At 69.3% G+C, this 55,108-nt stretch carries 58 protein-coding genes, 1 tRNA gene, 1 other RNA gene and 1 pseudogene (2 of these 61 running past the window's edge); 33 read left to right on the plus strand and 28 right to left on the minus strand.

Going from position 1 to position 55,108, the window contains the following annotated elements; all coding sequences use genetic code 11:
• Positions 1–576, minus strand: partial view of an ATP-dependent DNA ligase gene (locus tag K883_RS10640; protein WP_036454433.1) — the 5' portion only. 495 nt of this gene lie to the left of the window's left edge; only the first 576 of its 1,071 coding nucleotides appear in the window; it begins with the start codon at positions 574–576; the stop codon falls past the left edge of the window.
• A gap of 26 nt (positions 577–602) precedes the next feature.
• On the opposite strand from K883_RS10640, the gene ligD reads away from it, so the two are divergent.
• The gene (gene ligD, locus K883_RS10645; protein ID WP_008263204.1) at positions 603–1,634 is read left to right on the plus strand and encodes a non-homologous end-joining DNA ligase; all 1,032 of its coding nucleotides are present in this window, start codon (positions 603–605) and stop codon (positions 1,632–1,634) included.
• Positions 1,635–2,123: 489 nt separating this feature from the next.
• Here the strand turns inward: ligD and K883_RS28210 are convergent, their stop codons facing one another.
• Positions 2,124–2,246 carry a hypothetical protein gene (locus K883_RS28210; RefSeq protein WP_014941157.1) on the minus strand — a complete coding sequence of 41 codons (123 nt, stop codon included), beginning with the start codon at positions 2,244–2,246 and terminating at the stop codon, positions 2,124–2,126.
• A gap of 260 nt (positions 2,247–2,506) precedes the next feature.
• Here K883_RS28210 and K883_RS10650 point away from each other — a divergent pair, with 260 nt between their 5' ends.
• Complete coding sequence (locus K883_RS10650) at positions 2,507–4,540, plus strand: glycoside hydrolase family 172 protein (protein WP_369798880.1); 2,034 nt, start codon at positions 2,507–2,509, stop codon at positions 4,538–4,540.
• Here the strand turns inward: K883_RS10650 and K883_RS28215 are convergent.
• Both K883_RS28215 and K883_RS28220 read right to left on the minus strand, forming a co-directional pair.
• Positions 4,537–4,920 carry a cysteine hydrolase family protein gene (locus K883_RS28215; RefSeq protein WP_020821405.1) on the minus strand — a complete coding sequence of 128 codons (384 nt, stop codon included), beginning with the start codon at positions 4,918–4,920 and terminating at the stop codon, positions 4,537–4,539. The two genes, K883_RS10650 and K883_RS28215, sit on opposite strands and share 4 nt — an antisense overlap.
• Positions 4,921–4,956: 36 nt before the next feature.
• Positions 4,957–5,172, minus strand: coding sequence for a cysteine hydrolase family protein (locus K883_RS28220; protein ID WP_020821406.1), 216 nt, complete (start codon positions 5,170–5,172; stop codon positions 4,957–4,959).
• Positions 5,173–5,295: 123 nt separating this feature from the next.
• Between K883_RS28220 and K883_RS10660 the strand changes: the two genes are divergently transcribed.
• Entirely contained in the window at positions 5,296–6,498 is a 1,203-nt protein-coding gene (locus K883_RS10660) for a cytochrome P450 (RefSeq protein WP_036455411.1), read from the plus strand.
• A gap of 6 nt (positions 6,499–6,504) precedes the next feature.
• On the opposite strand, the gene K883_RS10665 is transcribed toward K883_RS10660, so the two are convergent.
• The gene (locus K883_RS10665) at positions 6,505–7,089 is read right to left on the minus strand and encodes a TetR/AcrR family transcriptional regulator (RefSeq protein WP_036454437.1); all 585 of its coding nucleotides are present in this window, start codon (positions 7,087–7,089) and stop codon (positions 6,505–6,507) included.
• Positions 7,090–7,203: 114 nt separating this feature from the next.
• Between K883_RS10665 and K883_RS10670 the strand changes: the two genes are divergently transcribed.
• On the plus strand, positions 7,204–7,590 hold the full coding sequence (locus tag K883_RS10670; RefSeq protein WP_008263216.1) for a PPOX class F420-dependent oxidoreductase: 387 nt from the start codon (positions 7,204–7,206) through the stop codon (positions 7,588–7,590).
• A 40-nt stretch (positions 7,591–7,630) separates the two neighbouring features.
• On the opposite strand, the gene K883_RS10675 is transcribed toward K883_RS10670, so the two are convergent.
• From K883_RS10675 to K883_RS10685, 3 genes are read right to left on the minus strand one after another with little or no spacing between them, the layout of a single operon-like run.
• Positions 7,631–8,617 carry an SDR family NAD(P)-dependent oxidoreductase gene (locus K883_RS10675; RefSeq protein ID WP_020821409.1) on the minus strand — a complete coding sequence of 329 codons (987 nt, stop codon included), beginning with the start codon at positions 8,615–8,617 and terminating at the stop codon, positions 7,631–7,633.
• A 6-nt stretch (positions 8,618–8,623) separates the two neighbouring features.
• Positions 8,624–9,340, minus strand: coding sequence for a cutinase family protein (locus tag K883_RS10680; RefSeq protein WP_008263220.1), 717 nt, complete (start codon positions 9,338–9,340; stop codon positions 8,624–8,626).
• Positions 9,340–9,513: a CsbD family protein gene (locus K883_RS10685; protein ID WP_008263222.1), complete on the minus strand. Its 174-nt coding sequence runs from the start codon at positions 9,511–9,513 to the stop codon at positions 9,340–9,342. The genes K883_RS10680 and K883_RS10685 overlap by 1 nt, the downstream gene beginning before the upstream one ends.
• 61 nt (positions 9,514–9,574) lie before the next feature.
• Between K883_RS10685 and K883_RS27890 the strand changes: the two genes are divergently transcribed.
• Together K883_RS27890 and K883_RS10690 are read left to right on the plus strand one after the other, a co-directional pair.
• On the plus strand, positions 9,575–9,733 hold the full coding sequence (locus K883_RS27890; RefSeq protein ID WP_162494281.1) for a hypothetical protein: 159 nt from the start codon (positions 9,575–9,577) through the stop codon (positions 9,731–9,733).
• 39 nt (positions 9,734–9,772) lie between these two features.
• Positions 9,773–11,049 (plus strand): annotated as a pseudogene (locus tag K883_RS10690) (serine hydrolase domain-containing protein).
• Here the strand turns inward: K883_RS10690 and K883_RS10695 are convergent.
• From K883_RS10695 to K883_RS10705, 3 genes are all read right to left on the minus strand, one after another.
• Positions 11,044–12,105, minus strand: a complete 1,062-nt coding sequence (locus K883_RS10695) for an NAD(P)H-dependent amine dehydrogenase family protein (RefSeq protein WP_036454439.1) — start codon at positions 12,103–12,105, stop codon at positions 11,044–11,046. The pseudogene K883_RS10690 and the gene K883_RS10695 overlap by 6 nt on opposite strands.
• 95 nt (positions 12,106–12,200) lie before the next feature.
• On the minus strand, positions 12,201–13,040 hold the full coding sequence (locus K883_RS10700; RefSeq protein ID WP_036454441.1) for a hypothetical protein: 840 nt from the start codon (positions 13,038–13,040) through the stop codon (positions 12,201–12,203).
• Between the two features lie 90 nt (positions 13,041–13,130).
• Positions 13,131–13,219 (minus strand) — tRNA-Ser (locus K883_RS10705).
• A 65-nt stretch (positions 13,220–13,284) separates the two neighbouring features.
• Here K883_RS10705 and ffs point away from each other — a divergent pair.
• The 3 genes from ffs to K883_RS10715 all read left to right on the plus strand — a co-directional run bounded on the left by ffs (position 13,285) and on the right by K883_RS10715 (position 16,709).
• Positions 13,285–13,379, plus strand: an RNA gene (ffs, locus tag K883_RS26710) — signal recognition particle sRNA small type.
• A 141-nt stretch (positions 13,380–13,520) separates the two neighbouring features.
• Positions 13,521–14,804: an aspartate aminotransferase type Ic gene (locus K883_RS10710; RefSeq protein WP_029383892.1), complete on the plus strand. Its 1,284-nt coding sequence runs from the start codon at positions 13,521–13,523 to the stop codon at positions 14,802–14,804.
• Positions 14,805–14,861: 57 nt separating this feature from the next.
• Positions 14,862–16,709 carry a DNA polymerase III subunits gamma/tau gene (locus tag K883_RS10715; protein WP_008263232.1) on the plus strand — a complete coding sequence of 616 codons (1,848 nt, stop codon included), beginning with the start codon at positions 14,862–14,864 and terminating at the stop codon, positions 16,707–16,709.
• Between the two features lie 11 nt (positions 16,710–16,720).
• Here K883_RS10715 and K883_RS10720 read toward each other — a convergent pair whose 3' ends face one another.
• Both K883_RS10720 and K883_RS10725 read right to left on the minus strand, forming a co-directional pair.
• Positions 16,721–18,031 carry a class I SAM-dependent methyltransferase gene (locus K883_RS10720; RefSeq protein ID WP_020188345.1) on the minus strand — a complete coding sequence of 437 codons (1,311 nt, stop codon included), beginning with the start codon at positions 18,029–18,031 and terminating at the stop codon, positions 16,721–16,723.
• The gene (locus K883_RS10725; RefSeq protein ID WP_179945057.1) at positions 18,028–19,419 is read right to left on the minus strand and encodes an FAD-binding oxidoreductase; all 1,392 of its coding nucleotides are present in this window, start codon (positions 19,417–19,419) and stop codon (positions 18,028–18,030) included. The genes K883_RS10720 and K883_RS10725 overlap by 4 nt, the downstream gene beginning before the upstream one ends.
• An 81-nt stretch (positions 19,420–19,500) precedes the next feature.
• Between K883_RS10725 and K883_RS10730 the strand changes: the two genes are divergently transcribed.
• On the plus strand, positions 19,501–19,938 hold the full coding sequence (locus K883_RS10730; protein WP_026071057.1) for an SRPBCC family protein: 438 nt from the start codon (positions 19,501–19,503) through the stop codon (positions 19,936–19,938).
• Positions 19,939–19,952: 14 nt separating this feature from the next.
• On the opposite strand, the gene K883_RS10735 is transcribed toward K883_RS10730, so the two are convergent.
• Complete coding sequence (locus tag K883_RS10735; protein WP_009952026.1) at positions 19,953–20,714, minus strand: Rv3717 family N-acetylmuramoyl-L-alanine amidase; 762 nt, start codon at positions 20,712–20,714, stop codon at positions 19,953–19,955.
• A 98-nt stretch (positions 20,715–20,812) separates the two neighbouring features.
• Here K883_RS10735 and K883_RS10740 point away from each other — a divergent pair, with 98 nt between their 5' ends.
• The gene (locus K883_RS10740; RefSeq protein WP_026071056.1) at positions 20,813–21,157 is read left to right on the plus strand and encodes a YbaB/EbfC family nucleoid-associated protein; all 345 of its coding nucleotides are present in this window, start codon (positions 20,813–20,815) and stop codon (positions 21,155–21,157) included.
• Positions 21,158–21,170: 13 nt separating this feature from the next.
• Positions 21,171–21,782 (plus strand): recombination mediator RecR, encoded by a 612-nt coding sequence (gene recR / locus K883_RS10745; protein WP_008263246.1) that lies wholly within the window; start codon positions 21,171–21,173, stop codon positions 21,780–21,782.
• Positions 21,783–21,788: 6 nt separating this feature from the next.
• On the opposite strand, the gene K883_RS10750 is transcribed toward recR, so the two are convergent.
• From K883_RS10750 to K883_RS10760, 3 genes are read right to left on the minus strand one after another with little or no spacing between them, the layout of a single operon-like run.
• On the minus strand, positions 21,789–22,211 hold the full coding sequence (locus K883_RS10750; protein WP_020821414.1) for a hypothetical protein: 423 nt from the start codon (positions 22,209–22,211) through the stop codon (positions 21,789–21,791).
• Between the two features lie 12 nt (positions 22,212–22,223).
• Positions 22,224–22,931: a type 1 glutamine amidotransferase gene (locus K883_RS10755; RefSeq protein ID WP_036455414.1), complete on the minus strand. Its 708-nt coding sequence runs from the start codon at positions 22,929–22,931 to the stop codon at positions 22,224–22,226.
• On the minus strand, positions 22,924–24,153 hold the full coding sequence (locus K883_RS10760; protein ID WP_020821416.1) for a Mur ligase family protein: 1,230 nt from the start codon (positions 24,151–24,153) through the stop codon (positions 22,924–22,926). Before K883_RS10760 ends, K883_RS10755 begins: the two co-directional genes overlap by 8 nt.
• 110 nt (positions 24,154–24,263) lie before the next feature.
• On the opposite strand from K883_RS10760, the gene K883_RS10765 reads away from it, so the two are divergent.
• Entirely contained in the window at positions 24,264–25,256 is a 993-nt protein-coding gene (locus K883_RS10765) for a DEDDh family exonuclease (protein WP_036454445.1), read from the plus strand.
• Between the two features lie 16 nt (positions 25,257–25,272).
• On the opposite strand, the gene leuA is transcribed toward K883_RS10765, so the two are convergent.
• Positions 25,273–27,129 (minus strand): 2-isopropylmalate synthase, encoded by a 1,857-nt coding sequence (gene leuA / locus K883_RS10770; RefSeq protein ID WP_036454447.1) that lies wholly within the window; start codon positions 27,127–27,129, stop codon positions 25,273–25,275.
• Between the two features lie 292 nt (positions 27,130–27,421).
• Here leuA and K883_RS10775 point away from each other — a divergent pair, with 292 nt between their 5' ends.
• The 11 genes from K883_RS10775 (at position 27,422) to egtE (ending at position 38,434) form a co-directional block, all read left to right on the plus strand.
• A complete protein-coding gene (locus K883_RS10775; RefSeq protein WP_008263260.1) occupies positions 27,422–28,687 on the plus strand; it encodes an aspartate kinase in 1,266 nt (421 codons plus the stop codon).
• On the plus strand, positions 28,688–29,746 hold the full coding sequence (locus K883_RS10780) for an aspartate-semialdehyde dehydrogenase (RefSeq protein ID WP_036454449.1): 1,059 nt from the start codon (positions 28,688–28,690) through the stop codon (positions 29,744–29,746). It abuts the gene before it with no gap.
• Positions 29,747–29,754: 8 nt separating this feature from the next.
• Complete coding sequence (locus K883_RS10785; RefSeq protein WP_036429778.1) at positions 29,755–30,885, plus strand: DUF4185 domain-containing protein; 1,131 nt, start codon at positions 29,755–29,757, stop codon at positions 30,883–30,885.
• Positions 30,886–31,005: 120 nt separating this feature from the next.
• Entirely contained in the window at positions 31,006–31,431 is a 426-nt protein-coding gene (locus K883_RS10790; RefSeq protein WP_179945092.1) for a hypothetical protein, read from the plus strand.
• 119 nt (positions 31,432–31,550) lie between these two features.
• A complete protein-coding gene (locus K883_RS10795) occupies positions 31,551–32,066 on the plus strand; it encodes a hypothetical protein (RefSeq protein ID WP_036454452.1) in 516 nt (171 codons plus the stop codon).
• Between the two features lie 82 nt (positions 32,067–32,148).
• A complete protein-coding gene (locus K883_RS10800; protein WP_020821422.1) occupies positions 32,149–32,811 on the plus strand; it encodes a sensor domain-containing protein in 663 nt (220 codons plus the stop codon).
• 179 nt (positions 32,812–32,990) lie between these two features.
• On the plus strand, positions 32,991–34,292 hold the full coding sequence (gene egtA / locus K883_RS10805; RefSeq protein ID WP_020821423.1) for an ergothioneine biosynthesis glutamate--cysteine ligase EgtA: 1,302 nt from the start codon (positions 32,991–32,993) through the stop codon (positions 34,290–34,292).
• Positions 34,289–35,602 carry an ergothioneine biosynthesis protein EgtB gene (gene egtB / locus K883_RS10810; protein WP_020821424.1) on the plus strand — a complete coding sequence of 438 codons (1,314 nt, stop codon included), beginning with the start codon at positions 34,289–34,291 and terminating at the stop codon, positions 35,600–35,602. The genes egtA and egtB overlap by 4 nt, the downstream gene beginning before the upstream one ends.
• A complete protein-coding gene (gene egtC / locus K883_RS10815) occupies positions 35,602–36,312 on the plus strand; it encodes an ergothioneine biosynthesis protein EgtC (protein ID WP_020821425.1) in 711 nt (236 codons plus the stop codon). Before egtB ends, egtC begins: the two co-directional genes overlap by 1 nt.
• Positions 36,312–37,277 (plus strand): L-histidine N(alpha)-methyltransferase, encoded by a 966-nt coding sequence (gene egtD / locus K883_RS10820; protein WP_020821426.1) that lies wholly within the window; start codon positions 36,312–36,314, stop codon positions 37,275–37,277. Before egtC ends, egtD begins: the two co-directional genes overlap by 1 nt.
• A gap of 47 nt (positions 37,278–37,324) precedes the next feature.
• Positions 37,325–38,434, plus strand: a complete 1,110-nt coding sequence (egtE, locus tag K883_RS10825) for an ergothioneine biosynthesis PLP-dependent enzyme EgtE (protein WP_020821427.1) — start codon at positions 37,325–37,327, stop codon at positions 38,432–38,434.
• On the opposite strand, the gene K883_RS10830 is transcribed toward egtE, so the two are convergent.
• Together K883_RS10830 and K883_RS10835 are read right to left on the minus strand one after the other, a co-directional pair.
• A complete protein-coding gene (locus K883_RS10830) occupies positions 38,431–39,111 on the minus strand; it encodes a class I SAM-dependent methyltransferase (RefSeq protein ID WP_036454456.1) in 681 nt (226 codons plus the stop codon). The two genes, egtE and K883_RS10830, sit on opposite strands and share 4 nt — an antisense overlap.
• A gap of 10 nt (positions 39,112–39,121) precedes the next feature.
• Entirely contained in the window at positions 39,122–40,594 is a 1,473-nt protein-coding gene (locus tag K883_RS10835) for a glutamate--cysteine ligase family protein (protein WP_020821429.1), read from the minus strand.
• Positions 40,595–40,729: 135 nt separating this feature from the next.
• Here K883_RS10835 and glpK point away from each other — a divergent pair, with 135 nt between their 5' ends.
• Positions 40,730–42,256: a glycerol kinase GlpK gene (glpK, locus tag K883_RS10840; RefSeq protein ID WP_020821430.1), complete on the plus strand. Its 1,527-nt coding sequence runs from the start codon at positions 40,730–40,732 to the stop codon at positions 42,254–42,256.
• Between the two features lie 32 nt (positions 42,257–42,288).
• Here glpK and K883_RS10845 read toward each other — a convergent pair whose 3' ends face one another.
• Entirely contained in the window at positions 42,289–43,002 is a 714-nt protein-coding gene (locus K883_RS10845; RefSeq protein WP_020821431.1) for a PadR family transcriptional regulator, read from the minus strand.
• A 198-nt stretch (positions 43,003–43,200) separates the two neighbouring features.
• Here K883_RS10845 and K883_RS10850 point away from each other — a divergent pair, with 198 nt between their 5' ends.
• A complete protein-coding gene (locus K883_RS10850) occupies positions 43,201–43,590 on the plus strand; it encodes a hypothetical protein (protein WP_036454458.1) in 390 nt (129 codons plus the stop codon).
• 10 nt (positions 43,591–43,600) lie between these two features.
• On the opposite strand, the gene K883_RS10855 is transcribed toward K883_RS10850, so the two are convergent.
• Positions 43,601–44,473, minus strand: a complete 873-nt coding sequence (locus tag K883_RS10855) for an RDD family protein (RefSeq protein ID WP_036454460.1) — start codon at positions 44,471–44,473, stop codon at positions 43,601–43,603.
• Positions 44,474–44,564: 91 nt separating this feature from the next.
• Here K883_RS10855 and K883_RS10860 point away from each other — a divergent pair, with 91 nt between their 5' ends.
• The gene (locus K883_RS10860) at positions 44,565–45,566 is read left to right on the plus strand and encodes a stage II sporulation protein M (protein WP_020821433.1); all 1,002 of its coding nucleotides are present in this window, start codon (positions 44,565–44,567) and stop codon (positions 45,564–45,566) included.
• A 72-nt stretch (positions 45,567–45,638) separates the two neighbouring features.
• Here K883_RS10860 and K883_RS10865 read toward each other — a convergent pair whose 3' ends face one another.
• The 5 genes from K883_RS10865 to K883_RS10885 are packed head-to-tail and all read right to left on the minus strand — an operon-like array spanning position 45,639 to position 50,960.
• Complete coding sequence (locus K883_RS10865) at positions 45,639–46,961, minus strand: DUF58 domain-containing protein (protein ID WP_036454462.1); 1,323 nt, start codon at positions 46,959–46,961, stop codon at positions 45,639–45,641.
• Positions 46,961–47,956 (minus strand): AAA family ATPase, encoded by a 996-nt coding sequence (locus K883_RS10870; RefSeq protein ID WP_036454465.1) that lies wholly within the window; start codon positions 47,954–47,956, stop codon positions 46,961–46,963. Before K883_RS10870 ends, K883_RS10865 begins: the two co-directional genes overlap by 1 nt.
• Positions 47,953–49,092, minus strand: a complete 1,140-nt coding sequence (locus K883_RS10875) for a DUF4350 domain-containing protein (protein WP_036454467.1) — start codon at positions 49,090–49,092, stop codon at positions 47,953–47,955. Before K883_RS10875 ends, K883_RS10870 begins: the two co-directional genes overlap by 4 nt.
• Positions 49,092–49,745, minus strand: a complete 654-nt coding sequence (locus K883_RS10880; RefSeq protein ID WP_036454470.1) for a DUF4129 domain-containing protein — start codon at positions 49,743–49,745, stop codon at positions 49,092–49,094. Before K883_RS10880 ends, K883_RS10875 begins: the two co-directional genes overlap by 1 nt.
• Positions 49,746–49,769: 24 nt before the next feature.
• Entirely contained in the window at positions 49,770–50,960 is a 1,191-nt protein-coding gene (locus tag K883_RS10885) for a hypothetical protein (protein WP_036454472.1), read from the minus strand.
• Between the two features lie 153 nt (positions 50,961–51,113).
• Here K883_RS10885 and K883_RS10890 point away from each other — a divergent pair, with 153 nt between their 5' ends.
• The 6 genes from K883_RS10890 (at position 51,114) to K883_RS26715 (ending at position 54,643) form a co-directional block, all read left to right on the plus strand.
• Positions 51,114–51,578 (plus strand): GatB/YqeY domain-containing protein, encoded by a 465-nt coding sequence (locus tag K883_RS10890; protein WP_008263292.1) that lies wholly within the window; start codon positions 51,114–51,116, stop codon positions 51,576–51,578.
• Positions 51,579–51,634: 56 nt separating this feature from the next.
• Positions 51,635–52,621 carry an LLM class F420-dependent oxidoreductase gene (locus K883_RS10895; RefSeq protein WP_008263293.1) on the plus strand — a complete coding sequence of 329 codons (987 nt, stop codon included), beginning with the start codon at positions 51,635–51,637 and terminating at the stop codon, positions 52,619–52,621.
• Between the two features lie 14 nt (positions 52,622–52,635).
• Positions 52,636–53,010 carry a hypothetical protein gene (locus K883_RS10900; RefSeq protein ID WP_008263294.1) on the plus strand — a complete coding sequence of 125 codons (375 nt, stop codon included), beginning with the start codon at positions 52,636–52,638 and terminating at the stop codon, positions 53,008–53,010.
• A gap of 38 nt (positions 53,011–53,048) precedes the next feature.
• The gene (locus K883_RS10905) at positions 53,049–53,603 is read left to right on the plus strand and encodes a type 1 glutamine amidotransferase domain-containing protein (RefSeq protein WP_008263296.1); all 555 of its coding nucleotides are present in this window, start codon (positions 53,049–53,051) and stop codon (positions 53,601–53,603) included.
• A 105-nt stretch (positions 53,604–53,708) separates the two neighbouring features.
• Entirely contained in the window at positions 53,709–54,398 is a 690-nt protein-coding gene (locus tag K883_RS10910) for a HemK2/MTQ2 family protein methyltransferase (RefSeq protein WP_008263297.1), read from the plus strand.
• Positions 54,395–54,643 carry a CDGSH iron-sulfur domain-containing protein gene (locus K883_RS26715; RefSeq protein ID WP_080587974.1) on the plus strand — a complete coding sequence of 83 codons (249 nt, stop codon included), beginning with the start codon at positions 54,395–54,397 and terminating at the stop codon, positions 54,641–54,643. The genes K883_RS10910 and K883_RS26715 overlap by 4 nt, the downstream gene beginning before the upstream one ends.
• Here K883_RS26715 and K883_RS10915 read toward each other — a convergent pair.
• A protein-coding gene (locus tag K883_RS10915; RefSeq protein WP_008263299.1) for an iron-containing redox enzyme family protein crosses the window boundary here: on the minus strand, positions 54,591–55,108 show its 3' portion. It continues 484 nt past the right edge of the window; the window shows 518 of its 1,002 coding nt (coding positions 485–1,002); its start codon lies beyond the right edge, outside the window; it ends in the stop codon at positions 54,591–54,593. The two genes, K883_RS26715 and K883_RS10915, sit on opposite strands and share 53 nt — an antisense overlap.

Below are 55,108 nucleotides of genomic sequence, written 5' to 3' on the forward strand. Positions count from 1 at the left end.
CACCCGCTTGTCCGGCTGGTAGGTGACGTCCAGGGGCTTGGCGATCACGCCGTCGAGGCCGGCGCCCTCGAACTCGTCGAACCATCGCTGCGCGGTGCCCAGATCGGTCGTCGCGGGCGTGACATGGATCGAGCGACCCGATCCGCCCACCGCATCGACGAGGGCCGCCCGCCGCTCACTGAACGGCCGCCGGGTGTAGTCGTCGCCGCCGAGCGCCAGCAGGTCGAACGCGATGAAGGACGCGGGCGTCGCCTCGGCGAGCATTCGCACCCGCGAGTCGGCCGGGTGAATGCGTTGCTGCAGCGCCTCGAAGTCCAGGCCGTGGTCGGTGGCGATGACGATCTCCCCGTCGATCACGCAGCGCTCCGGCAGCTCGGCCCTGACCGCGGCGACCAACTCCGGAAAGTAGCGGGTCATCGGCCGCTCGTTGCGGCTGCCGAGCTCGACGTCGTCGCCGTCACGGAAACAGATCGACCTGAATCCGTCCCACTTGGGCTCGTACGACGCGTGGGGCGGGATAGCGCGAACCGACTTGGCCAGCATCGGCGACACCGGCGGCATGACAGGGAGGTCCATAGCCTGATTGTGCTGGAATCGGTGGTATGGCTGCTGCAGAAGAGGTCGACGTCGACGGTGTCGCGGTCCGCCTGACCAATCCCGACAAGGTGTATTTCCCCAAGCTGGGATCGCGGGGCACCAAGCGGCACCTGGTCGAGTACTACCGCGCCGTCGCCGGCGGCCCGATGCTCGACACGCTGCGCGACCGGCCCAGCCACCTGCAGCGGTTCCCGGACGGCATCGACGGCGAGGAGATCTATCAGAAGCGGATCCCGCAGCACCATCCGGACTACTTGGAGACGTGCCAGGTGACGTTCCCGTCGGGGCGGACCGCCGACGCGCTGAAGGTCACCCATCCCGCCGCGATCGTGTGGGCGGCGCAGATGGGCACGATCACCCTGCACCCGTGGCAGGTGCGCTGCCCCGACACCGACCACCCCGACGAGCTGCGCATCGATCTGGATCCCCAGCCCGGCGTCGCCTTCGAACAGGCGCGTACCGTCGCGGTCGACGTGTTGCGGCCGCTGCTCGACGAGCTCGGTCTGGTCGGCTACCCGAAGACATCCGGGGGTCGCGGGATCCACGTCTTCCTGCGGATCGCCACCGACTGGGATTTCGTCGAGGTGCGCCGCGCGGGCATCGCGCTGGCCCGTGAAGTGGAGCGCCGTGCGCCCGACGCCGTCACCACCGCATGGTGGAAGGAAGAACGGGGCGAGCGCATCTTCGTCGACTTCAACCAGAACGCCCGGGACCGGACCATGGCGTCGGCCTATTCGGTGCGACGCACGCCGATCGCGACGGTGTCGATGCCGCTGACTTGGGACGAATTGGCCGGTGCCGAGCCGGACGACTACACCATGGCGACCGTGCCCGAGCTGGTCGCGCGCCGGGAAGACCCTTGGGCCGCAATGGATGATGTTGCCCAGTCGATCGCGTCGCTGCTGCAAATGGCCGAGGCCGACGAAGAACGTGGATTGGGTGACATGCCGTATCCGCCGAACTATCCGAAGATGCCCGGGGAACCCAAACGCGTTCAGCCCAGCCGGGATACGGATCGCAGGAACGGGAAGAAGTAGCCCAAAACCCATTACGCGATCAGCCTGAGGGCGATGGGCTGCGCGCTCGCGATGGGCGGGTGGAAGCGATCCTCTTGTGCCCCAGGGGCTTAGATGCGGCTCCGAACCGCACGAATTCCCCTACCCGAACTGCCAGGGCTTCGGGGCCGACCGCTTCGAGCGTTGTTTCGCTGAGGTGATCAGTTTACCGCGAACCCGGGCGACGGGCAGCAAGTAATTTCGCGAAGGGCGTACGCACGGCCCGAAGGGTGCGCACGCCCTCGCGTCGCTGAGATGCCGGCCGCGTCGAGGGCTGACAAACAGCGCTCAATGCGCAGCGTTAAAGCATTGGTGTACAGTCGCTTTCGCGATCAGCCGCCGCGACGGCGTAGTCACGGCGTCGTCCGATGCGCGAGGGGATGGTATCGGCTTTCGGCCGTGCTGGGAACTGGCACCCAATGCCATCAAAGGCGCGAAAGGGTGCCTGTCATCGCGATCCTGTCGGCAGGCCTACGGCACGCAGGTCAGGCCGGGTCCACAGTCGATGGTCAGCGGCACCGTGCAACCCGAGGCCGTCAGCGCGGTGAAGGTGAGGAGAAGACCGAGGACAACCTTGTACTTCAATCCAGACATAACCACTCCCTCCTAGGAGAAATGTACGCCCGAGAAGCGTTATAGTACGTGAGTACAATGCGGAATGCCATGGGATCCAGCGAAATAGGACCGATTTACGTCAACTGATTGAAGTCCATCGCGGCGGACTCATTCTAGACCGGGAATGGCGCGTTTCCCCGTGTCAATTCCGGCCGCATGGTGCGAACGAGCAACACCTCGAATGTATTTCGCGCGGCGGGCGCGGGGCCAGAGCACGAAGAAAAGTAAGCTCCGTTGTTATGCCGGTGGCTTCTGGGGCGTGGACTGCGGCCTGCGCGCTGATGCTATGGGCGGCCGCCTGCGCCATCGCGCCCGCAGCGGCCGAGCCGCCGGCCGCCGGTCTCGGCGAGAAGATGGTCGGCTGGGACACCTACCGCCGGTTGGATCGGCTGCCCTACCTGGACGCCGAATCGCAGACCCTGCAGGTGTCGAGTTTCGATCGCAGCGGCGGCGATTTCGACATTTCGACCGGTAACCGCAACGGCACCGGCGGGTGTTTGGCGCCGGGCGGCGCGGGCTGCGTCATCGCGGAGGATCACGGTGCCGGGGAAGTTGATTCGATCTGGTTTACCCGTGACGGGGGCAATGTGCGTGCCATCGGGCACATCCGCATCGAGCTGGATGGGCAGACCGTCGTGGACACACCGCTGCAATCGCTGGTCGACGGCGAACTGGGCGCCCCGTTCGCGTGGCCGCTGGTGGCCAACGCCGCCCAGTCGCCGGGCGGGGTCTATATCAAGGTGCCGATGCCCTATCGGCGGTCGATGCGGATCAGCGTCGCGTCCCATCTGGAGTACTACCACGTCGACTATCGACAGTTCCCGAATGCCGATGGGATAACTACCTTTTCGCCTGCCGATCCCGCGCTCGATGTGCTGGACACCCTGCGCGCCGCAGGCACCGCCGACCCCAAACCGGCGACAAGCACTGCAACGCAGAGCAATCGGGTCATCGATCTGCCCGCGGGGACCGAACAAACCGTCGCCGAGGCGAGTGGCCCGGGCAGCATCTCGGCGCTGCGGCTGCGGTTGCCCGCCGCGACGGATCAACTCCTGGCCGGATTGCGCCTGCGGATCGAATTCGACGGCCGGGCCATGGTCGACGCGCCCGTGGGGGAGTTCTTCGGCGCGGGACTCGGCGCCAACCCCGTGCGATCGCTGATGTTCGCCGCCGATCCACAGCCCGACGGGTCGCTGGTCTTGCGGGATTGGTGGCCAATGCCTTTCGCGAACTCGACCAGCGTCACCCTCGTCAACACCACCGCCGCCACGGTGCCGGGGATCGCCGGCGACGTCACGACGGCGCCCGACGCGCAATGGGCGGCGGCGCTGGCCAGCGGCCGCGCCGGCTACTTCACCGCCCGCGCCCATGCCGGTCCGACCATCCAGGGCCAGGACTGGGTGTTCGCCGACGAGCAGGGCCACGGCAAATTCGTCGGGGTCAGCCACACCATACGGGGCCGGCGGACCAAAACGGCGTTCAGCGACGGCGCCCCTTACTTTCTCGAAGGCGCCGAGCGGGTCTACACCGACGGCGCCGCATCCCCGCAGTGGTACGGCACCGGCACCGAGGACCTCTACGAGGGTGGCTGGTACTTCAAAGACGGCACGCACTTCAGCGACCCGCTCAACGGCCAGCCCGACCAGCGCACGGCGACCGGCGGGTGCGCGGATTACTGCGTCGCCGTCTACCGGATCATGCTCGCCGACGCCATCGGTTATCACTCCGCGCTCCGCTTCGGCATCGAGCACGGCAAGCGCAACATGGTCCAACCCGACTACAGCTCAACGGCATTCCTCTACACACAGCCGGACGCGGTCCTCACCGGCAGCGACGACGTCCGCCCCGCCGATCCCGTCGATCGCGTCCTGCACGGCTACACCGATGCCGACGCCACCGATCAGCTGCTGGTCAGCGAATACGAGGGCACCGAGGACACCCTGCCCCTCGTCGGCTCGGTCCGCAGCACCCAGGGTGCGATCACCTTCCATGTTCAGGTTGATCCGGGCAACCACGGTGTCCTGCTGCGCCGCACGTCGGACCAGGCGACCGGCTTCCAATCGGCGGACGTCGCGGTGGACGGCGTGCCCGCGGGCACGTGGCTTCAGCCGCGCAGCAACACCTTTCACCGCTGGCTGGACGACACCTACCTGGTGCCGCAGTCGGTCACGGTGGGCAAAGCGCAGTTGACCATCACGCTGGCGCCCACGGCGGATTCGCCGCCCTGGACCGCCAGCCGCTACCACGTCGACGCCCTCACGGGCCCGGCCTAGAGCGCGGCGATCGCGGCGACGGCCTCGTCGGCGGTCACGATGGCCGAGGCGTAGTTGGGCAGATTGACCTCGAGGGCGGCGCGCATCTCGGTGTCCGAATAGTCGGCCGTGGCGTCGCGGACCACGGTGACGTCGTAGCCGAGTTCGGCGGCGAACCGCACCGTCGCCTCCACGCAGGTATGCGCGATCAAGCCCATGACGATGACCTGCTCGATGCCGTGGCGCTTGAGTTGCAGATCTAAATCGGTGTTGGCGAAACCGCTGGAACACCAGCGCTCATGAGCGACGACGTCACCGGGTTGCGGTTCGAACCCTGGATGGATCTCGCCGCCCCAGGTGCCGTATTCGAACGTCTTGCGCGACCAGGCCGCCCGCTGCACCGGCGCGATGTGCTTCCACGTTTCGTAGTCGCCCGGTCAGTAACGGCGATGCAGGGCATAAAAGAAGCCGAGGTTCGCGCCGCGCGCCGCGTCGAGCACCTGCTGCATGTGGGTGACGCAGCCATTGCCTTCGATGACGCCTTTCAGCCGGTCCCACACCTTCCCGCCCGGGGAAATGAAGTCGTTGTAGGGATCGATCACCAGGAGCCCGGTCGCCGCCTTGTCGTATGCCACGGGATCATCATCGCGCACGGCTTGGCGACCTTGACGGATTCGCGGAGATGCTGCTAGACATGGCCTGCGCCACGATTTTGGGCGATCGCCCAAAATCGACGGGTGCAGGGATGCCGGCGGCTGCCCGAAGTGAGGAAATCGATGACCGTCACCAATGACACCGACGTCTACTACGACCCCTACGACGTGGGCATCAACGCCGACCCGTATCCGACCTATGCGCGGCTGCGCGACGAAGCCCCGATCTACTACAACGAAAAGTACGACTTCTGGGCGCTGTCACGGCATTCCGACGTCGAGCGCGGATTGGCCAACTGGGAAACCTTCTCCAACAAGCGAAGCGACATCCTCGAGCTGGTCCAGTCGAAGTTCGAGATGCCCGGCGGCGTGATGATGTTCCAGGACCCCCCCGAACACACGAGGCTGCGCGGCCTGATGTCCCGCGTCTTCACGCCGCGCCGGATGGCCGCCCTCGAGGACCAGATCCGGCAGTACTGCGTTCGGTGCCTGGACCCACTCGTCGGGTCCGGGGGATTCGACATCATCGCCGAGCTGGCATCGATGATGCCGATGCGGGTGATCGGGATGCTGTTGGGAATCCCGGAATCCGAGCAGGTCTCGGTGCGAGACGCCAACGACGCCAACCTGCGCACCAAGCCCGGCGCCCCCCTGAAGGTCGCCAACGCCGACTCCATCGCCGACGGCCGGATCTACGCCGACTACGTCGAATGGCGTTCGAAGAATCCGTCCGACGACCTGATGACGACGCTGCTCAACGTCGAGTTCGACGACGACCAGGGCGTGCACCGCAAGCTGACCCGTAAAGAGGTGCTGCATTACACCCAGGTGGTCGCCGGGGCGGGTAACGAGACGACCGGCCGGCTGATCGGCTGGCTGGCCAAGGTGCTCGCCGAGCACCCGGATCAGCGCCACGAGGTGTACCGGGACCGGTCCCTGTTGACCCGCACCGTCGACGAGACGCTGCGCTTCGAACCCACCGGCCCCCACGTCGCCCGTTGGAGCGCAACCGATTTCGAGTGCTACGGCACGACGGTGCCGGCCGGCAGCGCCATGCTGCTGCTGTTCGGCGCCGCCAACCGCGACCCCCGCCGCTACACCGATCCGGACACCTACAACATCCGGCGCGACAACATCTCGCACATCACGTTCGGCAAGGGCGTGCACTACTGCCTGGGCGCCAACCTGGCCCGCCTGGAAGGCCGCGTCGCGCTCGACGAGATCCTCAACCGTTGGCCGGAATGGGACATCGACTACGACACCGCACAATTGGCGTCGACGTCCACGGTGCGCGGCTGGGAGCGGCTGCGCGTCGTGCTGCCCTAACGGGCGCTAAGAGGGCAACTCGAAACGGTCGATGAGCCGGTTGACCAGTGCGACGGCTTCGTCATGGCCCGCCGTGGTGCCGAGCGCCTGTTCCAGGATCAGCATGCGGCCGATCGCCGCGATGATGACCGCGATCCCCGCGGGCGGAAATTCGCTCCGGTCCAATCCGTGTTCGCGGACGATGAAATTCAATGCGGTGGTTTGCGTTTCGCGCCATCGCTCCGACCACGCCGCGATCTCTGCCCCGATCTCCTTGCGATGGTTGGCCAGCCCCATGAACTCCAACAGCAGCCGGGTGTCCTTCGGCTCGATGAGGGTTTGCCAGAAGGCGTGCAGTGGGCGGTCGGAGGCCAGCGCCTGCTTTTGGCGCTCCAGATAGGCGCCGGCCCCGCGCCGGAAGACGTCGAGGTACAGCTCGTCCATGGTGGGGAAGTAATAGTGGACCAGCGCTGGTTTGACGCCGGCCTCGTTCGCCACCCGCCGCGAGGTGGCCGCGGCGTAGCCGTCCTCGACCATGATCTGGATCGTCGCGTCGATCAGCATGTCGCGAGTGGTGGAGTCGCGCGCCTTCGGCCGTCGGGGGGCGGTCATGGTGTACGTCTTTCCCGCAGGGATGCGTAGCCTTTTGGGCAATCGCCCAAAAGCTTAGCCCAGGGTCGCGCCGACCATGATTAGGAACTGGCGCGACGGGGCAATGGAGGTGTCATGGCCCCCAGTTTCAGCGACGTCATCCGATCCAAGTATTTGCTGTTGACCACGTTCACCAAGGATGGCCGGCCCAAGCCGACGCCGGTCTGGGGGGCGCCCGACGGCGACGGCAAGCTGTTGGTGATCACCGACGACGGTTCGTGGAAAACCAAGCGGATCAACAACACGCCCAGGGTGACGATCGCCAAGAGCGCGGCGTTGGGCAAGCCCAAGAGCGACGAGGTCGAGGCCGTCGCCCGGGTACTGCCGAAGTCCGAGACGCGGCGCGTGTACAACGCCGTCCTCAAGCGGTACTGGTACCACGCGTGGTGGTTCTACGCGCACACGATCGTCCGCGGCGGCATCGACAAGGTGCACGTCGGCCTGGAGATCACACCCGCCTGAAAGCCCTGAACGCCCTGAACGGCTCTGAACGGCTTTGCGGCTATTCGCTTTCCGCGCGCATCGCCGCGAACGTGTCCGCCACCGTCTGCTGCGGATCGCGATAGGTGATGCCCAGTTCTCGTTCGCTCGGGGAATCGTCGGACGCCGGCATCTGGGTGTAGTACTGCATTCCCGCCGAGGTGAACGGGGTCTCGAAGGGCAGGAAGCGATTCGCCCGATCAAGCACCGCCCCGGCCACCCGCAGCGCGGTGTCCGGGATCGGGACCGCCACCATCGGCGTCCCGGCCACCTGGCCGAGCAGGGTCGCGAGGTCGGCGGCGGGCACCCGGTGGCCCCCCGCGGTGTAGCGCCGCGGCCCGCGCCCGGGTTCGAGCAACGCCGCGTGCAGGGCGGCCAGGTCGCGGACGTCGACGATCAGCCATGCCGCGCTGCGCCCCGGGATCGCATGCATCTGCACGGCCGCCCGCACGCCCTCGCCGGCCTCGCCGAACTGGTCGCCGACCGGCGGCCCGAGCACCATCCCCGGATAGGTGATGCTGACCGGCGCGCCCGCATCCTGCAGGCCGCGGGCATAGATCTCGACCTGCGCCTTGGACGTTCCGTAGCCGTCGGCCCCACCCACCACCGGCAGGTCCGCCGTCAGCGTCTCCAGGTCCGGACGGAACAGCGCGGTGAAACTCGACACGTGCACGATCGGATCCAGACCGAGCTCGACGGACTGGCCGAGCACGTTCTGGGCGCCCTGCATGTTGGTGGCGAGCATCTGCGGCGTCTGGCGCGGATCCGTGGCCACCAGGGCGGCGCTGTGCACGACGGCGTCGCATCCCTGCAACGCGTCTCGCACCGCGACGCGGTCGGTGATGTCGGCGACGGCGAAGTCCGAGGTGTCCACACCCAGCTTCGCGACGGTGGTCTGCAGCTTCGCCGGGTTGCGGACCAGGAACCGCACCGAGTGTCCCGCGTCGAAAACGGCCTTGGCGGTCCACCCGCCGACAAAGCCCGTACCGCCCGTGATGAGGACCCGCATGCCGGCCTACAGGCGGCCGGCGACGAAATCGGCGGCCTGGCTGGTCATGCCGTTTCCCGGGTAGGAGGTGTGGGCGGCCAGGCCCCCGTCGCCGCCGCTGGCACAGACCGGATCGCCCGGTGCGCACAGTTGGATCGTCTTGGGCGCATACAGCGGCCCGATGGTGAGCGGCGGCGCGTTGTACTTCTGCAGGAACTGCCCCGTCGGCGTGCCGAACAGCGTGACGGCGGCGACGTGTTGCGCGATGGCCGGCGGCATCGGAGGCGGCACCTTGTCAGCGGGAACGCCCGGCGGCACGGTGGCCGAGGTGGTGTAGCCCGCCACCGCGGCGCCCTGCGAGTAGCCGCCGAGCACCTCGCGGGTGTTTGGGCAACTCGCCACCATGGACTCGATGTGCGAACTGGCGTCGCGGATTCCGTCGATGACGGTCCCCGGGAACGCGGGATTGTCGAAGTCGGTGCTGGCGGGGTAGTTCACCGCATACACCGTCAGCGACTTGGCGCCGATCTCCGAGCGCAGCGCGTCCACGAACGGCCGGCCGATGCCGCCGATGCCGGGCGGCTCGCCGGATCCCCGGGCGAACACCACCTCGACGTCGGGACACGGTTCGGCCGTCGCCGAGGGCGCGCTCGCGACCGGTGAGCCGAATACGGCTGCCGCTGCCAACAAGGGCAGCGGCAGGCGGCGCATCGACCGGACGGCCAACACATTCCGGATTGTCATTACTTTTTGAACGCGTCCTTCACCTTTTCGCCGGCGTCTTTCAACGCGGACTTCGCTTGATCGGCCCGTCCTTCGTCCCGGGTTTGGGCATCGCCCGTGGCTTTGCCGAGGGCTTCCTTGGCGCGGCCGCCGAGGTCCTCGATCTTATTCTTCAACTTGTCTTCGGCGCTCATGGCGTGCTGGCTACCCGGGAGCAGCAGATATCGAAACACCGGCCCTGTCATCATGGACGCTGTGAGCACCGCGATCGTGGTGGCAGTAGTGGCGGGCCTGATGTTGCTGGGCATCGGCATCGTGGTCAATCAGCTGCTGCGGCTACGCCGCTATCTGAGGGAAGCGCCGCCCGATCAAATCCCCGGCGAGAATCCCGAGCCCCCGCGACAACCCGACTGATAGCTTCATTCGGATGACCGCTCCAGACGTCGCGGCGCAGTGACACCGTCGACCCTGCTGATCACCGGCGATGGTTTGCCACGCGGTGTGTCCGGCGCCGCCGACCCGCGCTTCGCCAACGTCGTCAAGCTGTTCTCCCAGCTGTTCCCCGGCCGCCGGTTCGGCGGGGGAGCCCTGAGCGTCTATGTCGACGGCGTGTCCGTCGTGGACGTCTGGACCGGGTGGTCGGACCGGGCCGGCACCCAGCGCTGGACCGCCGACACCGGCGCGATGGTGTTCTCGGCTACCAAGGGCATCGCGTCGACGGTGATACACCGGCTCGCCGACCGCGGCCTGCTGTCCTACGACGCGCCCGTCGCGCAATACTGGCCCGAATTCGGCGCCAACGGGAAGGCCGAGATCACGGTCCGCGACGTCTTGCGGCACCGATCCGGGTTGTCGCACCTGCGGGGCGTCACCAAAACCGAGTTGATGGACCACCTCCTGATGGAGGAGCGGCTGGCGGCCGCGCCCGTCGATCATCTGCGCGGTGTGCAGGCCTACCACGCGCTCACCTACGGGTGGCTGTTGTCGGGTCTGGCCCGGGCGGTGACCGGTAAAGGGATGCGCGAGCTGATCCGCCAGGAGTCGCCCGTCCGCTGGACACCGACGGGCTGCACCTGGGCCGCCCCCCGCAAGGTTCACCGACGACGGCCGCCGAAATCCTGATACCGCAGGGGCGGCTGCCTGCCCCGGTGTTCAACTTCATCGCGCCGCGACTGGCCGGCCTGCCCTTCTCCGGCGCGCTCGGCGCGATGTACTTCCCGGGCGTCATCTCGCTGATCAAGGGAGACACCCCGTTCCTGGACGGCGAGGTCCCCGCCGCCAATGGCGTGGTGACCGGGCGGGGACTGGCCAAGATGTTCGCCGCGCTGGCCAACGACGGCCGCATCGACGGCAAGAAGTTCCTGTCCGACGAGCTGGCACGGGGGCTCGCCGGGCAGGCGCGGCGGAAGTGGCCCGACGCGAACATGGTGGTGCCCATGCCTTTTCACCTCGGCTACCACGAGTCGCCGGTTCCCGGCCTGCTCCGCGGCTTCGGCCACGTCGGGCTGGGCGGAACGCTCGGCTGGGCCGACCCCGAGACCCGCAGCTCCTTCGGCTTCGTGCACAACCGGCTGCTGACGCCGCTGCTGTTCGACATGGGATCCTTTGCGGGCCTTGCGCGTCCGCTGCGCAACGCCATCGAGGCGGTCCGCGATCAGGAGCCGCTCGCGGTGCCGCCGCTGGGCGCGCGCTACGCCAAACCCGCCCGGCGGCGCAGCGCGGCGCTATGACCCGATGTGCGCGTTGCCGCGGGGCAGCGTAAGCGGGAGGTCGGCGTAGGTGGCGATGCCGGGTGCCGCGGCGACGACGGCGGGGATCGCGTTGATGGCCGGCATCGCGGTCATGATGTGGCCGAGGTCCATGAACTCTTCGATGGTGGTGGCTTCGAAATAGGGCGGCGGCAGGAAACCCACCTTGGTGGTCACCGTGGGCTGCCCGTCGATCTGGATGACCCAGCCGTCCTGCTCGATCTTCCAGTCCGGCTCGAGCGTCTGCCCCTTGCGCCACCGCACGTTCAGGTCGATCAGGGTCTGTCCGTTGACGATTCCCTGCCAGCTGATGTAGGTGCCCGCGACGTGTCCCGCGGGGATGGTCCAGGACGCCATCACGAGGTCCTCGGTGGTCTGGGCGAACTCGGCGACGCAGCGCACCTCGTCGAGCTCGACGCCGAGGGCGTCGCCCACCAGCCGGACGGCCTCGCCGAAGATGGCCGTCCCCTTCGCCGCCATCGCCGGCAGGTCCGGATGGTCGATCGGCTGGCCGAAGCCCACCGGCTTCTCTGTCTCGGGCGAGTCATAGAACGTGGTGTCGGCGGCCTCGTTGACCGTGACCTTGTCGATCCGGTTGCACACCATCGCCGACACGATGGCCAGCAGCTCGGCGAAACCCGGGCTGACGCCGGACCCGAAGATCGTGGAGCCGCCCTTCTGGCAGGCCTCCGCGATGCGCTCGCGGTCGTCGCCGAGGTTCCCGCCGGTGATGAACGACGCGGTGGTCACCACGTTGACGCCCGCGGACAGGATGCGGACCAGCTCGTCGGCGTCGAACCACATCGGGTTGTAGACCACGCAATCCGGCTTGAGGGCCAGGAGCTCGTCGACGTCGTTGGTGGCCGCGACGCCCACCGGCGCGATCCCGACGAGCTCACCGGCGTCGCGCCCGACCTTGTCCTTCGACCAGGCGAAGCACCCGACCAATTCCAGCGTGGGGTTGGTGACGATCGACTTCAGCGAGCTCTTGCCGACGTTGCCGGTGTTCCACTGAACCACTCGATAGTTGTTTGGCACTCGCTCAGCATAGGGAATCGCGGGGGTTCTTAGTAGGCCTAATAGGAAGATTCGGAGCCGACGCTTCCGCGGGAGGGTGGGGTCGACCGAGGCCGCTAGTCCTCGTCGGCGGTTTGGTCGACGGTGTCGTCGACCGCGGTGCCGGCCCGAGTGCGCCTGCGCCGCATCCGGTGCGACCCCTTGCCCGTCGGGCGGCGGTTCTGCAACTTGGTCCGCGGCTCTTCGCTCTCCTCGGTCGCGTCGGCTACCGGCGCTACCTCGGTCTCGGCGGGCTCGTCGGGGGCTGCTTCGGCTGCTGCTTCGGTGGCCGCGTCCGTCTCGTCCGGCTCGCTCGCTTCGGTCTCTGTGGCCGCGTCGGCCTCTTCGGCTTCGCCTGCTTCGTCGGCGCTGTCGGCCTCTTCGGCGGCGACGTCGCTGTCGGCCTCGTCGGCCTCCTGGCCCTTCTTGCGGCGGAGGCCCCCCTTCTTGGCCTTCTTGGGCTTTTTCGCCTTGACCGGTTTCGGCGGCGGCGGCGGCAACTCGGCGACAAAGGAGAGATAGAAGGCAAAGAATCCGAGCAACGCGATCGCGGCGGCCGCCCCGTAAATCCCGAACAACCACCGTCCGGCGACGTCCAGGCTCAGCCAGATCTCGCTGATCGCCGTCCCGATGATGAGCACACCGGCCAGCACGTGGGCCACGATCGAGGCGACCCGGATGGACAGCGCCATCTGCGGGGTGCCCAATTCCGGCTTGCGGGTGCGCAGCAGGGTGAACACCACCGGCAGCGCCGCGAGCGCGACAAGCGCGCCCGTCACGATGCGCAGCGCCGTCCCCAACGAATGCGCGGTGTCACCCATCAACTCAGGCCAGCGGGGCAACACGAAGAAGAAGTAGAGGAAGCCGGCGGCGATCGTGAATGACGCGTGCCACAGGATGGCGACCTTGCGCCCCATAAGCCTCCTCATGCTGGGTCGGTTCGAGCCGGCCTGAGGGCGACCGACCCGACACCAAACCGCTTTGTGCGTGTCCGCGGGGCGGACCGATGGCGGAGGATGCGGGATTTGAACCCGCGAGGGCTGTTAACCCAACCCGCGTTCCAGGCGAGCGCCATAGGCCACTAGGCGAATCCTCCGTGGCCATGGTAACCGAGGGCCAGACCGCGTTCGCCGGTTGCTCCGGGGAAGGTACTAGACTCTCGGTGGACCCCGCGCGGCGTCTATCCTGTGAACTCCCCCAGGGCCGGAAGGCAGCAAGGGTCAATGGGCTCTGTCGGGTGCGCGGGGTCCCCTAGGTTAAACGGGTGCCGACCCGCTGCGCCCGGCTCCGCCGCGCTTGCGATCGCCACAGGATTCGATTGAGTGGCGACCCGCTGCGCCCGGCTGGCCGCGCTTGCGATCGCCACCTCCCACGCCTTGATAGCGAAAGGGTCCATGGTGTCGCTGGAGTCCCTCGGCCCTGCCGAGCTTGCCGCCGCACACGCTCGCCACCAGCAGGATTACGCGGATTTGCAGGCCAAAAAGCTGGCCCTGGACCTGACCCGCGGCAAGCCGGCGCCCGCCCAGCTCGACCTGTCCAACCAGCTGCTGAGCCTGCCCGGCGACGACTACCGCGACGGCGAGGGCACCGACACCCGCAACTACGGCGGCCTGCACGGCCTGCCGGAGCTGCGAGCCATCTTCGGTGAGCTGCTCGGCATCCCGGTGCAGAACCTGATCGCGGGAAACAACTCCAGCCTGGAACTGATGCACGACCTCGTCGCGTTCTCGATGCTCTACGGCGGCGTGGATTCGCAGCGGCCCTGGAAGGACGAGGCCAGCGTCAAGTTCCTATGCCCCGTCCCCGGCTATGACCGGCACTTCGCCATCACCGAGACGATGGGGATCGAGATGATCGGTGTCCCAATGCTGTCCGACGGGCCGGACGTCGACCTGATCGAGGAGCTGGTCGCCGCGGACCCCGCCATCAAGGGCATGTGGACCGTGCCGGTGTTCGGCAACCCCACCGGGGTCACCTACTCCTGGGACACGGTGCTGCGGCTCGTCCAGATGCGGACCGCCGCACCCGATTTCCGGTTGTTCTGGGACAACGCGTACGCCGTGCACACCCTGACCCACGACTTCGTCCGGCAGGTCGACGTCCTCGGCCTGGCGGCGGCGGCCGGCAATCCCAACCGCCCGTACGTTCTCGCGTCGACGTCCAAGATCACCTTCGCCGGCGCCGGCGTCAGCTTTTTGGGCGGATCGCTGGGCAACATCGCCTGGTATCTGCAGTACGCGGGGAAGAAGTCGATCGGACCGGACAAGATCAACCAGCTGCGGCACCTGCGCTTCTTCCGCGACGCCGACGGGGTGCGCCTGCACATGCTGCGGCACCAGCAGATCCTGGCGCCGAAGTTCGCGCTGGCGGCCGAGATCCTGGATCAGCGGCTCAGCGATTCCAAGATCGCCTCGTGGACCGACCCCAAGGGCGGCTACTTCATCAGCCTCGACGTCTTGCCCGGCACGGCGAAGCGGACCGTCGCGCTGGCCAAGGACGCGGGGATCGCGGTGACCGAGGCGGGCGCGTCGTTCCCGTACCGCAAGGATCCGAACGACACGAACATCCGGATCGCGCCGACCTTCCCGTCGCTTCCGGATCTGCGCGACGCGGTCGACGGCCTGGCCACCTGCGCGCTGCTGGCCGCCTCGGAGTCGTTGCTGGCCCGCGATCGAGTGTGAACCGACGACCCTGCCGCGCCCGCATCGTCGTCGGACGACGCCGGTAGCCTGCTGACCGTGGCCCTCTACCGCAAGTACCGTCCGGCAACCTTCGCCGAAGTGGTGGGGCAGGAGCACGTCACCGAGCCGCTGTCGATCGCGCTGGAGGCCGGCCGGATCAACCACGCGTACCTGTTCTCGGGTCCGCGCGGCTGCGGCAAGACCTCCTCGGCGCGGATCCTCGCCCGGTCGCTGAACTGCGCCCAGGGGCCGACGGCGACCCCCTGCGGGGTCTGCGACTCGTGCCAGGCCCTGGCGCCCAACGCGCCCGGCAGCATCGACGTCGTCGAGCTCGACGCCGCCAGCCACGGCGGTGTCGACGACACCCGCGAGCTACGCGACCGCGCGTTCTACGCGCCGGCGCAGTCGCGTTACCGGGTGTTCATCGTCGACGAGGCGCACATGGTGACCACCGCGGGGTTCAACGCGCTGCTCAAGATCGTGGAGGAACCCCCCGAGCACCTCATCTTCATCTTCGCCACCACCGAGCCGGAGAAGGTGCTGCCGACGATCCGGTCGCGCACCCATCACTACCCGTTCCGGCTGTTGCCGCCGAAGACCATGCGGGCGTTGATCGGCCGGATCTGCGAGCAGGAGGGCGTCGTCGTCGACGACGCGGTCTACCCGCTGGTGATCCGCGCCGGCGGCGGCTCGCCCCGCGACACCCTGTCGGTGCTCGACCAGCTGGTGGCCGGCGCCGAGGGCGCCCACGTGACCTACCAGCGGGCCCTGGGCCTGCTGGGGGCCACCGACATGGCGTTGATCGACGACGCCGTGGACGCTCTGGCCGCCGCCGATGCCGCGGCGCTGTTCGGGGCGGTGGAGTCGGTGATCGACGCGGGCCACGACCCCCGGCGTTTCGCCACCGATCTGCTGGAGCGGTTCCGCGACCTGATCCTGCTGCAGGCCGTCCCGGACGCGGCGGCCCGCGGCGTGGTGGACGGACCGGAGGACGTGCTGGAGCGGATGCGCGACCAGTCGACCCGGCTCGGGACGGCGACCCTGACCCGCTACGCCGAGGTGGTGCAGGCGGGGCTGGGGGAGATGCGGGGCGCGACGGCGCCGCGCCTGTTGCTCGAGGTCGTGTGCGCGCGGCTGCTGTTGCCCTCGGCCAGCGACACCGAAGCCGCGCTGCTGCAACGCGTCGAGCGGATCGAGACCCGGCTGGACATGTCCATTCCCGGCTCGGAGGCCACCGCGGGCCGGCCGGCCGAGCCCGCCGACCGGCCGGTCCGCTTCACCCGACCGTCCGCGGCTGCCCCCAAGCCCGAGCCGAAGCCCGAACCAAAGCCCGAGCCGAAGCCCGAGCCAAAGCCCGAGCCGAAGGCCGAGCCCGCGCCGGCACCCGAGCCTCCTCCGGCGCCCGCCCCCGCCCCCTCGCCGGCGGCCGAAACATCCTCTGCGCCCGGCGAACTCAACGCCGCAGCGGTGCGCAGCATGTGGTCGACCGTGCGCGACAAGGTCCGTCAGCGCAGCCGCACCACCGAGGTGATGCTGGCCGGCGCCACCGTCCGGGCGATCGAGGACAACACGTTGGTGCTGAGCCACGAATCGGCGCCGCTGGCCAAGCGGCTGTGCGAACAGCGCAACGCCGACGTCATCGCCGAGGCGCTCAAGGACGCGCTGGGAGTCAACTGGCGAGTGCGGTGCGAGGCCGGCACGCCGGCGCAGGCCGCGGCCAACCCGCTGACACCGCAGCCCGAAGAGCCTGCCCCCGAACCGGATTCGGCCCGGCGGGCCGAGGAAGAACACCTGCTCGCCGAGGCCGTCCGCGACCAGCCGTCGGGCCCGCGCCGCGACCCGGAAGAGGTCGCGCTCGAACTGCTCCAGAACGAGCTCGGCGCGCGCCGCATCGACAACGGCTGAGCGTCAGACCGTCAGGCCGTCCACCACGGCCGCAGCGGCAGGTCGTCGTCGCCCCGCGCGTCGGTCTTGGCCGCCAGCACGTGATGCAGCTGAAGGTTGTTCTGCTCGAACGCAACCCGTGACGCCGCCATGTACAGGCCCCAGACCTTCGCGGTCGGCAGGCCGACCTCGCTGACCGCGGCGTCCCAGTTCTCGACCAGATTCCGGCACCAGTCGCGCAGCGTCATCGCGTAGTGGTGGCGGAAGTTCTCCGCGTGCAGCACCTCGAAGCCGCAGTCCTGGACGTCGCAGGTGATGCGGCCCGAGCCGGTCAGCTCCCCGTCCGGGAAGACATAGCGATCGGTGAATCCGCCCGCGAACGACGTCGACGTGTTGTCGTGGCGGGTGATGCAGTGATTGAGCAGCAGGCCGCCGGTGCGCAGCTTCGACTTCAAGAAGCCGAAGTAGGCGGGGTAATTCTTGACGCCGATGTGCTCGGTCAGCCCGATCGAGGACACGGCGTCGAACGCCGCCTCGCCCACGTCCCGATAGTCGGTGTGGCGCACCTCGGCCAGGTCCGCAAGGCCTTCCTCGGCGATCGCCTTCTGCGCCCACTTCGCCTGTTCGGCCGACAGGGTGGCGCCGGTGGCCCGGACGCCGCGCCGGGCCGCGTAGCGCACCATGCCGCCCCAGCCGCAGCCGACGTCGAGCAGCCGGTCGCCGGCCTTCAGCCGCAGCTTCTCGAAGATCAGCCGGTACTTGTTCTCCTGCGCCTGTTCGAGTGTCGCGTCGGCATCGGGATACACCGCGCAGGTGTAGGTCATCGACGGCCCCAACACCAATTCGTAGAAGGTGTTGGACACGTCGTAGTGGTGGTGGATGGCCTCGGCGTCGCGGGTCCTCGTGTGCATCAGCCCGTCGGCGATGCGCCGCCACCTTGGCAGCGCCTCCTGCGGGGGCGGCGCAACCGGCAGCAACCGCTCGAACCCCAGCGACCGCACGACGTTGGCCAGCACCCGCACCGGGGGCCGCTTGAATTCCACCCGATCGGTGAGCGTCTTGAGCAGTTGGTACGGGTCGCCCGGATGAACGCCGTACGCCTGCAGGTCGCCCGACACGTAGGCGCGGGCGAGGCCGAGTTCGCCGGGGGCGGTCGCCAGATAGGTGGCGCCGCGGGGGCTGCGAAGGTCCAGGCCCAGTTCGGCGTCCTCGTTGCCGGCGATGCTGCCGTCGTAGGCGGTGAACTTCAGCGGATGTCGGCCGGTGGCGGCGAAGACCTCCAGGATCTCTGCCATGCTCAGTTTCCCGTGCGACGTGCGGTGGGGTTCCTTGGTAGTCGTCATCGCCGTTGCACCGCCTTTGCGTAGAGGTCGAGTAAACGAGAATCGGGGTCGTAGGTTTTCTTGACGGTGTTGTAGGCCTCGCCGCCGTACAGCTCGTCGAAGTCCTCGCGGGAGTAGAAGGAATCGGAGTACAGGGACTTGTGCCCGTCGAGTTCGCTCACCTTTTCTTCGATCATCCGGTTGGCGGCGCCCTCGGTCGCGCCCCCCGGCACCGACGACCAGAAGCCGACGTTGACGTACGTGTGATCCGGCCGCATCGGGTACAACGGCCAGCCGTCGCGGTCGCGAAGGCGCAACGGGCACAACCAGATTGGCGTGATGGGCACGTTGTCCAGGAACCACTCCAGGAAGTCGCAGGTCCGTTCGACCGGAATCTCGATGTCTTGCACCACCCGTTCGCGTGGGGGGCGCCCGTTGCGCGCCTCGATGCGGTCGGAGATCCCAAAGCGCCGGTCCAGGGAAATCAGCTTCCAGTAGAAGCTGCTGCGTCGATAGCGGCGCGGCCAGAAGCGTCGCACCCGCGGGTCCTGCACGCCGAACGCGCGCGAGCACCAGAACCAATCGGTGTCCCAGCGCCAGAAGTAGTCGTGCATGGTCAGCCGGTCATCCTTGGTCGCCTCCAGGCCCGGGGCGTCGTGCCGGATGGACTGGTAGTAAATGTCCTTGCCGGTGTAGTCGCTGACCGGGCCGGGGGTGGTGGTCCGCCGGCCCACGCACAGGTAGCTTTCGTCGGCGCTGAAGACCACCCCGTCGAGATAGTCGACCGGGGTTCCCCCCTGCCCGCCGGTGTCGATGATGCGTTCGGCCGCGGCGATCAGCGCGGGCAGCGAGCGGAAGCGGATGTGGCGCAGCGCGACGAACGGTGCGACGGGTTCCAGCTCGATCCGAAGCCGGGTCGAATACCCTAGTGTTCCATAAGAATTCGGGAAGGCGCGGAACAGGTCCGGGTGCTGGGTGCGTGATGCGGTGAGCAAATCGCCAGCGCCGGTGAGGATATCCATCTCCAGCACCGATTCGTGCGGCAGCCCGTTGCGAAACGACGCCGACTCGATCCCCAGGCCGCTGACCGCCCCGCCGAGGGTGATCGTCTTCAGCTGCGGGACGACCAGCGGCGAAAGGCCGTAGGGCAGCGTCGCGGCGACCAGGTCCGCGTAGGTGCACATGCCGGCGACGTCCGCGGTGCGGGTTTCGGGATCCACGCTCAGGACGCCGGTCAGCCCCGAGGTGTCCAAGCCGGGCGCGTCACGTTTGGTGCGGGCGCGGAACAGGTTTGACGTCGGTTTGGCCAGCCGGACGGCGGACGTTGCGGGAATGGATCGATAGCTTGCCAGCAGCCGGTCAACGCCCGACTTGTGGGCCGAGAGTGCAGATCCAAGGACAGGCACCACATATACCCTAGTCTTCGACAACAGCCCGTGCATCCGTCGCGAGCGGCGGCGCCGGGGAATTCATCACGAGGAGGGGTCGCCTTGGGACAGGTGAGCGCCGACAGCACCATCTTGATCAATGCCGAGCCTGCGGCGACCCTGGCCGCCGTCGCGGATTATCAGACGGTGCGTCCGAAAATTCTCTCGCCGCAGTACAGCGACTACCAGGTGCTGCAGGGCGGGCAGGGGGCGGGCACGGTCGCCAAGTGGAGGCTGCAGGCCACCAAATCACGCGTCCGCGACGTGCAGGTCAACGTGGACGTGGCCGGGCACACCGTCATCGAGAAGGACGCCAACTCGACCATGGTGATCAACTGGACGGTGGCGCCCGCCGGGCCGGGCTCCAGCGTCACCGTGAAGACCACCTGGACCGGCGCGGGCGGCGTCAAGGGCTTCTTCGAAAAGACCTTTGCGCCGTTGGGGCTGAAGAGGATTCAGGGCGAGGTGCTGGCCAACCTGAAGAAGGAACTCGAAGGCTAGCGCCGGGCGGGCGATCAGCGCGCCTGGCCCTGCGAGGCCAGGAAACCCGCGACGCCGCGGACCATCGCGTCGGCGTATTTCTGCCGGCCTTCGGCGGACTGCATCAGCGCCGAGTCCGCGGGGTTCTTCATGTTGCCGCACTCGACCAGAACCGACGGGTACTGCGCGAGGTTCAGGCCGGCGAGGTCCGAGCGTCCGTACAGTCCGTTCTGCCCGATGTAGTTGGCCGGCGGGATGCCCGACGCCTGCATCTGGTCGCGCATGATGCGGGCGTACTGCACCGAGGGCCCGGCCTGCGCCTGGTTGAGCGGCGGCGCCGAATAGTTGACGTGGAACCCGCGCCCGGACGGCGGGCCGCCGTCGGCGTGGATGGACAGGATCGCGTTGGGGTGCAGTGCGTTGGCCATGCTGGCGCGCTCGTCGACGCAGGGCCCCAGCCCGGTGTCGTTGGCGCGTGCCAGGGCGGTCCGCACTCCCAGCGCGGTCAACTCGGCGCGGACCCGCAGCGCGGTGTCCCAGGTGAAGGTGTGCTCCTGATAGCCGGCGGCGGACGCCGTCCCGCTGGCCTGGCAGTCCTTGGTGCCGCCGCGGCCGGTGGGCACCTGCCGGCTGATCGACGCGTCATTGGAGCCGTTGTGACCCGGATCGATGAAAACCACCATGCCGGCGATGTTGGAGGGAACCCCCCACGCGGCCGGGGTGATCGCCGTCGAGGCGGCAACGAGCGCGCCGACCGCCAATTTGATCCCGACACGTCTGCTCAGTCGTAGGTCCACGGCGCAAAGGTAACGGCGCGCGGTTTACGCTGGGTGTTCCGAATCGCCGGAGACTCACGAGCGAAATCAAGTCGAGACCAAGATGCGAGGGGACTGTCATGCAACCCGGAGGCGATATGTCGGCGCTGCTGGCCCAGGCGCAGCAGATGCAGCAAAAGCTCATGGAGGCCCAGCAGCAGCTGGCGAACGCTGAGGTGCATGGTCAAGCCGGTGGGGGTTTGGTCAGCGTCGTCGTCAAGGGCAGCGGCGAGGTGGTCGCCGTGAAGATCGATCCCTCCGTCGTCGACCCGTCGGACGTCGAGACCCTGCAGGACTTGATCGTCGGCGCCATGGCCGACGCGTCCAAGCAGGTCACCCGGATGGCGCAGGAGCGGCTCGGGTCGCTGGCCGGTGGGTTCGGGCCGCCGCCGGGGCAACCGCCCGCGCCGGCGCCGGGGATTTAGATCCCGCCCCGACATGTTCGAAGGACCCGTCCAGGATTTGATCGACGAGCTGGGCAAGCTGCCCGGCATCGGGCCCAAGAGCGCCCAGCGCATCGCCTTCCACCTGCTGTCGGTTGAGCCGCCGGACATCGACCGGCTGACCGCGGTGCTGGCCAAGGTGCGCGACGGCGTGCGGTTCTGTGCGGTGTGCGGCAACGTCTCCGACAATGAGCGGTGCCGGATCTGCGCCGATCCGCGGCGGGACGGGTCGCAGGTGTGCGTCGTCGAGGAACCGAAGGACGTGCAGGCCGTCGAGCGCACCCGCGAATTCCGCGGCCGCTATCACGTGCTGGGCGGGGCGCTCGATCCGCTGTCCGGGGTGGGGCCCGACCAGCTGCGGATCCGCGAGCTGCTGAGCCGGATCGGGGAGCGGGTCGACGACGTCGACATCACCGAGGTGATCATCGCCACCGATCCGAACACCGAGGGCGAGGCTACGGCCACCTACCTGGTGCGGATGCTGCGTGACATCCCCGGCCTGACCGTGACGCGGATCGCCTCCGGGCTGCCGATGGGCGGTGACCTGGAGTTCGCCGACGAGCTGACGCTCGGCCGCGCGCTCGCCGGCCGCCGGGCCATGGTCTGACGTTCGTCAGGCCTTGCTCAATTGGAACGACCTGGTAAAGGTCCTGCCCGCCTCCGGGCCGCACGCGTCCGTCGTCGTCTGCTGGCCCTCGCCGGCGAGCGACACGGCGTCGAAGCTGTAGTTGACGGTCACCGGAGCGGACGCGCCGTTCGGGCACGGCGCCTGGGACGTGCCGCTGTGCGTCCACCGCCCGTCGGCGAGGTGGAACTCCCAGCTGATCACGAATGTCCCGCCATCCTGGGAGGTCGCCAGGGTGCAGTCCGACCCGCACGGGACGAACAGCCAGGCGGTCGGCTTGTCGTTGTCCGCGTAGAGCACGTTGTACCGGCCGTTGAGCACTTCCGGGCTGGCGTGCGACGGCGCCGACGACGCGACGAACGCGGCGACCAGTGCGGCACCGGCGGCCAGTCTCGGGCGGATCTTCATCATCTCGGCAACCCCCTAGCGCGCCGCTAACCGCTCGCGGCGCAGCAGGTCCACTTCCGGCATCGGCAGCGGCGGCAGCTCACCTACCACCGAACCCAGCAGCAGGTCGGCCAGCTGCGGGTTGCGGGCCAGGCACGGCCCGTGCATGTACGTCGCGATCACGCTGCCCTGCACCACGCCGTCGAATCCGTCCCCGGACCGGTTGCCGGCGCCCTTGACCACCGCGCCCAGCGGCGACGCCGACGGGCCCAGCACGGTGCCCCCGCGGTGGTTCTCGAACCCGGTGAGGCGCTCGGTCAGGCCCGCCAACAGCGGCCTGGTCGCCAGCTCGCCGATGGTGCGCGCCGCTTGCGGCGACGTCGTCGCGTCCAGCATGCCCACGCCGTCCACGCGCTCCCCGGCCGAGGTCTCGTACCAGTGTCCGAGCACCTGGACGGCCGCGCAGATCGCCAGCACCGGCGCGCCGCGTTGCGCGGCGCGCTGCAGGCCCGGGTGCTTGACCAGGTGCCGGGTGGCCAGCCGCTGGGCGTAGTCCTCGGCCCCGCCCAGCGTGTAGAGGTCCAACGACTCCGGCACCGGGTCGGCCAGGGTGATCTCGACGATCTCGGCGGGGATGCCGCGCAGCAGTAGCCGCTGGCGCAACACCAAGGCGTTGCCGCCGTCGCCGTAGGTGCCCATCACGTCGGGCAGGACCAGCCCGATCCGCACCGTCGAGTCAGCCACGGCGCGCCAACGCACGTTGCAGCTGGAGGAACGCGGTGTAATTGGCGACGACCTCCACCCGCCCGGGTGGGCACGACGCGATCGCGGCGACGGTGTCGTGCACCAAGGTGTGCTCGACCCCCGCGTAGCCGAGGCGCACCGCGAGGTCGGTGCCGCGCTCGCCGGCGGCCACGACTTCCGTTTGCTCGAAATGCTCGAAACGCACGTCCCACAACCACGACAGGTCCTCCCCGTCGGGCACCTGGCCGTTGACGGAGATGACCACCCCGGCGGCGCGCTTGTCCACCATCGACAGCGCTTCCTGCCAGCCCGCCGGATTCTTGGCCAGCAGCATCCGCACCTCGTGGTCGCCGACGCGGACGGTCCGGTAGCGCCCCGCGACCTCGTCGACGGCCGAGACGGCCGCGACCGCTTTGGCGGGATCGGCGCCCAGGGCGACCGCGGCGGCCACGGCCTGGGCGGCGTTGCCCCGATTCACCGCGCCCGGCAGCGTCAACCGCATCGGCAGGGACAACCCGTCCGGGCCGTGCAGCGTGTGGTCGTCGAACCACCACTGCGGGCTGGGCCGCTTGAAGTCGGCGCCGGTGGAGAACCAGTGGCCGCGCTCGCGGACGATGACCTCGCCGCTGCGCGGGCAGCTCACCGAGTCGTTCGACCACGAACCCCCGGCGGCCACCCACACCACGTTGGGGCTGTCGTAGGCGGCCGACGTCATCAGCACGTCGTCGCAGTTGGCCACCACCACCGCGTTCGGGTGCCGCGCCAGGCCCGCGCGCAGGGTTCGTTCGATGACGTTGATCTCGCCGACCCGGTCCAGCTGGTCGCGCGACAGGTTGAGCAGCACGACGACGCTGGGCTCGACGGCGTCGGAAACGTGGGGGACGTGCATTTCGTCGACTTCCAGCGCGGCCAGGGACGCTCGCCGGTTGGCGGCCAGCGCGGCCACCAGCCCGGCGTCCATGTTGGCGCCCTCGGCGTTGGTGGCGACGGGGCCCAGTGTTGCCAGCGCGGCCGACGTCATCCGGGTGGTGGTCGATTTGCCGTTGGTGCCGGTGACGACGACCGTGCGCCGCCCGGCGGCGAGCTGCCGCAGAACCGAGCGGTCCAGCGTCATCGCGATCAGCCCGCCGATCATTGCGCCGGCCCCGCGGCCGGTCACCCGCGACGCCCAGCGCGCGCTCGCTCCCGCGGCGAGGGCCAGGCGGGCGCGGGTGGTGACCACCCGGGAAGTTTAAATGCGTGCGGCCCGCGTTGGATTCCCGCACCGATTTCCCACCCGACACGGCGCCGCGTGACACCGATGATGTCGGTCGGCCGTGCCATCCTCAGTGCATGAGCGCGGTGTGCTGGGGGCGGCCTGCCAGCGAGCCGGACGCGGGCTGGGCCGTGATCGACGTCGAAACCTCGGGTTTCCGGCCAGGTCAGGCGCGGATCATCAGCCTCGCGGTGCTCGGTCTGGACGCCGACGGCGAGGTCGAACAGTCGGTGGTGAGCCTGCTCAACCCCGGCGTCGATCCGGGGCCCACCCACGTGCACGGTCTGACCGCGGCCATGCTGGAAGACCAACCGCAGTTCGCCGATATCGCTTCAGACGTGATCGACGTGCTGCGCGGCCGCACGCTGGTGGCCCACAACGTGGCGTTCGACTACGCCTTTCTTGCCGCCGAGGCCGAACTCGCCGACATCGAACTTCCCGTCGACTCGGTGATGTGCACGGTCGAGCTGGCCCGGCGGCTGGACCTCGGCGTCGACAACCTGCGGCTGGAGACGCTGGCGGCGCATTGGAGCGTGACCCAGGAGCGCCCCCACGACGCCTTCGACGACGCCATGGTGCTGACCGGAGTGCTGGCCTCGGCGCTCAAGCTGGCCCGCGACGGCGACGTCTGGCTGCCGGTGCATCCGGTGACCCGGCGCCGCTGGCCGAACGGCCGGGTGACCCACGACGAGCTGCGGCCGCTGAAGGTGCTGGCCTCCCGGATGCCCTGCCCGTATCTCAACCCCGGCCCCTACGTGGGCGGGCGGCCCCTCGTCCAGGGCATGCGGGTGGCGCTGGCCGCCGAGGTCGGCCGCACCCACGAGGAACTCGTCGAGCGGATCCTGCACGCCGGTCTGGCCTACAGCGAGGCCGTCGACCGGGAGACCTCGCTGGTGGTCTGCAACGACCCCGCGCCCGAGCAGGGCAAGGGCTATCTGGCCCGGAAGTTGGGGGTGCCGGTGATCTCCGACGCGACCTTCATGGACTGCGTCCGAGCCGTCATCGGCGGCACCAGCATGGATGAATTCGCCGACACCACCAACTCCGACCCGCAGCTCGCGCTGTTCTGATCAGGCGCGAGTCTGATCAGGCGCGAGCCGCGCGGTTGACCGCCGACACGACCGCACGCAGCGACGCTGTGGTGATCGACGGCGCGATGCCGACACCCCACACCGTGCGAGCGCCCACCGGACCCGATGGGTGCCGACCCGCTTCGCCCGGCTCCGCCGCGCTCGCGATCGACACCGACGCCTCCACGTAGGCCGCCGCCTGCGCGTCGTCACCGGAACTCATCGCGTGCTCGGAGTAATCCAGCACGGCCACGTCGAATCCGACATCGCCCAGCGCGTGGACGAACGCGGCCAGCGGGCCGTTGCCGGACCCACTGATCTCGGTCTCCACCCCGTTGATCTTGACGGTCGCGGCGATGCTGGTGACGCCGCTGTCCTCCTCCGACGCGTCGACGCGCTGCTTCACCCGCTCCAGCGGCCACACCGGGGCCAGATACTCCTCGGAGAACGCGTCCCACATCTCCTTCGGCGAGACCTCGCCGCCTTCCCCTTCGCTGATCTTCTGCACCACCTGGGAGAACTCGATCTGCAGCCGCCGCGGCAGGGCCAGGCCGTGATCGGACTTCATGATGTAGGCGACCCCGCCCTTGCCGGACTGCGAGTTGACCCGGATCACCGCCTCGTAGGTGCGCCCGACATCCTTGGGGTCGATCGGCAGATACGGCACCTGCCAGAGCATGTCCTCGACGTCGGTGTCCGCGGCATCCGCGTCGACCTTCATCTGGTCCAGGCCCTTGTTGATGGCGTCCTGGTGGCTGCCGGAGAACGCGGTGTAGACCAGGTCACCGCCGTAGGGGTGACGCTCGTGGACCGGCAGCTGGTTGCAGTACTCCACCGTGCGGCGGATCTCGTCGATGTTGGAGAAGTCGATCTGCGGGTCCACGCCGCGCGAGAACAGGTTCAGCCCCAGCGTCACCAGGCAGACGTTGCCGGTGCGCTCGCCGTTGCCGAACAGGCAGCCCTCGATCCGGTCGGCGCCCGCCTGGTAGCCCAATTCCGCTGCGGCAACGGCGGTTCCGCGGTCGTTGTGCGGATGCAGGCTCAGGATGACCGATTCCCGGTTGGCCAGGTTGCGGCTCATCCACTCGATCGAGTCGGCGTAGACGTTGGGGGTGGCCATCTCCACGGTGGCGGGCAGGTTGAAGATGATCGGGTTTTCCGGTGTGGGACTGATGATTTCGCCGACGGCGTCGCACACCTGCTTGGCGTACTCCAGCTCGGTTCCGGTGTAGGACTCCGGCGAATACTCGAACCGCCACCGCGTGCCCGGGTACTTGGCGGCCTCCTCGACGCACTTGCGGGCGCCCGCGGTCGCGATGTCTTGCACCGCGGCCTTCTCGGCGCGAAATACGACGCGGCGCTGCAGGATTGACGTCGAGTTGTAGAAGTGCACGATGGCCTGCGGCGCGCCCTGGCACGCCTCGAACGTGCGCTCGATCAGTTCCGGCCGGCACTGAGTCAGCACCTGGATGGTGACGTCGTCGGGGATGGCGCCGCCGGTGATGATCTCGCGGACGAAGTCGAAGTCGGTTTGACTGGCCGACGGGAACCCGACCTCGATCTCCTTGTAGCCCATGCGGACCAGCAGATCGAACATGCGGCGCTTGCGGGCCGGGCTCATCGGGTCGATCAGCGCCTGGTTGCCGTCGCGCAGGTCCACCGCGCACCACAGCGGCGCGCTGGTGATGACCCGGTCGGGCCAGGTGCGATCGGCGAGCCGGATCGGCTCGACCTCTTCGGCGAAGGGCCGGTACCGGCTGACCGGCATCGACGAGCCGCGCTGGGGGTTCCATGCGGGCTGCCCGGGCCCCGGCGGGCCCGCCGGTTTGACGATGCTGCGTGTCGAGCTGAATGCGTCGGAATTGGAAGTCACGGTAATTGCTCCGGGGATATCAGAAGGAACCTCAGACCGGCGCATCGCGAACACCCGCGACGGGAAGCCGGTCTGGATCAGACCCCGTCGCGGCGTCCGAGGAGGAGCACCCGCTGCACGTCCTGCACTTTACCGCTTTTAGCGCGTTGGTAAAAATGGCGCCGAGACAGCGGCGAATCCGCACTCCGGGCGACCGGGTATCGCGACGTAAATCACCATGCGGCGGCACGTATTCTGTTGTGGACTTATCCCCCAAATTGCAGTGCCCAGGGCCGGAGAGGCAGGGAAAAACGTGGCGCTCGTCGTGCAGAAGTACGGCGGATCCTCAGTGGCGAACGCCGATCGGATCCGGCGCGTGGCCGAGCGCATCGTCGCTACCAAGAAGCAGGGCAACGACGTGGTCGTCGTCGTCTCCGCCATGGGCGATACCACCGACGACCTGATGGACCTAGCCCAGCAGGTGTGTCCGGCCCCGCCGCCGCGCGAGCTCGACATGCTGTTGACTGCCGGTGAGCGCATCTCCAACGCCTTGGTCGCGATGGCCATCGAATCGCTGGGTGCGCAGGCCCGCTCGTTCACGGGTTCGCAGGCCGGCGTGATCACCACCGGCACGCACGGCAACGCCAAGATCATCGACGTCACGCCGGGGCGGCTGCAGGCCGCGCTCGACGAGGGACGCGTCGTGCTGGTGGCCGGGTTCCAGGGCGTCAGCCAGGACACCCGGGACGTCACCACGCTGGGTCGCGGCGGCTCGGACACCACCGCGGTGGCGCTGGCCGCGGCGCTGCGCGCCGACGTCTGCGAGATCTACACCGACGTCGACGGCATCTTCAGCGCCGACCCCAGGATCGTGCACAACGCCCGCAAGCTGGACACGGTCACCTTCGAAGAAATGCTCGAGATGGCGGCTTGCGGCGCCAAGGTTTTGATGCTGCGCTGCGTGGAATACGCGCGCCGCTACAACATTCCGGTGCACGTCCGATCCTCGTATTCGGAAAACCCAGGCACCGTCGTCGTCGGATCGATCAAGGACATCGCCATGGAAGACCCCATCCTGACCGGAGTCGCGCACGACCGCAGCGAGGCGAAGGTGACCGTCGTCGGTATTCCCGACATCCCCGGATATGCCGCTCGCGTCTTCCGGGCGCTCGCCGACGCCGACGTGAACATCGACATGGTGTTGCAGAACGTCTCCAAGGTCGAGGACGGTAAGACCGACATCACCTTCACCTGCTCGCGCGACAGCGGGCCCACCGCGGTGGCCAAGCTCGACGCGCTCAAGGACGAGATCGGGTTCAGCCAACTGCTCTACGACGACCACGTCGGCAAGGTGTCGCTGATCGGGGCGGGCATGCGCAGCCACCCCGGGGTCACCGCCACCTTCTGCGAGTCCCTGGCCGAGGTGGGCGTCAACATCGAGCTGATCTCCACCTCCGAGATCCGCATCTCGGTGCTGTGCCGCGACACGGAACTGGACAAGGCCGTCGTGGCGTTGCACGAGGCGTTCGGGCTCGGCGGCGAGGAGTCGGCGACGGTGTATGCGGGGACGGGTAGATAGATGGTTGCCATCGGTGTGGTGGGCGCCACCGGCCAGGTCGGCCAGGTGATGCGCAGGTTGCTCGACGAGCGGGACTTCCCCGCTTTGAACAGTGGGGGATCGGTGCGGTTCTTCGCGTCGGCGCGCTCGCAGGGCCGCAAGTTGGAGTTCCGCGGCCAGGAGATCGAGGTCGAAGACGCCGCGACGGCCGACCCCAGCGGGCTGGACATCGCGTTGTTCTCCGCCGGTAAGACGATGTCGCTGGTGCAGGCGCCGCGGTTCGCCGCGGCCGGGGTGACGGTGATCGACAACTCGTCGGCCTGGCGCAAGGACCCCGACGTGCCGCTGGTGGTCTCCGAGGTGAACTTCACGAGAGATGTCGCCAACCGGGCGTGGTCTCTCAAGAAGGGCATCATCGCCAACCCGAACTGCACGACCATGGCCGCGATGCCGGTGCTCAAGGTGCTGCACGACGAGGCCGGCCTGCAACGGCTGGTGGTGTCGAGCTATCAGGCGGTCTCCGGCAGCGGGATCGCCGGAGTCCAGGAGCTGTCCACGCAGGCCCGCGCGGTCGTCGACGACGCCGAGCAGCTGGTGCAGGACGGGGGCGCCGTGCAGTTCCCGGCGCCCAAGACCTACGTGGCGCCCATCGCCTTCAACGTCGTGCCACTGGCCGGATCGTTGGTGGACGACGGGTCCGGCGAGACCGACGAGGACCAGAAGCTGCGCCACGAGAGCCGCAAGATCCTCGGCATCCCCGACCTGGCGGTCAGCGGCACCTGCGTGCGGGTGCCGGTGTTCACCGGGCACTCGCTGTCGATCAACGCCGAGTTCGCGCGGCCGCTGTCGCCGCAGCGCGCCCGCGAGCTGCTCGACGGCGCGCCCGGCGTCAAGGTGGTCGACGTGCCGACCCCGTTGGCGGCCGCCGGCGTCGACGAATCCCTCGTCGGCCGGATCCGGCAGGATCCGGGGGTGCCCGACGGCCGCGGCCTGGCCCTGTTCGTCTCGGGAGACAACCTGCGCAAGGGGGCGGCGCTGAACACTATCCAGATCGCCGAGTTACTCGCCGCCGAGTTGTGAATCCGCGAGTGAGTTCCGCGACGCGGTTCTCGCTACTTGTGGCATCTTTGCTTGCGCCGCAATGGTTTTGGGCCGCGCATGCCGATCCGCCGGCGCCCGCCCCGGAACCGATCCTGCAGCCGCTGGCGCCCGGTCAGGTGCTGCGGATCGGTCCGACCGCCGGAACCGGAACTCCCACAGGCGATTACGGCATCGGCGCGACCGACCTGTGTGAATTCGTCGAATTCCCCACCGAACTGCTGCAGGTCTGCGGCGACAGCTTCGCCGGCCAGGGCGTCGGGTTCGGCGGCTGGTATGCGCCCGTCGCGCTGCGCGTCGACACCGCGTCGGTCGACGACCCGGCCGGGGTGCGCTACACCGGCGTCACCGGGATCGCCCACCCGCTGCTGGCCGACCCCGCTCCGCCGGATTCCTCGCAACTGCCCGCCGGGGTGGTGCAGATCAACCGGCGCAACTACCTGATGGTGACGACGACGAAGGACCTGGAGCCGCAGAGCTCCCGGCTGGTGACCGCCGAACCGGCGCGCGCGGGCTGGCAGACGATCCCGGGTTCGAAGCGGCCCGCCTCGTATCAAGGCGGCTCGCAGACGCAGATCAGCGGGTATTACGACCCGATCCCGACCCCGGAATCGCCGAGCGGGTGGGTGTACATCGTGGCCGACAGCTTCACCCGTCGGGACCCCGTGGTCCTGTATCGCGCCACACCGCAAACGTTCACCGACCGGTCCCGCTGGCAGGGCTGGGCGGCCGGCGCGAGCGGGGGGTGGGGCAAGCCGCCGACACCGCTGTGGCCGGACGCGGTGGGCGAGATGTGCATCAGGCAGATCGACGGCAAGGCCGTGTTGTCCTACTTCAATGCCGTCACGGGCAACATGGAGGTCCGGGTGGCCGACGACCCGACGGCGCTGGGTGACGCGCCGGTCACCACGGTGGTGCAGCACGACGAGTGGCCGGAGCCCGCGGAAAGCCTGCCGCCGCCGTACGACAACCGGCTCGCGCAACCGTACGGCGGCTACATCTCGCCCGGTTCCACGCTGGACGAGCTGCGAATCTTCGTGAGCCAGTGGGACACCCGCGCGCGAGTGGCCGCGCCGTACCGGGTCATCCAGTTCGCGGTCAATCCGTTCAAGCCCGAGTAGGCGCTTCGCCCGCTGAGCGGCGGCGATGGTTCACAGCTCCTACATAAGTAGCGCATAGCCGCCACTACTGTTAACGGCTTCATCATTTGTCTCATGAGTGAAACACCTGAAACCCCCACCGTGCGGACCTCCACCGCAACTGCACCGGCCGCCGCTGCAGCGGCCTATCGGGCCCCGCGGGTCTTCCAACTCGCCGCGTGGGTCGCCATCGTCGCCGGGATCGTGTTCATCGTCGCGGTCATCTTCTTCACCGGCTTCATCCTCGGCCACCGCGGCGGCCATCACGGCCATCACCACCACAAGCACCACCAGCACGCAATGCTGCATCACCGCGGCCCCGGCGGGCCCGGTGGACCGGGCGGCGGCACCCAGGGCGGCCCGGGCGCACCCACGGGCCCGGGCGCGACCACCGCGCCCGCGAGTCCGTCGCCCGTGCGGCCCAGCGGCATGGCCCCGGGACAGCTCCCGGCGTCGATCTTCCACTCCGCGGCGGCCTCGCACGCAGCGCCGGGGCAGGCCCCCAGCGTCATCGTGCTGACCAACTAAAACCCCCAACCCACTCGTGGCCCGGCGCTCTCATCGAGCGTCGGGCCACGTCTCGATTCCACGGCAATTTGCCGCCGGGGCCTGTTCCGGACATCGCGTGCGGGGCAATATGGCATGGCATGAGCGAGACACCCGAACCCCAACCCGAGCCGACCCCTGCCGCCGCGACCACTCCGCCCGCGCCGCCACCGCCGCAGCGGGTCAAGCCGCCGCGGCTCTACACTGCGGCAGCCTGGGTGGTGATCGTCGCGGGCATCGTGTTCATCCTCTCCTCGGTGTTCTTCGTCGGCGCCTTCATTTGGAAGCACCACTACCACTGCCACCATCACCACGGCATGTTCCACCCGGGCGGACCCGGCCCGGGCAACGGGCCGTGGGGACCCGGCCCCGGGCCGGGCAACGGTCCGTGGGGACCCGGTCCCGGTGGTCCCGGATCGTGGTACGGCGGCCCGGGTGGTCCCGGGCCCGACAATGGGCCCTGGGGGCCCGGCCCCGGCGGCCCCGGTTTGATCGTTCCGATGCCCCCGGGCGGCCCGGGCGGGCCCGGCGGTCCCGTCTCCGGCCCCGGCATCAGCGGACCCGGTCAGCCGACGGCCGTCAGCCCGGCTCCCGGCTCGCCGGCGCCGCGCCCCTGACGCGGTCGCGAAACGCTTGGCGCACAAGGCCGGCGCTTGACGTGGGCTGACCGAACGTCGGGACGTTTGGCATGATCGCCTCATGATCATGCGGGCCACGCAGGTGCACCGCGCCGTACTCACCGTCGGGTTCGCGGTGGCGGGCACCGTCGCGCCCGCGGTCGCCGCCGCGCACCCGTCGGAGCCGGGTGTGGTGAACTACGCCGTCCTGGGCAAGGGGTCGGTCGGCAACATCGTCGGCGGACCCATGGGGTGGGAGTCGGTGTTCACCCAGCCCGGACAGGGCCCCTGGGTGGACCTCCCGGAGTGCAACAACTGGGCGGACATCGGGCTGTCCGAGGTCTACGACGATCCCGATTTGGCGTCGTTCAACGGGGCCGTTACGCAGACGTCGGCGAACGATCAAACGCACCTGGTCAAGCAGGCGGTCGGGGTGTTCGCCACGCCCGACGCCGCGGCCCGGGCATTTCATCGGGTGGTGGATCGAACGGTCGGCTGTTCGGGTCAGACGACCGCGATACACCTGGACAACGGCAGCACGCAGGTGTGGTCCTTCGACGGCGGGCCGGCCGGGCCGGCCGACGAGAACTGGACCAAGCAGGAGGCGGGCACCGATCGGCGCTGCTTCGATCAAACCAGGCTGCGCGAAAACGTGTTGCTGCAGGCGAAAGTGTGTCAGTCCGGCAACGCCGGGCCCGCCGTGAACGTGCTAGCTGGGGCGATGCAGAACGCGCTGGGTCAGTAGCGCAGCGATCGGGTATCCGTCCTTGCCGTCCGGCCATCAGCGCGGGAGGGGAATATGTCGGGGGCGTCTGATAGATGAAGCACTAGACGAAGTAGTGCCGGATATCGTTCGATTAGCTGCGCAGGGAAGCGGTCCGCAGGTGCGTGTTCAGCCGTCGCCGGGCCCGAAGGGATCGTGATATGACGTTCGCCCCGATCACTGCGGCGGCTCCGCGGTCGACCGGCGCCGACCCCGCCCCGGAGCTGAAAATCGCCGAGCTCACCGACTCCACGGCCGTCGCGCAATACATCGCCGACGGCTGCCTGGTGGACGCCCCGCTGGGACGGGTGGGTCTGGAACTCGAGGCCCACTGCCACGACCCGGCCGCCCCGCACCGCAGGCCCGGCTGGGACGAAATCGCCGCGGTGCTCGACGGGCTTCCCGCCCTGCCGGGCGGCAGCAGGATCACCGTGGAACCCGGTGGCGCGGTCGAACTTTCCGGGCCGCCGGCCGACGGCGTCCTGCCCGCGATCGAGGCCATGCGACGGGACCAGGCCGTGCTCCAGCCGGCGTTTGCCGAGGCCGGCCTGGGGCTGGTCTTCCTCGGCGCCGACCCGCTGCGACCCCCCCAGCGCATCAACCCCGGCGCCCGCTACCGCGCCATGGAAAAGTTCTTCGCCACCAGCCGCTCCGGGGAAGCGGGCGCGGCGATGATGACGTCCACCGCATCGATCCAGGTCAACGTCGACGCCGGGCCCCGCGAGGGCTGGGCGGCTCGGGTTCGGCTGGCACATGCCTTGGGGCCCACCATGATTGCGATCACAGCCAACTCGCCGATGCTGGGCGGCGACTTCACCGGCTGGGTCTCCAGCCGGCAGCGGGTGTGGGGGCAGATGGATTCGGCGCGCTGCGGACCCATCCTGGGCGCCAGCGGCGATGACCCGGGCACCGACTGGGGGCGCTACGCGCTCAAGGCCCCGGTGATGCTGGTGCACACGCCGGGCGCCGAGGCGGTCACGCAGTGGGTGCCCTTTGCCGACTGGGTCGACGGCCGGGTGTTGCTCGGTGATCGCCGCCCCAGCGTCGCCGACCTCGAATACCACCTGACGACCTTGTTCCCGCCGGTCCGCCCCCGGCAGTGGCTGGAAATCCGCTACCTGGACAGCGTCCCGGACGCGTTGTGGCCCGCGGTCGTGTTCACCCTGGTGGCGCTGCTCGATGATCCGACCGCGGCCGACGCCGCGGCCGAGGCCGTCGCACCGGTGGCCACCGCCTGGGACATCGCGGCCCGGCTCGGGCTGCGTGACCGGCGGCTCTACGCGGCCGCCAATGCGTGCGTGGCCATCGCGGCCGAAAGGGCGCCGGCCGAACTCGGCGACGCGATGCAGCGGCTGGTCGGCCTCGTCGAACAGGGGCGGTGTCCCGGCGACGATTTCGCCGACCGGGTGATCGAACACGGCGTCGCCGCCGAGGTTTCGCGGGCGGCGCGAGGGGGACTGTGACGGTGACGTCATGCCGGGAAACCCTCGCCGACCAGTTGACGCGGACGCGGGCGCGGACGCTGCGGCTGGTCGACTTCGACGACGCCGAACTGTGCCGGCAGTACGACCCGCTGATGAGCCCGCTGGTGTGGGATCTGGCGCACATCGGCCAGCAGGAAGAGCTGTGGCTGTTGCGGCGCGGGGATCCGGCCCGGCCGTCGATGCTGTCGCCGGCCGTCGAGGGACTCTACGACGCCTTCGTGCACTCGCGCGCCAGTCGGGTCGACTTGCCGCTGTTGCCACCGGACGAGGCGCGCGCGTACTGCCGGACGGTGCGGTCTGCCGTGTTCGACGCCCTGGACGCGCTGCCCGACGACCCCGCGGGCGACGAGGCGGCGTTCGCGTACGCGATGGTGGTCAGCCACGAAAACCAGCACGACGAAACCATGCTGCAGGCATTGAATCTGCGCAGCGGCCCGCCGCTACTGACCGGCACGTCGATGCTGCCGCCCGCCCGCCCGGGCCTGGCCGGCACCTCGGTGCTGGTGCCCGCCGGCAAGTTTGTGCTCGGCGTGGACCCCGCCGCCGAGCCCTTCTCGCTGGACAACGAGCGTCCCGGCCACGTCGTCGACCTGCCCGCCTTCCGGATCGGCCGGGTTCCGGTCACCAACGGCGAATGGCGGCACTTCATCGACGACGGCGGCTACGACCAGCCGCGGTGGTGGTCGGAGCGGGGCTGGCGGCATCGCCAGGCCGCCGGCCTGACCGCACCGCAGTTCTGGAATCCCGACGCCGCCACCCGCACCCGGTTCGGCCACGTCGAAGACATCCCCGCCGACGAACCCGTCCAGCACGTCAGCTATTTCGAGGCCGAGGCGTACGCGGCCTGGGCCGGCGCGCGGCTGCCCACCGAGATGGAATGGGAGAAGGCCTGCGCATGGGACCCCTCCGCCGGCGCCCGGCGCCGCTACCCGTGGGGCGCCCAGGAGCCGTGCGAGGCGCTGGCCAACCTCGGCGGCGCCGCGCTGCGGCCCGCACCGGTCGGGGCCTACCCCGCCGGCGCCTCCGCGTACGGGGCCGAGCAGATGCTCGGCGATGTGTGGGAGTGGACGAGCAGCCCGCTGCGGCCCTGGCCCGGGTTCGTCCCGATGCTCTACGAGCGCTATTCACAGCCGTTCTTCGACGGCGATTACCGGGTGCTGCGCGGCGGATCGTGGGCCGTGGAACCGGGCATCCTGCGCCCGAGTTTCCGCAACTGGGATCATCCGTACCGGCGCCAGGTCTTCTCCGGCGTCCGGTTGGCGTGGAACGTGCCGGAGGAGATCGCCTGATGTGCCGGCACCTGGGGTGGCTCGGGGCCGACGTCACGGTCTCCTCGCTGGTGCTCGACCCGCCGTTCGGGCTGCGGGTGCAGGCCTACGCGCCGCGCCGCCAGAAGCATTGTCTGCTGAACGCGGACGGTTGGGGCGTCGGCTTTTTCGATGCTGCGTCGGATGGCGCCGCGCCCCGGCGCTGGCGCAGCCAGCTGCCGCTGTGGGGTGATGTGTCCTTCGAGTCCGTCGCGCCGGCGCTGCGCAGCCACTGCGTGGTGGCCGCAGTGCGCTCGGCGACCGTCGGCATGCCGATCGAAGTCAGCGCGACCGCGCCGTTCACCGACGGGCAATGGTTGTTGTCGCACAACGGAATCGTCGACCGGGCGGTGCTGCCGGCGGCGTCGCAGGCCGAATCGGTCTGCGACAGCGCGATGCTGGCGGCCGTCATCTTCGAGCGCGGCCTCGACGCGCTGGGCGACACCATCGCCGAGATCGCGGCGGCCGACCCGCGCGCCCGGCTGAACATATTGGCCGCCAACGGTTCTCGCATGCTGGCGACGGCGTGGGGGGACACGCTGTCCGTCCTGCGCCGCCCGGACGGTGTGGTCCTGGCCAGCGAACCCTACGACAACGACTCCGACTGGGAGGACGTGCCGGACCGCCACCTCGTCGAAGTCACCGCCGGCGGAGTCACGATGACCCCGCTGGATCATCCGAAAGGGCCTTGATGACGCTGTCGCTGTCGAACCACCTCGCCGCCGACTCGGCCTACCACGCGTTGCGCCGTGACGTGTTCGAAGGCCTGCAGAAGACGCCGAAGTCGTTGCCGCCCAAGTGGTTCTATGACGCCGTGGGCAGTGACCTGTTCGACCAGATCACCCGGCTGCCCGAGTACTACCCGACCCGCGCCGAGGCCGAGATCCTGCGCGCGCGGGCGGCCGAAATCGCGTCGGCCAGCGAGGCCGACACCCTGGTGGAACTGGGCAGCGGCACATCGGAGAAGACGCGACTGCTGCTCGACGCCCTGCGCACGCGCGGTTCGCTGCGCCGGTTCGTCCCCTTCGACGTCGACGCCAGCATCCTGTCGACGGCCGCCGCGGCCATTGCGCAGGAATATTCGGGAGTCGAAATCAACGCCGTCTGCGGCGATTTCGAAGAACACCTGACCGAGATCCCGGCGGACGGGCGGCGGCTGTTCGTGTTCTTGGGGTCGACGATCGGCAACCTCACGCCCGGGCCGCGCGCGGACTTCCTCGCCGCGCTGTCCGCCCAGATGCGGCCCGGCGACAGCCTGCTGCTGGGCACCGACCTGGTCAAGGACCTCGAGCGGCTGGTGCGCGCCTACGACGATTCCGCCGGGGTGACGGCCGCGTTCAACCGCAATGTTCTTGCGGTGGTAAACCGGGAACTGGACGCCGATTTCGACGTCGAAGCATTTGCGCACGTCGCGCGGTGGAACCCGGCCGAGGAACGCATCGAGATGTGGTTGCGGGCCGATCGCCGCCAGCGGGTGCGTGTCGGTGCGCTCGAGCTGATCGTGGACTTCGAGGCCGGCGAGGAGATGCTGACCGAGGTGTCGTGCAAGTTCCGCCCGGAAAAGGTGAGTGCCGAACTGGCCGCCGTGGGACTGCGTCGCACGCAATGGTGGACCGACGGCGCGGGTGACTTCGGGTTGTCGTTGGCCGTGAAGTGACCGCCGGCGACTCGCTGGCAGACCGATGGCGGGCGGCACGCCCGCCCATGGCCGGCCTGCATCTGGACAACGCCGCCTGCTCGCGGCAGAGCGTCGCGGTGATCGACGCCGCCGCGCAGCACGCCCGCAACGAATCTGAAGTCGGCGGGTATGTCGCGGCCGAGGCGGCCGCCCAGGTGCTCGACGCCGGACGTGTCGCGTTCGCCGCGCTGACCGGGATGACCGACGCCGAGGTGGTGTTCACCACCGGCTCGCTTCACGCCTTGGATCTGCTGTTGGGCGCCTGGCCGACCAAGCACCGAACGGTAGCGTGCCTGCCAGGCGAATACGGGCCCAACCTGGCCGTGATGGCTGCCCACGGGTTCGACCGCCGGCTGCTGCCGACCATGGATGACGGCCGCGTCGCGCTCGACGAGGCGGCGCGGGTCCTCGACACCGACCGGCCGGACCTGGTGCACTTGACCGCGGTGGCCAGCCATAGCGGTGTGGTGCAACCGGTTTCGATGATCGCCCAGCTCTGCCGGGAACTCGGGCTGCCACTGGTGGTCGACGCGGCGCAGGCGCTGGGGCAGGTGGATTGCGCGGCCGGGGCCGACGCGACGTATTCCTCGTCGCGCAAGTGGATCGCCGGCCCGCGCGGTGTCGGGATGCTGGCGGTGCGCCGGGAGCTGATGGAGAGCCTGCGCCCGAGGCTGGCGGCGGCACCGCAGTGGGCGCGCGCATCGGGGTCGCCGACGGTGGCCCAGCAGCTCGAATTCGGCGAAGCCAATGTCGCTGCGCGGGTGGGGTTTTCGCTGGCGCTGGGGGAGCACCTGACCTACGGGCCGGCGGCCGTCCGCGCACGCCTGGCCGCCCTCGGCGGCCTGAGCCGCACGGTGCTGGCCGACGTCGCCGGGTGGGCCGTCGTCGAGGAGGTCGAAGAACCCAGCGCCATCACGACTTTGGCGCCGACCGACGGCGCCGACCCGCAGGCGGTGCGGGACTGGTTGCTCGCCGAGCGACGGATCCTGACGACCTTCGTCGGCGTGCAGCGGGCGCCGCTGGAGCTACCGGGGCCCCTGCTGCGGATCTCGCCGCACCTGGACACCGCGGCCGAGGACCTGGAGACCTTCGCCGAGGCGCTCATCGCCGCGACGGCGGCGACCGCGACCGGCTAGCCGGCCTTGTGCGCCGTCAGCAAGTAGGCCGGCATCTTGATCCGGCCCTGCTCGTCGCGATCGTGCGGCGGGAATTCGAAAGGCGCGTCGGCGATGTTGACGGCGTTCGACAGGATGAAGGAGGGGCGAATCTCGTCGATTTCCCAGTACTTGCTGACCGCGGCGCGCAGTTCGTCTTCGTCGACCTCGTTGGGCTTGGGTTCCATCTCGGCGGGGAAGGCGCCCTTGGCGAACACCAGCACGAAGTAGCCGGCGCCCGGTGCCGCGGCGCGGTGGACCGAGCGCAGGTAGCCGTCGCGGCCCTCCACGGGCAGCGAGTGAAACAGCGTGCTGTCGACGACGGTGGCGAACCGTCCGTCATACCCGCTCAGCGACGTGATGTCGGCCTGCACGAAGCTGGCCGTGGTCAACCCGCGCTCCTGGGCGGACTTGGTGGCCGCCGCGACGGCGGTCGGTGTGAGGTCGACGCCGACCACGGTGTAACCCTGGGCGGCCAGGCTCAGTGAGAGCTCGGCGACTCCGCAGCCGGCGTCCAGGACGTCGCTGCGGAACTTACCGGCCGCGACCAGCGCCGCCAGTTCGGGTTGCGGCTCACCGATATTCCACGGCGGCGGACCCTCGAAGTGGGCCTGCTCGCGGTAGGCACTGTCCCAGTCCATCACTTGATCAGACGACATGGTTGTCAACCTACTCCCAGGTGTGCACCGGCTCGTTGGCGTGCATGTACTCGCAGTAGCGGCGCAGCATCTCGGCCAGCGCGGCGGCCCGCCCCATGCCCGCGTCCTGCAGGGCCCGCACGGTGGAGACCTGCCAGGTGGCGCCGTTGCGGCCCGCGCGGGCGCGGCCCTCGATGACCCCCAGGAACCGGTCGCGGACCTCGGGGTCGACGCCCCAGCGCCGCAACCCGTCGTCGGCCATCGGCAGCAACGTGTCGAGCACCAGGTCGCGTGCGCTCACCTCCCCGAGCCCGGGCCAGTGCAGCCGGGCGTCGATGCCGTGGCGCGCCGCCGCCAAAAAGTTGGCCTCCGCCACCGCGAAATCCAAGTGGTCCCACAACGGGCTGTCCGCCTCGGACAAACTGCGCAGCATCCCGTAGAAGAAGGACGAATTCGCCAGCATGTCAACGACTGTCGGTCCGGCCGGCAACACCCGATTCTCCAGTCGCAGATGTGGTCGCCCGTCGACCACGTCGTACACCGGGCGATTCCATCGGTACACGGTGCCGTTGTGTAGCCGCAACTCGGACAGCTGCGGGGTGCGCCCGGCGGCCAGCTCGGCGACCGGATCCTCCTCGGACACCTCGGGCAACAGGGACGGGAAGTACCGGATGTTCTCGCGGTACAGGTCGAGGACCGAGGTGATCCACTGTTCACCGAACCACACTCGCGGGCGCACGCCTTGGGTTTTCAGCTCTTCGGGTCGGGTGTCGGTGGATTGGGTGAACAGCTCGATGCGGGTTTCCGCCCAGAGTTGATGGGAGAAGAAGAACGGCGAGTTGGCGCCCAGCGCCAGCTGCGGACCGGCGACGATCTGCGCGGCGTTCCAGTTGGCGGCGAACGTCTCCGGGGCCAATTGCAGGTGCAATTGCATGCTGGTGCAAGCGGATTCGGGCGCTATCGTCGCGGCGTGCCAGTTCAGCGGTTCTGGGCCGTCGATGTCGATGGGCAGGTCTTCGCCGCGGGCGGTGAAGATCGAGTCGTTGAGGGCGGCATACCGCGTCGACTCGCTCATCCAGTCGTGATCGAGGTGTTCGGGCATCAGCGTGGGCAGGATGCCGATCATGACGATGTGCGCACCGTCGGCGGCGCCGGCCTTGATCTCGGCCTCGTTCAGGCTGGCCCGCACCTCGGCCTCGAGATCCAGCCCCGTGTGTCCGGGCAGCGCGTGCGGCGGGACGTTGAATTCGATGTTGTAGGCGCCCAATTCGGTCTGGTACGCGGGATCGCCGATGGCGTCCAGGACGTGGCGATTGGACATGGCCGGCTGGTAGTCGGCGTCGACCAGGTTGCACTCGATCTCCATGCCGGTGAGCGGCTGGTCGGAATCGAAGCATGACTGGGCGAGCATCGTCTCGAACACGTTCAGACACGCCTGAACCTTGCGCCGGTATTCGCGGCGGTGTGCGCTGTCGTACGTGGTGCGCTTGACCTCTTCGCCCACACCGCAGATGCAACAGGGTTACCGCCCGTAACGCAAGCTCTGCGGCGTCGCGGTTGTGGCCTCGCCCGCCGGGCGGGTAGACCATGATGGACTTTTGCCGCAAAAGTGTCAGAGCTCACGGGTGGAGGAGAGCAGTTGGCCGAGTTCGCCGAATTCGTGGCCGCCATCGACCAGGGGACGACCAGCACGCGCTGCATGATCTTCGATCACGAGGGTGCCGAGGTGGCCCGCCACCAGCTCGAGCACGAACAGATCCTGCCCCAGGCGGGCTGGGTCGAGCACGACCCGGTCGAGATCTGGGAGCGCACCTCCTCGGTGCTGACCTCCGTGCTCAACCGCGCCAACCTGGCGCCGAAAAACATTGCCGCGCTGGGTATCACGAACCAGCGCGAGACGACGCTGGTCTGGAACCGCAAGACCGGACGGCCCTATTACAACGCGATCGTCTGGCAGGACACCCGCACCGACCGGATCGCGTCGGCACTGGAAGGCGACGGCCGGGGCGAGGTGATCCGCCGCAAGGCGGGACTTCCCCCGGCGACGTACTTCTCGGGCGCAAAGCTGCAATGGATCTTGGAGAATGTCGACGGGGTGCGCGACGCCGCGGAGCGTGGCGACGCGTTGTTCGGCACCCCGGACACCTGGGCGTTGTGGAACCTGACCGGGGGTCCGCGGGGCGGCGTGCACGTCACCGACGTGACCAACGCCAGCCGGACCATGCTGATGAACCTCGAGACCCTGGACTGGGACGACGAGTTGCTGTCGTTCTTCGCGATCCCGCGCGCGATGCTGCCGCGGATCGGGCCGTCGTCGTCGCCGCAGCCCTACGGGGTGACGGCCGAGACCGGCCCGGCGGGGGGAGAGATTGCGATCACCGGCGTGGTGGGTGACCAGCACGCGGCGATGGTGGGGCAGGTGTGTCTGGCCGAGGGGGAGGCGAAAAACACCTATGGCACCGGCAATTTCCTGCTACTGAACACCGGCGAGACGATCGTGCGGTCCGACAACGGGCTGCTGACCACCGTCTGCTACCAGTTCGGGGACGCCAAACCCGTTTACGCACTTGAGGGTTCGATCGCGGTGACGGGCGCGGCCGTGCAATGGCTGCGCGATCAGCTGGGCATCATCAGCGGGGCCGCGCAAAGCGAGGCGCTGGCCCGCCAGGTCGACGACAACGGCGGCGTCTATTTCGTCCCGGCGTTTTCCGGGTTGTTCGCCCCCTACTGGCGATCCGATGCCCGGGGCGCGATCGTGGGGCTGTCCCGATTCAACACCAACGCGCATCTGGCCCGGGCCACCCTGGAGGCGATCTGCTACCAGAGCCGCGACGTGGTAGACGCGATGGCCGCGGATTCCGGTGTGCGCCTTGAGGTTTTGAAGGTCGACGGCGGTATCACCGGCAATGACCTGTGCATGCAGATCCAGGCCGACGTGCTGGGCGTGGACGTGGTGCGTCCGGTGGTCGCCGAGACGACGGCGCTGGGCGCCGCGTACGCGGCCGGCCTGGCCGTGGGGTTCTGGGCCGACCCGGCGGACCTGCGCGCCAACTGGCAGGAGGGCCGGCGTTGGTCGCCGACTTGGAGCGACGAGCAGCGCGCCGAGGGGTACGCGGGCTGGCGCAAGGCCGTGCAGCGGACCCTGGATTGGGTCTCCATCACCTGAGGTGACCCGATCCAGGGTCCGCTGGCTCGGAATCAGTCTTCGCCGAGGATGCCGTAGATCTCGCGCCGCGCGTTGTTGAGAATGTCGACGATGCGCTGCTGCTGCTCGGCGGAAGCGGTGTGGGCGGACTGCCCGACCGCGCCGAACAACTGGCCGACGGCCGCCCTCAGGCTCATGTGACCGGGGTCCGCACCTTCGGTGATCTCGTCCCACGGCGGGGTCTCGATCTTCTCGGCCGCCCCGCGGCCCTGCTCGGTCAGCTCGAAAAGCTTCTTGCTGCCCGCGGATTCGCTCGCGGTGATCAGGCCTTCGTCGTCGAGCAGCTGCAGGGTCGGATACACCGAGCCGGGGCTCGGCTTCCACAGCCCGTTGCTGCGTTCGGCGATCTGCTGGATCATCTCGTAGCCGTGCATCGGCCGCTCGGCGAGCAGCGTCAGGATGGCCGCCCGCACGTCACCGCGCTTGCCGCGGCCCGGGCCGCCACGGCGCCAGGCGCCGCGCCGTCCGCCGGGACCGAAACCGAAACCGGGGCCGAAGCCCGGCCCGAATCCGGGACCGAATCCGAACGGGCCTTCGTAGCCACCCGGGTGGCCGCCGCCGGCGTGGTCGCGGAGATGTTCGCGGAAGTCCCGCCTGGCCTGGCGCCGCGCCTCGTGCAGGGCGCGCCGGTCGACCGGGCCGAAGCCGAATCCGAAACCGGGCCGGCCGCCGAATGGTCCCTCGGGGGGAGTGAATGGGTTGCTCATTTGTGTCCTTACGTTGGTGGGTCGCGCACCCAACGTGCGCTTCGGAATATCACGATATATCGGAAACTAACGCGATGCAACTGGATATGTTGAAAGATATCGGCTAGCGAAGCTGACCTGCGGAAATCCGCGCCCATCCACGCCGCCCAAACCCGCGGGCCGGTTTGCAGAGGCCAGACGGCGGGTAGGAACTGTGGGATGGACGCTGACAACGACGTGACGGTCGATCGCACGGCCGCCGGTGCGGCCCCATCCGGGGACCCCGGTGGTGCCCCGCGCCGGAACGTCTGGCCCTGGGTCAACTGGGGCTTGGCGCTGGCGACGGTGCCCGCCGCGGCGATCGTGATGCTGTTCGCGCTCGGTGGCGTGCTGAGCACCGCCGGTTGCAGCGACACCAGCTGCCCCAACCTGGGCCACGGCGGCATCGACTTCGGCGTCGCCTTCTACGGCGCGCCCGCGGTGGCCGTCGTCGTCATCGTCATCTCGGTTTTCACCGCCAAACACCGCGGCGGCATCGCGGTTCCGCTGCTCGGGTGGGCGCTGCTGGTCGCCGACGTCGTCCTCATGGCGGCGAGCGTCGCCCGCTAGCCGCGCTGCGTCAGTGCGGCGGTGCGAAACCGTCCGGAGGCGCGCCGTAGCCCGGTCCCGGGGCGGGTCGGCCCGGCTCCGGCCACGGCGCCGGGTACCGCGGCGGCGCGCCCGGTGGCATGGGCGGCCAGCCCGGCGCCTGGGCGGTCGGGCGCAGCCGGGCCAGTTCGCGACGGTGCCGCTCGGCGAGGACGGCGGCCAGCACCAGTTCCGGCGGGGCCCCGGGGGGCGGGGGCGGCGCAATGCGCGCCACGACATCACCGGCGATGCGGTACGCCATCTGAGTGCGCAGCTGGCGGTCGAGTTGCGGTGCGCGGGAAAGGAATTGGCGCGACACTTCGGCTTGACCGACGGACAGTCCCGACAGCTGCAGCGACGCCGCCCACCAGGCCAGCGCCGGAGGCATCGCCGGCGGGGGCCCCAGCCGGGGTCCGCGTTCGTTGACCACCACCGTGCCGGCGAAGATATCGCCAATCCGTTTGGCTTTGGGTGACAGGATGCTGCAGATGATGGCGGGGCTGCCGAAGAGCATCCAGATTTCCACCAGCGAGGCCAGGGCGCGAAACAGCGCCTGGCGGAAGCGTTCTGGGCCGCCGTCGTCGGACACGACGCGCAGACCCAGGGCGATCTTGCCCACCGAGCGTCCCCGCGTCGCGGTCTCGAGGATCAGCGGGTAGCCCACAATTACCAGAACCGTGAATATAAGCAGGATGGCGTTGCTCAGCGCGGTGTCGAACTCGGTCAGGGTGGCGGCCCACAGCATCAGCCCGAGCAGGTAGCCGAGCACCATGACGGCGATATCGATCAGCGCGCTCAACGTCCGCACCGGCAGCTGGGCGATCTGCACGTCCAGCACCACGGCGTCCCCGGTCACCACCGACATAACTTCGAACGGTACAGGCCGGGCGGGTGGGGGCGACCGCACTTGGTCATGCCAGCGGCGCCGCGCCCGCGGGGTGATTAGGCTGCCCAGGGTGGACGTCGACGCATTCGTGCTGGCCCATCGCGGCACGTGGGACCGCCTCGATCGATTGATCGGGCGGCGCCGGTCGCTCAGCGGCGCCGAGATCGACGAACTCGTCGAGCTCTATCAGCGGGTGTCCACCCATTTGTCGATGCTGCGCTCGGCCGGAAATGTCGGGTCGGATTCGATGCTGGTCGGCCGGCTCTCGAGCCTGGTCGCGCGGGCCCGTTCCGCGGTGACCGGGGCCCACGCGCCGCTGAGCAGTACGTTCACCCGGTTCTGGACGGTGTCCTTCCCGGTCGTCGCGTACCGCACGTGGCGGTGGTGGCTGGCCACGGCGGCGGCGTTCCTCGCGGTGGTCGTGGTCATTGCGCTGTGGGTCGCCGGCAGTCCCGAGGTGCAGTCAGCGCTCGGAACCCCTAGTGACATCGAGCAATTGGTCAATCACGACGTCGAGTCGTACTACAGCGAACATCCCGCCGCCGCCTTCGCGCTGCAGATCTGGGTGAACAATTCCTGGGTTTCCGCTCAATGCATCGCGCTGTCCGTCGTGCTGGGGCTGCCCATTCCCTTTGTGCTGTTCGAGAATGCCGCCAATGTGGGCGTGATCGCCGGCCTGATGTTCCCCGCCGGCAAGGGCAGCCTGCTGCTGGGATTGCTTGCCCCCCATGGGCTGTTGGAGCTCACCGCGGTCTTCCTCTCGGGGGCGGCGGGAATGCGGCTGGGATGGTCGGTGATCTCGCCCGGCGACCGGCCCCGGGGACAGGTCCTCGCCGAACAGGGTCGTGCCATCGTCTCGGTGGCCGTGGGCCTGGTGGCCGTGCTCGCCGTCTCCGGGTTGATCGAGGCGCTGGTGACGCCGTCGCCGTTACCGACGGTCGTACGGGTCGGCATCGGCATCATCGCCGAGGCGGCGTTCTTGTCCTACATCGTCTACTTCGGTCGCCGCGGGGTCAAAGCCGGGGAAAGCGGCGACATCGACGACGCGCCGGATGTGGTCCCCACCGGCTGAGCTTCGCGAGACCGCAACTGCGGACGGCCCTACTCGGGAAATGCGTCGGTGGTTACAGTTTCGCGGTGCCGATCACAGGCGCCCGGTCGCTTTCATCGCCAGGTAGTGGTCGGCGAGCGCGGGCGCCAGTTCGGCGGGCGGGGCGTCGACGACCTCCACGCCGCTGCGGCGCAGTCGTGTGGCCATGGCGCCGCGGTCGTTGCGGGATCGCTCGGCCGCGGCGGCGTCGTACACCGCCGCGGCATCCGATCGGCCGGCGGCCATCTGGTCGACCCGCGGGTCGGAAACCGCGGCCAGCAGCAGGTGATGCTTGGCCGACAGCTGCGGCAGCACGGGCAGCAGCCCCTCGTCGAGGGCGGTCGGATTGAGGTCGGTCAGCAGCACCACCAGCGAGCGCCGGCGGGCCCGCAGCGCGATGGCCGAAGCCATTGCCCGCCAATCGGATTCGACGAGCGTGGGCTGCAGGGGGGCCATCGCGTCGACGAGCTGGGCGAGCAGCTCGGTGCGCGACGCGCCGAAGACGCCGGCCCGGCTCACCCGGTCGTGGGCGAGGAAGTCGACGTTGTCGCCCGCCCGCGACGCGAGCGCGGCCAGCAGCAGCGCGGCATCCATCGACCAGTCCAGCCGCGGCCAGCCCGCGGGATCGGACGCGGTGGGGTCGACGCCCACCCGGCCGGCCGCGGTGCGGCCCGTGTCGAGCACGATCACCACGCGCCGGTCGCGTTCGGGGCGCCAGGTGCGCACCACCACGTCGGCGCGCCGCGCGGTCGCGCGCCAATCGATCGAGCGCACGTCGTCACCGACGACATACTCTCGCAGCGAATCGAATTCGGTGCCCTGCCCGCGCACCAGGGTGGGCAGCAGGCCGTCGATCTCGCGCAGCCTGGCCAGGCGCGACGGCAGGTGCTTGCGCGACAGGAACGGCGGCAGCACCCGGAGCTGGCCGGGCACCGATTGCGAACCCTGCCGTCCCGCCAGGCCCAGGGGCCCGATCGATCGCGCGGTGATCACCGTCGCGCGCTGATCGCCGCGGCGCACGGGGTCCAGCCGGGTCGCGACGTGCTGATCGCCCCCGGCCGGGATGTCCACCACATGGGTGCGCGGCCGCGCGCGGGCGCTGGGCGGCCAGGCGTCGCGGACCTGGCCGCGGAACCGCCGCCGGCCGTCGTTGTGGATGGACAGCTCACAATCCACCTGCTGACCGAGCCGGGCGGAGCGATCCGGGGAGCGCACGTAGCGCAGGGCGGTGGTGCGGGCCGCCAACCCGACGTCGACGGCGACGGCGACGGCCAGCGCCACCAACAGGGCCACGAAAGCCGTTGCCGGCCAAGGCGAGACAGCGATGGGCAGGACGCAGATCAGCGCGACCAGTCCCGTGCGTCCGGTCAGGATCACTAGCGGGGCACCGGAACCGACGCCAGAATCCCGTCGAGCACGCCATCGGACGTGGCCCCCTCGAGTTCGGCTTCGGGTCGCAGCATCACCCGGTGCCGCAGCGTCGGGCGGGCCATGGCCTTCACGTCGTCGGGGGTGACGTAGTTGCGGCCCGACAGCCAGGACCAGGAGCGCGCGGTGGCCAACAGGGCGGTCGCCCCGCGGGGGGACACGCCCAGCTGCAGCGCGGGGGAGGATCGGGTGGCCCCGACGATGTCGACGATGTAGCCGAGCACCTCGTCGGCGACCAGCACGTGTCGCACGGCGTCGCGGCCGGCGGCCAGGTCGGCCGGCCCCGCCACCGGCTTGATCGCCGACAGATCGCGGGGATCGAAACCGTGCGCGTGCCGGTGCAGGATGGCGATCTCGGCGTCCCGCGGGGGCAGCGTCACATTCAGTTTGAGGAGAAAGCGATCCAGCTGGGCCTCGGGCAGCTGGTAGGTGCCCTCGTATTCGACCGGGTTCTGGGTCGCGGCGACGATGAACGGGTCCGGCAGCGGCTGGGGTTCGCCCTCGACGCTGACCTGGCGCTCCTCCATCGCCTCGAGCAGCGCGGCCTGGGTCTTGGGTGGGGTGCGGTTGATCTCGTCGGCGAGCAGCAGGTTGGTGAACACCGGACCGGGCCGGAACACGAACGCGGCGGTGCGCGCGTCGTACACCAGGGAACCCGTCACGTCGCCGGGCATCAGGTCCGGCGTGAACTGCACCCGCTTGAACTCCAGCTGCAGCGCCGCGGCCAGCGCCCGGACCAGCAGCGTCTTCGCCACTCCCGGAACGCCTTCCAGCAGCACATGCCCGCGGCACAGCAGCGCGATCACCAGGCCGCTGACCACGCCCTCCTGCCCGACGACGGCCTTGGCGAGCTCGGCGCGCAACGCCAGCAGCGCCTCGCGAGCGGATTCGGCGGTGGGAGACGAGGCGGTATCGGCTCGCGGAGCGGAAGGGGACTGTGTCACGGGCGTGCGACCTGCCTTTCGATGTCGTCGAGCGCACGGGCAAGTTGTAACAGGTCGTGGTCGGTCGTCGGGGGCGGACCGAACAGATGGTAGGAGACGAACCCCGGATCCGAACCGGTGCGCTGGGCCGCGGTGGACACCACGGTCGCCGGGTCGGCGCCGGCGCCCAGGCCGAGCCGCGGCAGCAGCCGCTGCAGTGTCGCCGTGCGCAGCGCCGCGGCCGCGCGATCGCGTGCCCGCCGGGACCGATACAGCCGGCCGCGACCCTCGACGGTCTCCGACGCGCGCACCACGACGGGCAACTCCTCGGCCACCAGCGGGCCGGGGCGGCGGCCCTTCCACGCGGCGACCAGCAGCACCACCAGCGCCAGCTGCCACACGATCCAGCTCACGTTGGGTGGAATCAGATCGAAAAGCGATGCCTTGGTGGAGGTTTCACCCTCGACGTGATGGGGCGCGTACCACACCAGCCGGGGGCGGTCGCCGGCCAGGTTCATCGCGAGCGCCGCGTTGCCCGCGTGCAACAGGCCGCCGTTGGTCATGAAGTCGGTGCTTCCGACCGCGGTGACGACCCGCCCGCCGTCCCGGAAGCGGATCAGCGCGCCGTCGTAGCAGCGGGTCATCGTCCGACCGTCCTTGGCCTTGAAGGTGTTGGTCGGGCCGAACCGCACCGAGCCCGACCGAACGGCTTCGCGCAGCGTGCAATTCGGGTCGCTGTCGAAGCCGCTGGCGCCGGATACCTCCACGCCCGGCAGCAGCGCCCCGCGGGCCCGCGTCGTCGGTTCCACCAGCAGCAGGTCCGAACGGATCCTCGTCAGCCGGTCGGTCACCGCGTCGGTCAGGTACTGGCTCTGTGCCACCAGGATCAGCGCGTCCGGGCGCGCCGCCCGTTCGACGTCGGCGATGTTGTCGGCCACGACGACGTCCACACCGGCGTCGCGGAGCAACTCCACCAGCGCGTGGGCGCCGTCCGGGCCGGTCGACGCGGGATCCATCCGCGCGCCGGGGCGCGGCGCGGTCAGGTAGGCATCGACGCCGGCGATGACGGCCAGCACCAGCAGGGTGACGACCACCCAGCGCCACGAGCGCCGGCGCCGGGGCGCGGTCTGGGTGCGGGCATCGCTGATCGTGGCCATCACCGCACCTGCGCCCACGACTCGGGGACGGCGGGCCGCCCGGCCTCGGCAGGGACACCCTGCCAGCGGGACCGCAGGTGATCGTCGAGGTCGGCGATCATCTGGTAGGCGGCCCGGGTTCCGGGCTGCTCGCCGTAGGTGACGTCGTTGAAAGCCGTTGCCGCTTCGGACAGTTCGCCGGCCAGATGGGGCAGCGCGGTGCCGGCGTCGCGAGCCAGCTCGTTGGCCGTGCGGCCGGGGGCCGCCGCCAGCACACCGGTCTCCTCGAGCTGGCGGGCGACGGCGCGCAGCCGGTGGCGTATGGCCGCCGCCCAATCACCTTCGGCCGCATAGCTTTCGGCCGTCGCGCGATGCTGGGCGGCCGTCAGCTGCGCGGCTTCGAACAGCAGCTGGTCACCGCCGCGGCGGGCGCGCATGGTGCGCCGCGCGACGTGGACGGCAACAAACACCGCGACCGCCAGCAGGATCAAAAGCACTGTCGCCGTGAACCATCCGCCCGGCACCGTGGCGGTCTTCTGCAGCATGCGGTATATCAGGTCGTTGAGCCAGTCGAGGAACTGGTCGGCCGCCGACCCCTTGGAATAGATGGGCTTGTTGAGTTCGTCCTGCGCGGCGCGGTGCGCGGCATCGCGGTCGATGTCGATGGAAGGCATGCTCAGCTAGTCCTCGCTCGGCCGTTACAGCGGCCGCGTGAGCCAGAGGTTGTCGGTGGACGCGGCCGCGTAGGGCCCCTGGGCGGCGCCGGTCTGCAAGACCAGGTCGAACGCCTCGGCGCGCATCCGGCGGTCGGTGTAGAGCAGGACGATGACTCCGGCGTTGAACGGTGCGGTGATGATCTCGCCGATCGCCGCCCCGACGGAGAGGATCGCGGTGCTGATCAAAAAGGCGGTGCCGGACGAGGTGATCTGGAAAAACTGACCGACGATGCTGAACGGCACCGCGACGGCGTTGGCGACGATCGAGGCCACCAGGAAGGTGAGCGTGCGGATGCCCAGCACTCGCCAGAACCCGTTGCGGATCAGCCTGAACGATCGGGTGATCGCGTCGAGCACGGGCAGCCGTTCCAGCACGATCAGCACCGGGGCGAACAGCACCACGGTGTACAGGTACACCAGCGCCGCGAGGACGACCAGCACCAGCGGGATGCCGAGCACCACGGCCGCCGCGGCGCTGCCGATCGCCGCCAGCACCCCGATGATCACCGCGACCAGCCCGGCCAGGGCCGCCACCACGACGGCCTCGACCAGGGCCAGGCCGAGCAAGGCCGGTAGCCGCCCGCGGATCCTGGTCCAGGTTTCACCGATGGTGATCGGCGACCCGAACACCGCCCGCCCGACAATGACGGTGAGCATTCCGGACAGCAGCATGCCGCCCAGCCAGCCGACGAGGAGGCCGGCCCCCACCGACGCCGTCCACGCGCCCAGGACCCCCGCGGTCAGGGTGTCGGGCTCGCCGGTGGTGGTGAACCGGTCGTGGGCGGCCAGCGGTCCGAAGAAGGCGACCTTGGTGATGATCTGCATGACCACGACGACGATGGCGGTCAGACCCAGCGTCGCTTTCGGATTGGCGCGCACGTAGCCGACCGCGCCGTTGAAGATGTCGCCGAGGGTCAGCGGGCGCAGCGGGATGATGCCGGGCTTGACCGTTCCGTAGCCGGGTGGCGGGCCGAAGGCGGGTGGGGTGCCGTAGCCCGGCGGCGGCCCGTAGCCGGGTGGGACGCCGTGGCCGGGTGGGGGCGGATAGCCCGGCGGGGGACCATAGGTCGGGTAGACCGGGGGCGGGCCGTATTGAGGTGGCGGGCCGTATTGAGGTGGCGGGCCGTATGCGGGCGGCGGGCCAACCGGATGACCAGGCGGCGGCGCGGTCACCGAACGCTGAGGCCTTGCAAACTAGCTCCGCGGCCGGGCGCATCGTTCGTCATGGGCTCCATCCTGTCGGCGGTCGTGGCATTTCACAATGTTGACCGGCATTGGCCGGCATTGACCGCGTTGTCCCCCGCGCCCGCGCGTAGCGTCTCACACATGGCGGAACTCAAATCCCGGCTCCGGGCGGACCTGACCGCGGCGATGAAGGCCCAGGACAAGCTGCGAACGGCCACGCTGCGGATGCTGCTGGCCGCGATCCAAACCGAGGAAGTGTCCGGTAAGCAGGCCAAAGACCTCACCGACGAGGAGGTCATCAAGGTGCTGGCCAAGGAATCGCGCAAACGCGGCGAATCCGCCGAGATCTACACCCAGAACGGGCGGGGAGACCTGGCCGCCAACGAGCACGCCGAGGCCAGGATCATCGACGAGTACCTGCCCACCCCGCTCACCGAGGCCGAGGTGGCCGACGTCGCCGACACGGCGATCGCGCAGGTGGCCGAGGAAATCGGCGAGCGCCCCGGCATGAAACAGATGGGCCTGGTGATGAAGGCCGCCACCGCGATCGCGGCCGGCAAGGCCGACGGCGCCCGATTGTCGGCCGCCGTCAAAGAGCGCCTGTAGCCCGACCGGTTCGGTGGACTCGTTTGCCCTCGGGGCAGCCGGGTACCCAACTGCGCATGACCAATTTTGGCTACACTTTGATGACCGAGCAGAGTGGACCCAAAGAGCTTGTCCAGTACGCCATTTCGGCCGAACAGCGCGGTTTCGACTTCCACGTCTGCAGTGACCACTTTTCACCGTGGCTCAGCTCGCAGGGGCACGCGCCCAACGCCTGGGCGGTCCTGGGTGCGGTGGCACAGGCCACCGAACGGGTAGACCTCTACACCTACGTGACGTGCCCGACGATGCGGTATCACCCGGCCATCGTCGCCCAGCAGGCCGCCACCGTGCAGATCCTATCCGACGGCCGGTTCACGCTGGGCCTGGGCAGCGGCGAAAACCTCAACGAGCACGTCGTGGGCAGGGGCTGGCCGGCCGTCACCCGCCGCCAGGACATGCTGCGTGAGGCCATCAAGATCATCCGGGAACTGTTCGGCGGGCAGCTGGTGGACTTCACCGGCGACTATTTCCAGGTCGACTCCGCGCGGCTGTGGGACGTCCCCGACGTCCCGGTCGGCATCGGGGTGGCCATCGGGGGCACCAAGGCGATCGACAAGTTCGCCAAGCTGGCCGACCACCTGATCGCAACCGAGCCCAAGGCCGAACTCGTCCACGGCTGGCACGGCGCCCGGCAGGCCGCGAACCTCGCCGGCGGCGGCCGGGTGATCGGCCAGATACCGGTGTGCTGGGACCCCGACCGTGACACCGCCGTCAAGCGCGCGCACGACCAGTTCCGCTGGTTTGCCGGCGGCTGGAAGGTGAACGCCGACCTGCCGACCCCGGCCGGTTTCGCCGGCGCGACCCAATTCGTCCGCCCCGAAGACGTCGCCGGCACCATTCCCTGCGGCCCCGACCTCGACGCGATCGTCGAAAGCGTCCGGCCCTACTGGGAAGCCGGATTCACCGACATAGCGCTCATCCAGGTCGGCGGGGACACCCAGGAGAGGTTCCTCAAAGAGGCCGCCGAGCCGTTGCTCGCCGCGCTGCGCGAGGCAGCGAACTGATCGGCGGACAGGCGATGACGAGCGACCAATCGGACGGCACCACAGCCACATTGGTCTCCGCGCTCGGCGGTGCCAGCTTAGCCCTGGGCATCAGCGAACTGGTGGCGCCGAGTCGGGTCGCCGCGATCGCGGGTGTCGACGACACCGCCCGGTCGCGCCGGGTGATCCGCGCGCTTGGGGTGCGCGAATGCGGCCACGGCGCGGCGCTGTTGGGGGGCCCCGACAAGCTGGTATGGACCCGTGTGGCCGGGGATGTCCTGGATATGGCCCTGTTGATCGCGGGTGTGGCCGCCCGCGGCCCCGGGCGGCGGCGCCAGGGCATCGTCTGCGCCGCCGCCCTGTCCGGGATCGCCGGCCTGGACCTCTACACGGCGATGCGAACTCTTTGATCCGACGCGAATCGTCGATCGCAGGAAGGAAAACGGCGATGTCAAACGAATTGCAAGGAAAGAGAATAGCTTTTCTCGCGGCCGACGGCGTGGAAAAGGTTGAGCTCGAACAGCCGCGCGCGGCGCTGCAAGAGGCCGGGGCCAAGGTCGAGGTGCTCTCGCTCAAGGACGGCGAAATCCAGGCCCGCAACCACGATCTCGAGCCCGCCGGGACCTTCGCCGTCGATCGGAAAGTGTCCGAGGCGTCGGTGGGCGAATTCGACGGCCTGGTGCTGCCGGGCGGCACGGTGAACCCGGACAAGCTGCGCATGGACGACGACGCCGTCTCGTTCGTCCGCGATTTCGTCAGCTCGGGCAAACCGGTGGCCGCCATCTGTCACGGACCCTGGACCCTGGTGGAAGCCGGTGTGGCGGTGGGCCGGACGCTGACGTCCTACCCGAGCATTCGCACGGATCTTCGCAACGCGGGCGCCCAGGTGGAAGACGACGAGGTCGTCATCGACGGCAATTTGATCTCCAGCCGGTCACCGTCGGACCTCCCCGCGTTCTGCGCGGCGATCCTCAAACAGTTTGCCCAGGCGACGGCCGGTTAGCCGCGGCGATGCCGGGCCGGTCGGTTTGAATGCCCCGGTTTGCGGGCATCATCCCGCCAAGCCGTGATCAGCGGCTATCCGTATAGGGTTCTCGAAAGGCCAACCGTGACGACCACATATCCCGAGCCCGCCGTCTTGCCCACCCAGAACGTGTATCGGCCGCAGGAGGACTCCAGACTGCTGGTCGATGTGATGCACGAGACCGGTCTGATCCCGGGACGGCGCGTTCTGGACCTGTGCACCGGCAGCGGTTTCGTCGCGATAGCGGCGGCGGAGATGGGTTGCGCCGACACGACCGCCTTCGACATCTGCCCGCAGGCCGTTCGCTGCGCCCGGGAGAACGCCGCGGCTGCCGGAATCGACATCGACGTTCGCGAGGGGTCGTGGATAACCGCGGTGGAGTGCGCGCCGTTCGACGTGGTGGTGTCGAATCCGCCCTACGTGCCGACCCCGCCCGGTGCCGAGCTGGAAGAGATCTGCCCGGAAGCCGGACCGTCGTGGGCCTGGAATGCCGGCCGAGACGGACGCCTGATCCTCGACCCGCTGTGCGAGTCGGCTCCGAAGTTGTTGCGCGACGGTGGATCCCTGCTGATGGTGCACTCGGCACTCGCCGGTGTCCAGCAGTCGCTGGATTCCCTCAAGTGGGCCGGTATGGACGCGGCAGTGGTTGCCTCGAAATGGATTCCGTTCGGCCCGGTGATGACATCCCGGGCGCAGTGGTTGGAAGACGTCGGCCTGATACCGCGCGGACGCCGGGAAGAGGAACTGATCGTGATTCGGGCCGAAAAGCGATGAGTCCCACCAGGGTTCAGGTGGTGCCCAACGGCCCGGTGCTGGTTTCGGGTCCGGTGCGCATCGAGATGCCCGGCGGCGAGGTCGTTCAGTCCGACCGGTTCATGGTGGCGATCTGCACCTGCCGTCGCAGCGGCAGGTACCCCTTGTGCGACACCAGCCACCGCAGATGCAAGCGCCTGAGCAAGACGACCGCTACGTCAGCGGCCGCCGCAACGACGTCCGATCCTGCTTCCACGACGCCATAATCGTTTCCGCCAAGCGGTTTTCGACCGCGGCGTGCGCGCGGATCCCGAAGATGACGTCCTGCTCGAGCTGCGGCTCCCGGGCGACGAGATCGCCGACCACATCCGCGCGCACGACGTGTTCGTGTACCGCGTCGGCCTCGACGTGCTCGCTGTAGAAATTGATGCAGGCCGCGGGCGCCTGCAAGCGCTCCAACGCCCGCACCATGCGCTGGGATCCGGGCGGCGAGGTGATCTCGGTCGACGCGAAGTGCCCGATCGCGGCGCCGCGCAACGAGCGGTGCAACCCGAACAGCGACATCAGATTGACCACCGCCAGCGATTCGGGGGGAACCGCGTCGACGTAACCCCAATACGTCGCGTCCAGCCCGGCCGCGGTCAGCAGATCGGCGAACAGTTGCTGGTGCAGTCGGGGGCCCTGCCCGGCGCCGTACTCGTCGAACTCCACCGCCACGAAGGCCGCTTTGG

The sequence above is a fragment of the Mycobacterium sp. TKK-01-0059 genome (assembly GCF_000709305.1).
Lineage (GTDB): Bacteria > Actinomycetota > Actinomycetes > Mycobacteriales > Mycobacteriaceae > Mycobacterium > Mycobacterium intracellulare.

What these genes read in the sequence shown, in the direction of transcription:
- recR (WP_008263246.1), top strand. Translation starts at nt 21,171, where the DNA reads ATGTTCGAAGGACCCGTCCAGGATTTGATCGACGAGCTGGGCAAGCTG.
- K883_RS10850 (WP_036454458.1), top strand. Translation starts at nt 43,201, where the DNA reads ATGGACGCTGACAACGACGTGACGGTCGATCGCACGGCCGCCGGTGCG.
- K883_RS10800 (WP_020821422.1), top strand. Translation starts at nt 32,149, where the DNA reads ATGATCATGCGGGCCACGCAGGTGCACCGCGCCGTACTCACCGTCGGG.
- K883_RS10780 (WP_036454449.1), top strand. Translation starts at nt 28,688, where the DNA reads ATGGTTGCCATCGGTGTGGTGGGCGCCACCGGCCAGGTCGGCCAGGTG.
- K883_RS10685 (WP_008263222.1), bottom strand. Translation starts at nt 9,513, where the DNA reads ATGAGCGCCGAAGACAAGTTGAAGAATAAGATCGAGGACCTCGGCGGC.
- K883_RS10855 (WP_036454460.1), bottom strand. Translation starts at nt 44,473, where the DNA reads ATGTCGGTGGTGACCGGGGACGCCGTGGTGCTGGACGTGCAGATCGCC.
- ligD (WP_008263204.1), top strand. Translation starts at nt 603, where the DNA reads ATGGCTGCTGCAGAAGAGGTCGACGTCGACGGTGTCGCGGTCCGCCTG.
- K883_RS10750 (WP_020821414.1), bottom strand. Translation starts at nt 22,211, where the DNA reads ATGATGAAGATCCGCCCGAGACTGGCCGCCGGTGCCGCACTGGTCGCC.
- K883_RS10675 (WP_020821409.1), bottom strand. Translation starts at nt 8,617, where the DNA reads ATGCGGGTCCTCATCACGGGCGGTACGGGCTTTGTCGGCGGGTGGACC.
- K883_RS28210 (WP_014941157.1), bottom strand. Translation starts at nt 2,246, where the DNA reads ATGTCTGGATTGAAGTACAAGGTTGTCCTCGGTCTTCTCCTCACCTTC.
- egtC (WP_020821425.1), top strand. Translation starts at nt 35,602, where the DNA reads ATGTGCCGGCACCTGGGGTGGCTCGGGGCCGACGTCACGGTCTCCTCG.
- K883_RS10900 (WP_008263294.1), top strand. Translation starts at nt 52,636, where the DNA reads ATGACGAGCGACCAATCGGACGGCACCACAGCCACATTGGTCTCCGCG.
- K883_RS10845 (WP_020821431.1), bottom strand. Translation starts at nt 43,002, where the DNA reads ATGAGCAACCCATTCACTCCCCCCGAGGGACCATTCGGCGGCCGGCCC.
- egtD (WP_020821426.1), top strand. Translation starts at nt 36,312, where the DNA reads ATGACGCTGTCGCTGTCGAACCACCTCGCCGCCGACTCGGCCTACCAC.
- egtA (WP_020821423.1), top strand. Translation starts at nt 32,991, where the DNA reads ATGACGTTCGCCCCGATCACTGCGGCGGCTCCGCGGTCGACCGGCGCC.
- K883_RS10740 (WP_026071056.1), top strand. Translation starts at nt 20,813, where the DNA reads ATGCAACCCGGAGGCGATATGTCGGCGCTGCTGGCCCAGGCGCAGCAG.
- K883_RS10890 (WP_008263292.1), top strand. Translation starts at nt 51,114, where the DNA reads ATGGCGGAACTCAAATCCCGGCTCCGGGCGGACCTGACCGCGGCGATG.
- K883_RS10795 (WP_036454452.1), top strand. Translation starts at nt 31,551, where the DNA reads ATGAGCGAGACACCCGAACCCCAACCCGAGCCGACCCCTGCCGCCGCG.
- K883_RS10665 (WP_036454437.1), bottom strand. Translation starts at nt 7,089, where the DNA reads ATGACCGCCCCCCGACGGCCGAAGGCGCGCGACTCCACCACTCGCGAC.
- K883_RS10905 (WP_008263296.1), top strand. Translation starts at nt 53,049, where the DNA reads ATGTCAAACGAATTGCAAGGAAAGAGAATAGCTTTTCTCGCGGCCGAC.
- K883_RS10680 (WP_008263220.1), bottom strand. Translation starts at nt 9,340, where the DNA reads ATGACAATCCGGAATGTGTTGGCCGTCCGGTCGATGCGCCGCCTGCCG.
- K883_RS10650 (WP_369798880.1), top strand. Translation starts at nt 2,507, where the DNA reads ATGCCGGTGGCTTCTGGGGCGTGGACTGCGGCCTGCGCGCTGATGCTA.
- K883_RS10765 (WP_036454445.1), top strand. Translation starts at nt 24,264, where the DNA reads ATGAGCGCGGTGTGCTGGGGGCGGCCTGCCAGCGAGCCGGACGCGGGC.
- K883_RS10830 (WP_036454456.1), bottom strand. Translation starts at nt 39,111, where the DNA reads ATGTCGTCTGATCAAGTGATGGACTGGGACAGTGCCTACCGCGAGCAG.
- K883_RS10670 (WP_008263216.1), top strand. Translation starts at nt 7,204, where the DNA reads ATGGCCCCCAGTTTCAGCGACGTCATCCGATCCAAGTATTTGCTGTTG.
- K883_RS10895 (WP_008263293.1), top strand. Translation starts at nt 51,635, where the DNA reads ATGACCAATTTTGGCTACACTTTGATGACCGAGCAGAGTGGACCCAAA.
- K883_RS10660 (WP_036455411.1), top strand. Translation starts at nt 5,296, where the DNA reads ATGACCGTCACCAATGACACCGACGTCTACTACGACCCCTACGACGTG.
- egtE (WP_020821427.1), top strand. Translation starts at nt 37,325, where the DNA reads ATGGCCGGCCTGCATCTGGACAACGCCGCCTGCTCGCGGCAGAGCGTC.
- K883_RS10875 (WP_036454467.1), bottom strand. Translation starts at nt 49,092, where the DNA reads ATGGCCACGATCAGCGATGCCCGCACCCAGACCGCGCCCCGGCGCCGG.
- K883_RS26715 (WP_080587974.1), top strand. Translation starts at nt 54,395, where the DNA reads ATGAGTCCCACCAGGGTTCAGGTGGTGCCCAACGGCCCGGTGCTGGTT.
- K883_RS10700 (WP_036454441.1), bottom strand. Translation starts at nt 13,040, where the DNA reads ATGGGGCGCAAGGTCGCCATCCTGTGGCACGCGTCATTCACGATCGCC.
- K883_RS10880 (WP_036454470.1), bottom strand. Translation starts at nt 49,745, where the DNA reads ATGCCTTCCATCGACATCGACCGCGATGCCGCGCACCGCGCCGCGCAG.
- K883_RS10720 (WP_020188345.1), bottom strand. Translation starts at nt 18,031, where the DNA reads ATGACGACTACCAAGGAACCCCACCGCACGTCGCACGGGAAACTGAGC.